This window comes from Paenibacillus sp. YIM B09110 (assembly GCF_037167145.1).
Classification (GTDB): Bacteria; Bacillota; Bacilli; order Paenibacillales; family Paenibacillaceae; genus Pristimantibacillus.
Genome location: NZ_JBANSP010000023.1, coordinates 1 through 57,671 on the forward strand (window position 1 = coordinate 1; position 57,671 = coordinate 57,671).

Consider the following 57,671-nt stretch of genomic DNA (forward strand, 5'->3'; position numbering starts at 1 on the left):
CGAACACGACCGTTAAGCCCTCCAGCGCCAATGGTACTTGGACCGCAGGGTCCTGGGAGAGTAGGACGTCGCCAAGCACGAGGAACCAACCGCATCTACATGCGGTTGGTTTTTTGTTGTGCGCAGAAGCGGCGAATTACCTCTCCCAGCCTGGGAGAGTAACTGAACCATTGATCGATGAAAAGGCGAGGAGGCAGGCCCGGCTATAGAGGAAGGTTCAGATGCCGACCTCGAAGTAAGCACAAGTAGTCTATTCAGCCGGTGCGAAATGGCCTTCGCCAAGCACGAGGAACCAACCGCATCTACATGCGGTTGGTTTTTTGTTGTGCGCAGAAGCGGCGACTTACCTCTCCCAGCCAAGGAGAGTAACTGAAGCTTGGATCGAAACTAGCCATCCCCTCTTAACGAATCCTCAGCACTCAATTGTTCGATTCACGAGCCTAGAGTAACGTTTAGGAATCTGAATCACGTTAATTGCTCCAAACCCAGCGAAAAACAATCCATTTTAGCGAAATAAGCTTATCTGGATTCGTTAGTGCATGGATTCCGCAATATCGGCCATTTAGCGTTTCCTAAATTCTTAAGCAGAGATCAATGCATTAGTTGAATGGAAACTTATTCCTTTCTGATTTGCGGAAGGTTGAAAAAAGAACCATTGTCCAGTTGCTGTACGAATTGCTGCAGCCATGTATAATACTCAAGCGCTTGCTTGAGCTTGTGCAGATCTTGAAGACAGATTTTCCGTTCGTCATCAGGGGTATCAATAGAAAGAATAATGTCGGAAAGCTCGGGAATAACGTCTTCAATGGCGTGACTCATTACGTCGATTTCCCTCTGCAGCTTCATCGTGAAAAAATTGCGGAATGCGAGGAAAAAGTCCGTTTCGGCTACGTATAAATCTTTACGCTCCTGCTTCTCCTCCAGTTTGGTCACCATTTTCGATTCCATCAATGATCTTACCGCATAGCTCATGTTGCTTTTGCTCATATTCATATGGGTTTTCATATCTTCAAGCGTCATCGGTTTGTCCTCGAAATACATAACGCCATATAACTGTCCAAAGGAATAAGTTGCCCCGTATAAATCCATCGTATCGGCGATCGCGTTAATAACCGTTCTACGCAGCTCGCTCCGTCGCTCGGACGAATCACTCTCGATACCGTTTAGATCGCCGCGTTCATCATTGCCCTGACTGTTGCCCTCTATCATGCCTTCACCCGCCATTTTCGTATGGATGCTTTCTTCAATTATACTAAAAGCTTTTACTAACCTAAAGCACACATATAAAGCCTCACATTTACATTTTATTTAGTTAATGTTTACGCTGCGATAACCATCCTTCGCTAAATTGAATGTACAATATTTTTTGTACGATACAACGGTTTGAATGATAATATCAATATTTTCCTCATTGTTAAAAATATTTTGAACGGAGGTCGAGGTTATGAATAGGTTGAGGTTAGGCCGGGAGCTGCAGGCTTTGCTGTTCACGTTGCCCGCTATGGCGCCTCTCGCCGTATTCTGGTTGTTCCCGATCGGATATGTATTCTATTTAAGCTTGACGAGCTGGGACTTCATGAGCGAGGACAAGCCGTTTGTCGGGCTGGACAATTACGTGGCGTTGATGCAAAACCCTGCATTTTACGAGTCTCTCAAAGTAACGCTGCTGTTTGTTCTAGGCAATGTGGTGCCGACGCTGGCTGGCGGTCTAGCTCTAGCCGTGCTGCTGAACCGAACGATGCGGCTGGGCGGCGCATATCGGGCTCTGCTGTTCTCTCCCTGGGTTACGCCAACCGTTGCGGTATCGATCGTATGGTCGTGGATTTTCGAACCGGAGGCGGGACTTGCTAATGCGCTGCTAAGATGGTTCGGAGCGGATGGCATAGGCTGGTTAAGCGATCCAGATTGGGCACTTGTCGGTATTTTGCTCGTCACCATCTGGAAAGGAATCGGTTGGGCGATGGTGTTTTACTTGGTGGCGCTTCGGAATGTTCCTGGCGACATCTTGGAAGCCGCCAGCATCGACGGGGCGGGAGCAACGCGCAAGTTCTGGAAAATTACGCTTCCGCTGATTTCTCCGACAACTTTTTTCCTGACGGTCGTACTCGTTATATCTTCGTTGCAGGCATACGATCAGATCAACATTATGACGCAAGGCGGACCGGCTGGATCAACGCGCACATTGCTGTATTTGTATTACCAGTCGGCGTTCGAGGCGTTCAACATCGGCGAGGCCTCGGCTGTTGCGGTGACGCTCGTTGCAGGATGCGCGCTGCTGTCGCTCGTTTCATTCACCTTGAGCCGCAAGTCGGTTCATTATTAAAAGACGGCCAGGCGGTCTGAATAGGAAGGAATGCGATGAATGACCAAGAGCAACGGAATTAAGCGAATTGTGATGCATGTCATGCTTATTGTTTTGTGCGCGATTATGGCTTTCCCGTTTTACTGGATGGTAACGAGCGGGTTGAAAACGAACGATGAAATTTGGCAGACTCCCCCTGCGCTGTGGCCCGCCGTACCGTTATGGAGCAATTTTGTCGACGCTTGGCAGAGCGCGAACTTTGCTAGGTATATACTGAACAGCGTGACGGTCGCTTGCGCCATAGCGCTGATCCAAGTCGTCAATTCGGGCATGATGGCGTACGCGCTGACCCACATGCCGTTTCGCTTGAAGGGCCCGTTGACCGCGATCATACTGGTCAGCTATATGGTGCCGACGACTGCCGTGTATTTACCGGGGTATGTCGTCTTGTCCAAGCTCCATCTGCTCGACAGCTATGCGGGACTTATTTTATCCAACTCGGTTAGCGTATTTTCGATATTCCTTATTCGGCAAGCATTCATGCAGGTTTCGCATGAGCTTGTGGAGGCGGGGCGGATCGACGGGGCCTCCCATCTGCGTATTCTATGGACGATAATCGTTCCGCTGACGAGGGCTTCCTTCGCCGTGCTGGTGCTCATTACGTTCATTGAACAATACAACAACTACTTCTGGCCGATGCTCATTACGAAAAATCCGGATTTGCAGCTTGTATCGGCCGGTCTGCGCAGCTTTTTTGTGGAGGGAGGTGCATACGGGCTGAAGTGGCCGCTCATTATGGCTGCCAGCGCCTTCACGATCGCTCCGCTGCTGCTGTTGTTTCTTTTTACGCAAAAAACGATTATGCAAAGCGTCAACTTCACGGCCGGTGTCAACAAAGGGTAGGAGAGAAAAGAGAAATTATACTATAGTTAATGGAGGCCTATTAAAATGAATACGTTAAAAAAAGGGTTGGCTTTTACGCTTCTTTCCAGCTTTGCTTTGCTTGCGGCTTGCGGCTCTAATTCGGGAGCGAACACGGAGGAAGGATCCAATGCGCCGACAAACGCCGCAACGAACGCGGCTCCTGAGCAGACGGCGGCGACCGAACCGGTGAAAATCGAGTTTTGGTACGGTCTCGGCGGTAATCTCGGCGACAATATGAAAAAAATAATCGACAAATTCAACGCCTCGCAGTCGGAGGTCATCGTACAAGGGATCGTCCAGGCCGACTATTCCGAAACGGAGCAGAAGCTGCAGGCCGCGATTGCCGCTGACATGGTTCCGGCAGCCGTATTGTCGTCCAATAACGACTGGGCTCGCAAAGGCTATTACGCAGAGCTGGACGAATTGATGGCTTCGGCGACGAACTTGAATGCGGACGACTTCGTGTCTACTTTTATTGAGCAAGGGCAAATTGACGGGAAACAGTATTTCCTTCCGATGTACGGGACGACGCAAGTGATGTATTACCGCAAGGATGCGCTGGAAAAGCAAGGTCTGAAAGCCGAAAACCTGACGACTTGGGAAGCGTTGGCGGATGCCGCGACCAAAATGACCGTGAAAGAAAACGGGAAAACGACGTTTTACGGCTGGGAGCCGATGTGGGGACGCGACAATATGATGGACGCGGTGTTCAGCAAAGGCGGCTCGGTGCTTAGCGAAGACGGGAAAACCGTTCTGATCGACTCGCCGGAATGGGTGGAAACGTGGGAGCTGTTCCGCAAATGGATTCATGAGGATCAAATCATGCGCATTCACTCCGGAGGCCAAGGCTGGGAGTATTGGTACAAAACGATTGACGATGTGATGAAAGGCAATGCGGCGGGTTACACCGGCTCCAGCGGCGACCAAGGCGACCTCGATTTCACGCAGCTTGCAGCTATGGAGCAGCCGGGCTGGGAAGGCGTTGGCGACGGAAAAGGCAAACCGGTAGCAAGCGGAATTATGGCGGGCATTCCGGCCAAAGCAAGCAAAGAGCAGCAGGAAGCGGCGTTCAAATGGCTGACGTACTTCAGCAACACCGAGAATACGGCGTTCTGGTCGATGAACACGGGTTATATTGCGGTACGTCAATCCGCGCTTGACGATCCGGAGTTCAAAGCTTACAGCGAAGCGAATCCGCAAAGCCGTATCCCGCTTATGCAAGCTTCCCATGCGAGCAAGCCGTTCATTGATCCGACCGGCGGCAAAATTACGGATGCGCTGACGATTGCGGCAGATAAAGTGCAAATTGGCAACAAGCCGGCGGCAGAAGCGCTTAAGGAAGCGAAGGAAGTGGCGCAGAAGGCGCTTGATGCGGTATTGAAATAGGTAGAAGAATGCTATAGCGGCACTGGGGGGAAGTAATGTAAGCTTCCTCCTGTAAGCTGCTGCTTGTTGTCGTAATAAGAGGGGTGGAAGCAATGGGTAAGTTGACCATAGGCGGCGACGTTTATGACGTGGATGCGATTTTGATGGATAAGGACGGCACGCTGATCGATTTTGTATCTATGTGGGGCTACTGGAGCGAACAAGTCATGACTGCGTTTAATGAGGGGCTAATCAGCAGGGGGCTGAAAGCTCTCGATGCGGCAGTGATTCCCATGTTTTGGGGAACGCGGCACGATGACAGCGGGCGGATCATCGAGTACGATCGCAACGGACCGCTGGCGATGGGCACGATGGCCGATTTATACGCCGTGCTTGCTTGGCAAGGTTATATCGCCGGCATGTCCTGGGCGGAAGCAAGAACGATGGCAATCCGCTGCGGCGAGGAGGCGAACGTTTCTTTGTTGAAGGAACGCCCTGAACGACTGTTGCCGAGAGTACAATCGTTCCTTGACGCTTGCATGCGGCAGGGGCTAAAGTTGGCCGTCGTAACGGCGGATGAAACGGATGCGGCGCTCCGTCATCTGGAGTGGCTTGGCATCCGTCCCTATTTCGAGGCGGTAATCGGCACGGATCAGGTAGAGCGCGGCAAGCCGTTCGGCGATATGGCGGAGCTCGCTTGCTTAAGGCTAGGCGTTCAGCCGGCAAGAACGGCCGTCATCGGCGATACGAACGGCGATATGCTGATGGGACGTTCGGCTGGTACAAATCTGCGAATTGCGCTTAAGGGCGGGCAAGCACTCTACCCCGATGCTAGTCATATCGTTTTAGGCTATCAGGAAATGCAGTTGGGAGGCTAGCGCAATTGAAAGGATTGAACGGGAGCGAGTTGGGCTGGATGTTTCTGGCGCTGGCCATCTTGCTGGAATTAAGCGGCACCTTGTCCTTGAAGATGTCGGAAGGCTTCTCGCGGCTGTGGCCGTCGATACTTATGTTTTTATTTTACGGAATCAGCTTTACCTGCTTGAACTTCGCGCTGCGCTACATGGATATAAGCGTTGCTTATGCTACATGGTCGGGTATCGGCATTGTACTCATTTCGGCTGCTGGCGTATGGTTTTTTCATGAGCGTTTGTCTACAACGTCGATGTTATGGATGTTTGTCATAGTCGTGGGGGTGGTGGGGCTGAACATGAGCTCCAAAGCGCATTCCTGACGGACTGCCATGAAAGAGGTCGAGCATAAGGTTTGCCAACTAACGGAAGGGGAATCGTTATGAAACATAGAGCCAATGAGGACGAAGCGACGGAGATGCTTGCATGCTTCCAGATTCTATCGGATACGCATATCAGATCCGACGACAATCATTTGTACAACCGTCATCTTCGGCTGGCGCTGGAGGATATCGCTTCAAGCGAATATGTATCCGAGAGCTGCGGGATTATGCACGCAGGGGATATTACCGATCATGGCTTAATTGAAGAATATAAGGCGCTGCAGCGTATTTTGCTGGATTATGAGAACCGTCTGCCGGCCATTGCATATACGGTTGGCAATCACGATGTCGCGCTGGGCGATTGGGCGTACCGGATGGAAGGTTACGAGACGGTCAGCGGCAGGAGAGACACCTACCACGATCACTGGATCAGCGGTTATCACTTTGTGTTTCTCGGGACGGAGCGAGGGCTGGAGCGGTTTGCGACCCTGTCGGAAACCCAGCTTGGCTGGTTGGACGAGAAGCTGGGGGAAGACGCGGCGACGGGCAAGCCGGTCTTCGTATTCCTCCATCAGCCTTTGAAAAACACGGTAGCCGGTTCGCTGGAGCATCAAGCCTGGTTCGGCGTGGAAGAGGATGAAGAGCTGCGTTCGGTGCTGCTTAAGCATCCGCAAGCGCTGCTGTTCACCGGGCATACCCACTGGCATTTGGAGTCTCCGCATACGATGCATCGCGCCGGCGAGCGGGGGCCAGTCATGTTCAATACCGCATCGGTCGCTTACTTGTGGAATGACGACGACGCCTATGTGCAGGGCAGCCAAGGCTATTATGTCGAAATATACGCGGACAAGGTGCGCGTGCGCGGCCGGAACTTCGTGGAAGGCAGCTGGTTGGCAGCCGCTGATTTTGAAGTGGAATTCTGATAGATAACGAGAGAAGGAGAACCCCGCAAACGGAGTTCTCTTTCTCTAATGAAGCAACAGTAGTTGTTATGGCTTATTAAACGTTCTTTTGCTGAGCCTCCAAATAATCGACGGCGCGCAGAGCAACGGTAACGGCCTCTGCACGGGTAGCTGGTTGGGCGGACCCGAAGCGGTTATTTTCCAATCCGAAGATTAGACCGTGCTTGACTGCGGTTGCGATATAAGCTTTGGCGTAGTCTGGAATTTGACCCGCATCATCGAATGTCAGCGTACCAGCATCCTCTAGCGGCAGCTTGAGGGCTCTGACGATCATAACCGCCATTTCCGCTCGGGAGATCTCCTTATTCGGACGGAAGCTGCCGTCCTCGTAACCGCTTATGATACCAGCCGACAGAGCTTGCTCAATAAATGGTTTCGCCCAAGCCGGAATGTTGTCCGCATCAGCGAAGTCGATTGTTTTGCCCGAGTTCTCCAGCTTTAATGCGCGGCTAACGATAGCCGTCCATTCCGAGCGTTTGAGGGAGGCATTCGGTTTAAAATCACCATTCGGATAACCGGATATAATGTTGAGCTGCACGGCGCGTTCAATCGCTTTGCTCGCCCAGTGTGAAGCCGTATCGTTGAACACGATTCCAGGAGTGGATGGTTTAGGCTCGGAAGTACCGTTCTCGCCGTTCTCACCGGCTCCGTTGCCTGGTTCTTCGGTCGTTTCTTCTTCTGTCGATGGATCATTCGGATTCGGACGGTCAGGAATTGAACCGAAGTTGTCGGCACCCCAATTTTGAACCGGTGTAGCGGAGCGAATTTGGATATCGACATCGTATTCCTCTACATAGTTGATGGCCGGCCAGTTGATGCTTACAAAGCCGCTCAATTTGGACGGAATTTCATCGACTTCGAATTGTACTCTTCGCGTATTGGCGCTAGCATTGCTATCGATGGTAGAGGTTTCGCTTCCGCCGACCATAAACGATGTAATTTCAGTGCTTTGCTTTAAATAAATTTGCATGTATTTAATGCCGTTTTGAACCAGCAATCGGCCTGGATGCGCGACATAGTCGTTCATAACCGATGTTTGAGAAGTGCCTGCTTTTAGAATAACGAAGTTCAGGCTGTATTTTCCGTCGGCCAGCGTATTAGGATTCGTTCCCGGATTTGTTCCAGGATTCGTTCCTGGATCCGTGCCAGGGTTCGTTCCCGGATCCGTACCAGGATCTGTTCCAGGGTCTGTGCCTTCTCCCGTGCCGTTATCGACCAACGTCATGTTTTCCAGATCCAAGCTTAAATAGACGTTATGCCAAGCGGAATAAACAGGTGACGTCATTTCAATGTTAACCAGTACCGTTTGCGTTGTGTAAATATCGTCGATGTTTACAGTAACCGTGCTGGAATTGGTAGTCGAATCTTCAATAGGAGCAACGGCAGCGCGATCATAACGAACGAGGTCGGCAGGATCAATCGTCGTGTTGGCGCCGTTTCTTGTAATCGTCGCTTTCGTCTCTCCAGGCTTTAGAATGCCGATGTACGCGAACAAGTTGGAGTCTTTCATTTCATGTGAAAAAGACGCCTCGCCGTCGCTGATCGTCAATCGGCCGCTATCCGGTACGGCATAACCATATACCGAAGAGGTAACATTAGAGCCGTCATCCTTCAAATATATGTACGGAACGCTGTACGTGCCATCCGGTGGCGGAAGCTCTGAAACGTCAAGATCCAGGTATACATTGTGCCATGCGGAATAAGCAGGCGAGGTCATCGTAATATTCAACAATACCGTTTGCGTTTCATAAATATCATTGATATTTAAGGTTGTTGTAATGGAATTGGTAGTCGAATCTTCAATTGGAGCAGTTGTTGCTGCTACATAGCGAACAAGATCGTCTGTATTGATTGTTGTATTAGCGCCGCTTCTTGTAATGGTCGCCTTCGTCTCGCCCGGCTTTAAAATACCAATATAGGTGAACAGCTCGGAGCTTTTCATTTCATGGGAAAAGGTCGCTTTACCGTTGGAGATCGTTAATTTACCCGTGTTTGCAACGGCGTAGTTATTGATCGAGGAGGTCGAGCCTGAGCCGTCATCCTTTAGGTATTGAAAGGGAATTTCGTATACGCCGTCCGCCGGCAGAGCCGGAGCGGATTGTTGAGCCGAGGCAGCCGCCGGTAAAATCGTAAGCAGCAGAGCCAGGGCCAAAAACAGTGCTGTGAATGGGCGAAGCTTATTGCGCATTTAATGTAACACTCCTTAGGATGTTTTTAATAAGAAAGCAATGAAATAAAGTTGATGCATGTATCGGACAATGCCATCTACTTGGCAGCAAAACCGATTAACGTAATTAATGTTTCCCTCCCGCTACGAAATTGTATTTCAAAAGGCCACAAGGAGATGGCAATGTGCAGATGAACGAATATCAAGGATAATGAGAATCATTATCGTCCAAACGGCAAGTTTGATTCTACTACTGGAGTATGAACGGAGCATGAATTTTAAATTACAAATTGAAGCAATTCGAACCGCAAAGAAGCAGCCCATGGCGTTTAAACGTCTTGGGCTGCTTCTTTCTTGCGTATTAGTCTAAGTAATCAAGCAGGCGGATAATAAGCGTTAGAGCTTCCGCACGGGTTGCTGTGGCGTTCGGATCGAATCGGTTGCCGTCCTTGCCTTTAATTAATCCGGCCTCGACTGCCGCGGACACTTCTTGTTGTGCCCAACCCGGAACGTCACTGCCATCGACGAAGGATAGAGCGGCGTTCGGATTTAGTTTAAGCCCCGCAGCACGGGAAATAATGACTGCAAGCTGTGCACGCGTCAACTGGCCGTTAGCACGGAATGTGGAATCCTCGAAACCGCTGATCAAACCTGCAGTTATGACACGCGCCACATGTTCTTTTGCCCAATTCGGAATGCTGTCGAGGTCTTGCAGGGCGTCAGCTTCTCCTTCCCCTTCGAGACCAAGCGCTCGGCTGATCATAACGGCGAACTCGCCTCGCGTCACAATGTTGTTCGGACGGAAGCTGCCATCCGAGAAGCCGTTGACGATACCCAGCTTGACTGCACGTTGGATGACGGCACTGGCCCAGTGAGATGCGGTATCGGTGAATGGAATGTTTGGACCTTCATTACCGTCTGGGTTGGTTCCTTCTTGCCCGTTCTCTCCCTCAGGATCGGTCCCTCCGCCTTCTTCGCCTTCCGGAACTTCGGTTTCTTCATCAGGATTAGGCAAAGCTGGCGGTCCGACCGCACCGCCTCCAATGACGCCGGAGTCGCCGGCAAATGTCGCCTGGGCTTCGTTGAATTTGAAATGAATATCGTATTCATGGTGATAGTTCAAAGCGCTCCAATCGATTTTGACCCACGCGCTTAATTTGGATGACAGGTTAGATAAGTTAAAGGTGACTACGCGTGTGTTGTTCGCAGCGTCTCTCGACGTTACGGAGCCGCTGCTGCCGCCTATTTTGAGTCCGGTAATTTCGGCGCTCTGTACGACAGTAAAGGATACGGTCTTGTTTCCTCCAGTCACTTTAACAAGAGCAGGGCTGACAAAATAATCGTTAGCTACCGATATTGATTCTGTTCCATACTTAAGGACGGTAAAAGGAATGTAGTAACTTCCGTTAGCAGGATATTTCGGATCCGTGCCGTTACCCGGAGTGCCCGGTCCAGGATCAGTTCCGGGCTCCGTACCGGTCAAATTAACAGAAGCTTCAAAAGCGGCGATGGCCATGCGTAACACAATTAACGCGGCATCCGTTTGGATCTGGGTTCCATTTGGCTGGGTGGCAGCTCCACCCGCCGTATCAATGGCGGCTTTGAATGTGGATATCGCCGAGGCGGGATATTCCCCGATTGCAGTTCCCGCTTTGGCTCCGCGCCATGCCGAAATGGCTTCAAGGAACTCCGAGGATAACAAGGAGTTGTTCACCCCGTTAAAGTTCAAGCGAACTTCATGCGTTCGATCATAATTGGCTGCCGGAATGGAAACATGCAGCTTGGCGTTCTGTAGCTGGCTTATATCGATGACATTAAGCAGCACAATACGATAATCTTCCGCAGCGTTTTCGTACAGAACGTCCGCATCGACATACTGGCCTTCGCTTTGCTTGTACTGGAACTCCGTTACTTGCGAGCTGTTCAAAATTTTAATCGTCGCATCATAAGTAGTACCGCTAATTTGGGTAACGCGCGCAGGCTTCTCGAAGTAGCTATCCGCGCTGGAGAAGGCCGCATCCGTCGCATGAGCGATCGTGTAGTTTAAGGTTGAACGTTCCAAGGACAGGAACGTAGTCACGACTTCAGACAGCGCAGCCGAAGCAGCGCTAATGTTCAACCGCGTAGCGGACAATTGAGAGCCCGTAACAATGGCGGTATCGATAGCGGCTTGCAGCGTCGCCAAAGCATCAACGTCGTACTGACCGCTTAATTCACCGTTCAAGGCGCGATCATGCAGCTCCTGTGCATCCGCGATTTCACTGTTTAGATTATCAAGCAATGTGCCGTTCAGGCTTAGATAGACGGATTCAGTGACACTAGGCTCATCAGCGGTTGAATAGTTCATTAAGACGATGCCGCTTATGGATTGATTATTAAAAGTCGTATGTCTTTGCTGTAATTGGGCGGAATATTGACCAGTTCCCACGTCTAATCCAGTAGATACCATCGTAACAGGCAGATCCATCACAAATGTGGGAGAGCCATTGGTGTTCGGCCTATAGTAGGTGATAGACGTAATTGGAATATTGTCATTGATGATAATATTGGCATGCTCGCGAGGCGTGCTGCGTTTTAGAATAGTCGCAGTTGAACCAAAGAGAGCACTTTTCGTGGATTCAACAGCATCCGAATCAAGTGAGTCAAGTACGATGAGACGGGCATCCGTCGCTAGTATTCTAGCGTTATTAATGGCGGTCGTCGCCGTACTAAGCGAAGTTACGCTAGCATTGACTTGATCCTGAGTCGCCAAAGCATTGTCATACATAGCTTTCGCATTCGTAATCGGTGTACCCATAGTTGTAGACGTCAGACCGGCAATCGAGCCATCGACATATACCCCGGCATTTGGAACGTATGACAGATTGGCAGCGAATGCCTCTGCTTCTTGAATCGCAGTCAGCAACGATGATTTGTTAACCGTTACGCGTTGTTGCCTGAACACATTCAACGCTTGGACTAGCGCATTGTAAGCCGTAACGATTTCTTCGTCGGTCGCCGCCATGTCGCTCTCGACCTCGACAGCATCACTGATAGCATAATTCAAGGAGGCCCTTGCTCCCGGTTTGTATGCCCCATGCCATGCGCCGTCTTGGGTACTGTTATATAAGGATTGAGCTAAAGTGATTTGCCAGGAAAGATCATCAAGGCTCACGTCTGGTACTTCGGTCACTGGAGGCTCTTCGACGGATACAAACGGAAGATTGCTTGTATCAATCACGACTTGAGCCAAATACCAATGATCGTAGACAAAAGGTTGGCCTTGAACATAAAGATCTTTCACCACAATGTGCATCAGCACATCTTGCTTGACTTGCACATCGTCAATTGGAAATTCTACCGTGCCATAATAGCCTTCAACTAACTTATTCTCGTTTAGCGGTCCACGAGGTACAGTGCCGTCCGAGACATCAACCTCAACTGCCTGATTGAATTGGGATACGGCATCCGCGTTCGCAGAGGGCGTGCCGCCTGGCTTCAGGCTTCCCCAATACTCGTACCAGTCGTAGTTAATAAAATCAATTTGCAGTTTGTAGGCGCCGTCTTCAGAGATCAGCTTGCCTTTTGTTGATTTGAGATGTCCTTCGGCATACGATTCCTTGTCGCTATTGTTCTGTAAGATACGGAAATCGACCTCGTATTCGCCGTCCCGTACCTTAGTAGCTGGAGCAGGTTCAGCTGCTGCTGCCGAAATAGGAAAGGCAGACAAGAGAAGCATGCTCGCAATCAGAATAGACAAGTAACGTTTCAGTGACTTCTTATAAAACATGATGATTACTCTCTCCTTTGCAAAATAAAAATAGAAAGCCGCATACCGCCTTCGTTACACAAGCGACAGGCAGATCAGCGGTTGAGCCGACCTGCCCGTTGCTTGTGCAGCGAAAGCAAAATGAAGCAGGCTGCGCCGTATGATGACGGCGCAAGCCATTTCAATCTTGTTTCAACTGTCGCTTACAACCATTCAATCTCTATTTCGTGGGTAGCGTTATACAGTCCGAATACCGAAACGGATATTTTTGCTTTGGCATTCACGCTGAAATCATCGATAGGGAACGTGTAGTAGATCACGCCGCCCGATGTCGAACCTGTGAAAGGTGTATAGCTGGAACCTCCGTCATAGGAGATGCTTAATCCGTTGATGCTGTACAACAACGAAGTTGTGAATCCGAGTGTCACCGTTTCGCCGTCGCTGGCGATCGAAGCAGGTTTAACGGCATAACCGTCGGCTGTTGAAGTTTCAGTCGGATTAGCGGCTTTGACGAGTCGGAAGTTTTGATCAGTCGCAGCGGAAGCAGAACCAACAATCAGGACAAGGGACATTACAAGAGCTAGAAGCAGAGTAGGCAAGCCTTTTCTCAAAGTGAATTTCATTGATATCAGTCTCCTTTGATTTGAAATAAGTATTTTTTAAAGCAATGATGCGTTAACGACAAAACGATAGTTTGGTAACTGCCCACTCATTGATGGGCTTGAATTCCCCCTCGACAAGTAGAATCATGCAGATGGTGAAGCTACAGAGATACTAAGATGCCAAGATAATGATAATCATTATCGCTACTGATGCAAAAAAAATTTCTGTTCCCTAAGTACGGACGCACCGGTATACGTGCCGTTCTTCTCTCTCAGAAAGCGTCCGGCGTGTACATCGCCTTAGACAAACTAAATTTTACAGCCCGATTATGAACGGAGCGTGAACATTAAATTACAATTTTAACCACGACAGGAGGGCGGTTACAGGGAACAACTTACAGTTGGTAAAACTGTAATCTGGAATTCATGCTCCGTTCACAATGCGCAAGTAAAATCCTCGTGAAGCCATTAATGATAATCTCTCTCAATGTCGAGGGGAATCGGAGGGTCATGCATTTTGAAGTCGGCAACAAAAGAAAAGAATGCAACACTAAGGCATGCGGCGAAATGGAAGTTGCTGATGATCGGAGCTGCGGCAGCGTTAACCATTCTTTCAGGCTGCAGCGCAGGTGCAAAGAACGGCAGCGATTCAATAGGCAAGATCGTGCTGACGGACTTCGCAGACAGGAAAGTATCATTCTCGGAAGCTCCTAGCCGCATCGTCTCGCTTGGCAATGGGGAAGTCGATATTGTATATGCGCTGGGCGGCGCTGTAGTGGGCAGACCGGAGGATAACGATGGCCTCCTGAATGAGCAGGTCAAGGATGTGCCGATTGTCGGATCCGTCCATACGGTCGATCTGGAGAAGATCGCTTCGCTGGGACCCGATGTCGTATTAGGTAATTATCCCATTAATAACAACGATGTTCCTCTAATTGAGGGAATGGGATCTAAGATTGTTCTGACGGAAGCGAATTCGATTGAGGATATTAAGAAGCAAATCGAGCTATTCGGTAAGCTGCTAGAACGCGAAACGAAGGCGAAGGAGCTTCTAGCTAAGCTGGAAGATGAACTCGGAAGTTTGAAGAGCGTGCGGCACGAAGACGGCAGACGTGTGCTGATGGTATACGGAGCGCCGGGCACTTACCTCGCAGCCCTGCCGAGTTCGCTCGCTGGCAACTTGCTGGAGACAGCAGGCGGTTTGAATATGGCGGCTGAGTTCCCTCGTCTGCAGAACTATCCGCATTATGCGCAGTTAAATACGGAGCGCGTAGTTGAAGCGAATCCAGACGTCATCATGATCATGACGCATGGCAATTCTGAGGAAGTTCAGGAAGGTTTTGTCCGCGAGATGGAAGGCAATCCGGCTTGGAACTCGTTGTCCGCCGTTCGCGAGGGTCGCATCCATGTGCTCCCGGCTGAGCTGTTCGGCACGAATCCGGGTACCCGCGTAGCGGAAGCGGTTAAGCTGTTGACGGAGCTGCTGGAGCCATGAGCATGAAGGAGCGAAGGAATCGAAGACGGTGGCTTGGCATCGCGTCCGGACCGCTGCTCATCGTCTCGGCCATATATGGGATCGGCAGCGGTTCGGTGTCGATCTCGATTGCGGACATATGGCAAACGCTGTTCGGCGCAGGCGACACCGCGCACGAAGCGATTATTTGGAACCTGCGATTGCCGCGGGTACTGATCGGGTTGCTGGTAGGCGCATGCTTAGCCGCCTCGGGAGCGTTGCTTCAAGGAGTTATGCGCAATCCGCTTGCAGATCCCGGCATCGTCGGCGTATCCGCAGGCGGCGGCGTCGCGGCGGTAATTGCACTGGTGCTATTCCCTCAATTCGCTTACCTGTTGCCAGGTTTTGCTTTCGCAGGAGCGCTGCTCTCGTCCTTAATCATTTATTTGCTGGCTTGGGACGGCAGCAGCTCTCCGGTGAAGATCGTGCTGGCGGGCATTGCTGTGAATGCATTGCTAGGCGGTGTAATGAACGGGATCATGGTGCTGAACAGTGACCGGATTCAGAGTGTAATACCATGGCTGGCAGGAGGCTTGAGCGGCAGAAGCTGGCCTCATCTGCAATTCATGCTGCCGTATGCTGCAATCGGACTGCTTCTTGTTCCATTCGCCGCGAAGACGACGAACTTGCTCATGCTGGGCGATCAATCCGCTTCCTCACTCGGCCAGCATGTAGAGCGTCAGCGCTTCCTGATTGTCGTGCTTGCTTCGTTGTTAGCAGGAGCGGCAGTCAGCGTTGCAGGGCTGGTCGGATTTGTCGGGTTAATCGTACCTCATGCCGTACGCCTTCTGATCGGAGACGATTACCGATATTTGTTACCGTATTCGATCGTCGGCGGAGCCTCTCTTATGGTCATAGCCGATACAGCGGCGAGAAGCTGGTTTGATCCGATTGAACTGCCAGCAGGCATCTTGCTCGCATGCATTGGAGCACCATTTTTCCTAATGCTGCTGAAGAAGAGGAGGCTGATCCGCTAGATGTCGCTAGAGATAAGGGATTTAATCTACAAACAAGAACGATTCGAGCTTCATTCGATTACCGAGACGATACCGAAAGGGAAAATTACGGCGATCGTGGGGCGCAACGGCTCCGGCAAGTCGACACTGCTTCGTCTTCTCGCTAGAACGATCAAGCCTAATGGGGGAGACATTCAGTACGACGGGCGTCAAGGCGACGAATATTCTAGGAAAGCATTCGCTAGAATGGTTGCCGTGCTCGCGCAGGAGAAAAGCCACTTGCCGGACATGACCGTAAGAGAGCTTGTCGCTATGGGCCGCGCACCGCGCCAGTCGGCTTTTCGCAGCCGCTTGTCGCAGGAAGACGAGACTGCAGTAACCTGGGCGCTCACGACTGTCGGCATCAGCCACAACGAGGACCGAATGTTCCATACGTTATCCGGCGGCGAGCAGCAGAAAGCTAGAATCGCGATGGCTCTTGCCCAAGAGGCGGACATCCTGCTGCTTGACGAGCCGACGACATACCTGGATATGTCGCATCAGCTTGAGCTGATGGAGATGCTGCGGGCTTTGAACCGCAAGCTGGGACTGACGATCGTGATGGTGCTGCATGATTTGCAGCAGGCGGCGGCTTACGGCGATTATTTGATCGCGATGGAGGATGGCAGCGTAGCGGCAAGCGGGCCGCCAAAGTCAGTGATTGATGCACGTTTTATGTTAAGTGTGTTCGGAATAAGAGCCAAGGTGGATCTGCAAGGCACTTATCCTATTATTATGCCAATACCACAATCCGGGGAGGAAACGACAATGGTTATTGTAACGAATGTTTCGCAAATTACGAAGGGCAATGGAGTCAAGCTGATTGAGCGGTTTAACCGCATAGGCAAGGTAGAAGGGATGAAAGGATTTTTGGGTCTCGAAGTCATGCTGACTGAGAACACGAAAGAATACGACGAAGTCACGGTCAGCACGCGCTGGGAGAGCAAGGCAGACTTCCAAGCGTGGACGCGCAGCGAAGCTTTCCGCGAATCGCATTCCCACCGCGAGACGCCGGAATATATCATCAACAACAAAATTGCTTTCTACGATGTAAAAATCGTTCGAAATCCGCTTCCGGAAGCAGAAGCAGAGGCGGAAGTTCAAAGCGTATAACAGGACTGTGAACGGGCTTACAGGAGTCAGTCGATAACGGCTCCTGAAGCCCTTTTATATGGAATACAGTCAACAATAGTGCTTGAACCAGCCCGGAGACCAGTCCGATTTACAAATTAGTATTGACACAGAAAAGAAAAACTTGGTAGGATATTAATTGATAATAATTATCATTATCATATTATGGAGTTGTATGAACTGGAAAGGACGTGGAATTGCATGAATGCAAGAACGAAGATAAGCGGCCTACTCGCCGCATTATGGATAGTGTTGCTCTTATTGCCGGCGAACCTATATGCCGCAGGGGAGATTGCAGATGGAACCTATACAGCAGATTATCTCATTTTACAGGCGGAGAATGATTCGGTCTCCATGGCGAATGATTATTGGGAGAAGCCGGCTAAGGTGACGATTAAGGATGGTAAAGCGACAGTTCGCGTGACGATCAATCACAGCTTCTGGGTAACCGAATTCAAAGTACCGGGAAGCGGCGGAGGATATGTGGACACGAAGCTGATCAGCTCGAACAAAAAAGCAGATACGCGGTTGGTTGAGTTCACCGCTGATATTACAAAGCCGATAGTGTCCAAAATTCACGTGACGGTTGAAGATATCGATTACGACCATGATTATACGATTCGTTTCGTGTTCGATCAGGAGAGCTTTAAGCTTGTCAAAGGCGCTGAACCTGCGGCAACGGCGAAACCAACGGCGGAACCAACGGCGAAACCGACGACGGCACCGACCAGCTCGTCGACGGAGAAGCCTGCGGTGACCGGAGAGTCGGCAGCAGAGAAGCCTGAGCAAAGCAGCAAGCCTGAGAGTACAATTAAAGCTTCTGACCAATCAACAACGGTGCCGTCGGAGGCAGCCAAACCAAGCGAGACAGAAGGAACAGCGCCTTACTCCACGGCTGAGACAACTGCAAATGAGGCGGCTGTCTCGGCAGAGCCGTCTCCTGCCGAGGAGCAAGTTCCAGCGGATAAAGGCGATGGCGAAGCTGGCATTGGGGTCGAGAATACGACTAACGAAGCGGGAGAAGCAGAGTCGTCCGTTGACGGCGATGCTCAGTTGGCCGATGCATCCGCAGAAGAAGGCGAATCGGTGCAAGCACTTGCCGCCGGCGATGCGGCCAATGCGCCTGAAGCGGATAGCGGCAGCAAGAGCTTCAAATGGTGGACACCGCTTGGAGCGGTACTTATTTTGATTGTAGGTGCCATTTATATTTGGAGAAGGAAGGCTCATTGAGTAGGTAATAGGGAAATGGCCAAATAGGGCCCAGGAGGATTGGATCAATGGTAATTCAAGTAGGTAAGCTGGCGGCTCTAATCGCCCTCTGCTTGCTGGCATTGACGGGATGCGGTGATACGTCTGCTCCCGCGAACGGGAATTCGGCTCCTTCGCCTGTCGCAACGGAGAGCGTAACCGACGATGGAGGGGAGAAGCCGAAGGAGACGGCAGTATCGGAAGAGCATCGAATCGTCTCCACGACAGTCGCGATCACGCAAATTATGGATTTGCTTGAGATCGATCTCGTCGGCGTTCCAAAGAGCGTGAAGACGTTGCCCGAACGATATGATGAAGTGACAAAGGTCGGCAATCCCATGAGTCCGGACATGGAGCTCGTGAAATCGCTGAAGCCGACCGAAGTGTTGTCGGTGACGACGCTGCAATACGATCTGGAGCCCGTGTTCGAGAATGCCAACATCGATGCGACTTTCTTAGACTTGACCAGTCTGGAACGCATGCAGGCAGAGATATTGAAGCTAGGCGAGAAATACGGCAAGCAGGAGAAGGCGGCGGCCGTTGTGAGCGATTATAATTCGACGCTGGAGCAGATTCGTAAGGCAACGGAAGGGAAAGAAAAGCCGTCGGTGCTAATCTTGCTAGGGGTACCCGGAAGTTATTTGGTTGCGACGGAGCATTCCTATATCGGGGATTTGGTTCAACTGCTAGGCGGAGTCAATATCGCGCAAGGCGAGAAGGTCGAGTTTCTTGCATCGAATACGGAGCATCTGCAACAGGCGAATCCGGACGTTATTTTGCGCGCGGCTCACGGAATGCCGGAGGAAGTCGTTAAGATGTTCGATGAGGAATTCAAGAAAAACGATATTTGGCATCACTTCAAGGCGGTTCAGACGGGACGCGTCTACGATCTGGAGGAACGACTGTTCGGAACGACGGGCAACCTGGCCGTAGGGGAAGCATTGGAAGCGCTGCTCCCGATGCTTTACCCTGATCAGCCGTAAAGGAATGTGAACGATGAAGATAGCGAATATAGAAGCGAAAAAAAACGCGACCGAGCAAGGCAGGAGAAGAGCGAAAGCGAAACCGTACGGTACGCTCATCATCGTCGCCTTCTTGCTCATTGGTCTGGCCTTGTATTCTGCGATGACTGGCAGCATCAAGGTGTCGTTCGGCGAATTGATCAGCGGTTTGATTCATGGCATGAACGAGCGCGTTGAGATTATTAAGGATTTGCGCTTTCCTCGCATTCTTGTCTCCATGCTGTCCGGCGCGGCTCTTGCTGTATCCGGAGCGCTGTTGCAGGCCGTGATGAAAAACGCGCTCGCCGAACCCGGTATTATCGGTATTTCCTCCGGAGCGGGACTCGTATCGATTACGGTCGTGACGGTATTCCCGATGCTCTACTTCTGGTCGCCGCTGTTTTCCGTTCTGGGCGGCGCGCTGGCCTGCTATCTGGTGTATTCGCTCTCTTGGCGTACCGGTTTGAATCCGCTCCGGCTTATTCTAGTGGGCATCGCTATCAATGCGACATTTACCGGGCTCGGGCAATCTTTTAATTATCGCGGGAGTTATGCGGTAACAAGCGTCAACCAAGCGATATCTTCTATTTTCACGATGAAAATATGGGAGGATGTCCATATTCTCGGTCTATTCGGCGGGATTGGATTGCTCCTCGCTTTGACGCTGGGGGGCTGGTGCAACATGCTGTCCTTCAACGACGAGACGGCGCGCAATCTTGGCCTTCGCGTCGTGCGCGTCAGACTGCTCATCTCGGCGGTCGCTGTATTGCTGGCTTCTGTTGCAACCGCGATTGGGGGACTGATCATGTTCGTTGGTTTGCTGGTTCCGCATATCGGCCGAGTGCTGGTCGGTTCGAACTATAAGCTGCTCATTCCATTCTCAGCACTCGGGGGTGCACTGCTTGTCCTTGCAGCGGATACGATCGGAAGGACAGTGCTGGCTCCTGCGGAAATACCGGCTTCTATTATAATGGCGGTGATCGGCGGTCCGTTTCTCATCATTATGCTGAAGAGAAGCGACAAGCTCTACAAATAGGCAGCAAGTTAGGGAAGTCCTTCAAAAAGGAGGTTTGGAACACGCATGAAGCAATTGCTTATTACGGACGACGACTACAATAGCCGTTCTTTGCTTGGCCACTACATGACCAAAGAAGGTTTCCGGGTGCTAGAGGCGCAAAATGGCCGAGAAGCGATGCACGTGCTCGAGAATCAGACGGTAGACCTAGTTATCATGGATATTATGATGCCGGAAGTGGATGGTCTCACGCTCTGTGAATATACGAGAAAAAACTTTGATATTCCTATTATCATTTTATCCGCCCGAGACCAGCTTAGCGACAAGGAACTAGGCTACTTAAGCGGAACGGATGACTATGTGACGAAGCCATTCGAGCTTCCGGAGCTGTTGTTCCGGGTCAAAGCATTGTTTCGACGCTATTCCTTCGCCTCCAGCGACAAGATCAGACTTCACCGACTCGTCATCGATCGCAAAAATTATGAGGTCATTGACGGCGACGAGGTACTGCTGCTCCCGCTGAAGGAGTTCGAGCTGCTGGCACAGCTGGCGGAATATCCCGGCAGGGTTTTCTCTCGGGATGAGCTGATCCATCTCATTTGGGGCTCCGATTACGGCGGCGATGAACGGACGGTAGACGTACATATCAAGCGGCTGCGCAAACGGTTCTCGGAAGTCGGGAGCAGCTTTAACATCCATACGATAAGAGGCGTCGGCTATAAGCTTGAGGTGCAGGCGTGATGCGTTCGCTTTATTTTCGCGTATTCCTGATTACGCTTTATACGATTCTAATCAGCAGCTTCCTCGGCTTCTTTATTGCCAACGTGTATTATCATTGGTCTCTTAAGCCCTATCAGGATGAGAAGCTGTTCGGCACGGTCAGTCAATTGAAGGCTCTTATCGAGCAGCATCCAGAGGCTATGGGCGATGCGCTAAGCATGTCTGCCGCGTTAGGATACCAGCTCTATGTCTATGATGAAGCGGGAAACGATCTGTTTTACGGGAGACATTTCTCGAGAAAGGATCTTCCGGGTGACGTCAAGATGCGCGTACTTGACGGAGCGGAGTTCCACGGTATCGCAAATTTTCCGAACAAGGCGTTCGCTTCAGGTTACTTTGACAATCGACTCAGCAATACGGTGGGCGTACACGTATCGGCGGGAGCTGAGAGATACGCTCTTTTCCTGCGCCACGACAGCAACGTGCAATTTGACGAGCTTCGCACGTTCTTTCTATTTATGTTCGTGCTGACGGTCGTGTTCAGCGTGCCCTACTTCATGGTTAGCACACGTTATCTAGTGCAGCCGATCGTACAGCTCAAGGAAGCGACGAAACGGCTCGCGCAAGGGCAATATAAGCTCCGCTTGCCAACCAAGCGGAAGGACGAGATCGGGCAATTGGCGAACCATTTTCAAATCATGAGTCTGGAGCTTGAACGCGCCGACCTTCGCACGAAGGAGTTCGTCGCGAACGTCTCGCATGAAATCCATTCGCCGCTCGCTTCGATTCAAGGTTATGCCGATTCATTGCTCAGCGAAGAGATGGAACCTGCCAGCGTTCGGGGGCATGCCGCTATTATCGGTCAAGAGACGCGGCATCTTGCAACATTAAGCAGACAGCTCCTGCTGCTCTCAACACTGGATCATTCCGAGCAGACAACGGAGAAGGGAAGGTTCCCGCTAAAGCCTCAACTGCGGCAGACGCTTCAATTGCTGGAGTGGCAGTTGGCGGAGAAGGAAATTGCGGTGCGGCTGCTGGTGTCCTCTGGCCTGCACGTATACGGAGACGAAGTGCTGCTTATGCAGGTATGGTCGAACCTGCTCTCCAATGCGGTCAAATACATTCCGGCGGGTCGCTCCATTCAAGTTCAGGCTTTTGTCGAGGAAGGCGGTTGCGTCATCCGCATAGCCGATACGGGCGACGGCATACCGGAGGAGCAATTGCCGTATGTTTATGACCGCTTTTACCGGGGAGACAAAGCGAGGGAGCGGAAGTCGGGCAGTACTGGACTAGGCCTATCCATTGTGCAGCGCATTGTGATTCTGCATGGCGGAACGATCGCCGTGGAGAGCAGGGCGGGGGAAGGAACGACATTTACGGTGAGATTGCCGGTTGAATAAGCTTTGATTGTGGGGCGGGTCGCCCTGAATAGGTATAAATAATGCCGGAGCGCACCAAGCTAGATACTAGCGGTGCGCTTCGGTTTTTCGTTGAAATATAGAACCGAATCTAAGGTCAAATCGAATCGTCAGAAAATTTAAACTTTGTGACTTGACCCGAGGAATATTTTGAGTATAATGAAGTTAAAGTCAAAGAAAGTCAAAGTCAATAAACCGTTACGACGGCCATGACAAGCTCCTTTGGCCATGCGTTAGGGAGGTTGGTATTTTGAGAAATATTTCCGATCTCATCGAACAGTATTTGAAGCATATGCTGGACGATAGCGCCGGCGGCGCTGTCGAGATTCAACGAAATGACCTCGCTGACAAGTTTTCTTGCGTTCCATCGCAGATCAATTATGTGATTAGTACCCGGTTCACGCTGGAGAAAGGATACATGGTTGAAAGCAAGCGCGGAGGCGGAGGCTATATCCGAATCCAACGGGTTGATCTTCCGGCACTTAATTCGATTCAGCTCCATTTCGAACAAACGATTGGCGACTGTGTCGACCAGAGTGCGGCGGAAGGCATTATTTATCAGCTTGAGGAAGCAAGACTGGTGACGAGGCGCGAAGCTAATTTACTCCGGGCCGCGGTGCAAAGGGAAACCATCGCACTCAAACTGCCGCAGAGGGATGAAATCCGGGCAAGGCTGCTGAAGTCGATGCTCATTTCATTATTAGTCAAGTAGCGCGTACCGGGAGGAGGGATCAGGCTTGATTTGCCAGGAATGCGGTAAGAGGCCGGCTACACTTCATTTTACAAAAATCATCAACGGCGAGAAGACGGAGTTTCACATTTGCGAAAGCTGCGCGAGAGAGAAGGGCGAAGGCATACCGGGCTCACCGAATAGCTTCTCGATTCATAGCCTACTGTCAGGCCTTCTTGATTTCGAATCGACTGGCGGTCACAACTTCGCAAATCAGCAGCATGCGATTCGATGTGAGGAATGCGGTCTTACGTATACGCAGTTCAGCAAGATCGGAAGATTCGGTTGCAGCGCCTGCTACCAGCAGTTCGCAGATAAGCTTGATCCATTGCTGAAGCGGGTACATGGCAGTACGGTCCATATGGGGAAAATTCCAAAGCGTTCAGGCGGTCAAATTCAGTGCAAGCGGGAGATCGAACAGCTTCGGCGCGATCTGCAGGCGCAGATTGAGCAAGAGGAGTTCGAAAGCGCAGCGAAGCTGCGTGACCGCATTCGCGAGCTGGAACGCAAGATAGCGGAGCTATAGACGCTGTACGCACGCTGCAAGCTGGCATGGAAGGAGGAAAGCTCTCTTGACGAAGCATCGATTCACGCAAGATGCATTAAGCGATTGGATGAAGAGCGGTGGCCCCGAAACCGAGGTCGTCATCAGCAGCAGAGTCCGAGTCGCCCGCAACTTGCGACATCATCCATTCCCGATGCTGGCCACGAACCAGCAATCGAAGGAAGTGATGGAGCAGCTCACCGAGGTAGGCGAATCCGGCAAGTTAAGCGATATAGGGCAATTCGAGACGGTATTGTTATCCGATCTTAGCGAGCTCGATAAGCGGGTACTTGTGGAGAAGCATCTCATTAGCCCGAATTTGGCCAATGAGTCGCGAGGCGGAGCTGTCTTACTCAATTATGATGAATCAGTCAGCATAATGATTAACGAAGAAGATCATTTGCGCATCCAATGTTTATATCCAGGTTTCCAAATCCAGGAGGCATGGGCATTGGCCAGCGGAATTGACGATATTTTTGAAGCGGAGGCGGATTACGCCTTCGATGAGAAACGCGGTTACTTAACGTCTTGTCCGACGAATGTCGGAACGGGCATACGGGCGTCGGTCATGATGCATTTGCCGGCACTGGTGCTGACTCAGCAGATTAACCGTATTTTATCAGCGGTAACGCAGGTCGGCTTGGCCGTTAGAGGATTGTACGGCGAGGGCAGCGAAGCGCTTGGTAATTTGTTTCAAATCTCGAACCAAATTACGCTCGGACAATCGGAGAGCGAGATTATTGATAACTTGCATGGCGTAGCCAAGCAGATCATCGAGCATGAGAAGGCGGCGCGCAGGCGGCTTCTCGAGGAATCAAAACTTCGCATCCAGGATCGAGTAAGCCGTTCTTACGGCATCTTATCCCATGCTGCGATTATGGATTCCAAGGAAGCGGCACAGCGGCTGTCGGATGTGAGGCTTGGCGCAGATCTCGGATTATTGCCGAGCGTTACGCCGCAAGTATTAAATGAATTATTAGTTATGACTCAGCCTGGATTCCTTCAACAAACTTTCAATGAGAAGATGAATCCGGAGCAGAGGGATTACAGGAGAGCAGAACTCATACGCAAGCAATTGCGTGGGGAAACCGAGCATGGGGGTGCGTGGATATGATGTTTGGACGGTTTACGGAACGAGCGCAGAAGGTGCTCGCATTGGCGCAAGAGGAAGCAGTGCGGCTTGGACATAACAATATCGGCACGGAGCATATTTTACTCGGTCTTATCCGCGAAGGGGAAGGCATTGCGGCTAAGGCGCTGATTGGGCTGGGACTTGGACTTGAGAAAATTCAAGACGAGGTAGAAGCATTGATCGGACGCGGCCAAGAGCAGCCTAATAATATTGCTTATACACCGCGTGCTAAGAAAGTGATCGAACTGTCGATGGACGAAGCGAGAAAGCTTGGCCACACGTACGTGGGTACGGAGCATATCCTGCTCGGTCTCATTCGTGAAGGGGAAGGCGTAGCGGCTCGCGTGCTTAATAATCTGGGTATTAGTCTGAACAAAGCGCGTCAACAAGTGCTGCAGTTGCTTGGAAGCAGCGAAGCAGTATCGAGTAACCACGGTTCGCCTGCTAACGTAAGCACACCGACGCTTGACGGTCTTGCTAGAGACCTTACTGCCTATGCGAAGGAAGGCAACCTTGATCCGGTTATCGGACGAAGCAAAGAAATCGAGCGCGTCATTCAAGTGCTCAGCCGCCGTACGAAAAATAATCCGGTCCTCATCGGTGAGCCAGGTGTTGGTAAGACGGCGATTGCCGAGGGGCTTGCTCAGAAGATCATCGCGAACGAAATTCCGGAAACGTTGCGCGACAAGCGTGTTATGACGCTTGATATGGGCTCCGTTGTTGCTGGAACGAAATATCGCGGCGAGTTCGAGGATCGCTTGAAAAAGATCATGGACGAAATTCGCCAAGCCGGCAATATCATCCTGTTCATCGATGAGCTGCACACGCTAATCGGCGCGGGCGGCGCGGAAGGCGCGATCGATGCCTCCAACATCCTGAAGCCGGCGCTTGCGCGCGGCGAGCTGCAATGCATCGGGGCTACGACGCTTGATGAGTATCGCAAATACATCGAGAAGGATGCAGCGCTTGAACGCCGCTTCCAACCGATTACAGTCGATCAACCGTCGCCGGAAGAGGCGATTCAAATTCTTCACGGACTGCGTGATCGTTACGAGGCGCATCACCGCGTGAAAATTACGGACGAAGCGATCGTTCAAGCGGTTAAGCTGTCGGACCGCTATATCACGGACCGCTTCCTGCCGGACAAAGCCATTGACCTCATTGACGAAGCAAGCTCCAAAGTAAGGCTGAATTCTTACACGGTACCGCCGAATTTGAAGCAGCTTGAGAACCGTCTTGAAGATATTCGCAAGGAGAAGGATGCAGCCGTTCAAAGTCAAGAGTTCGAGAAAGCGGCAGCGCTTCGCGATACGGAACAGAAGATTCGCGAAGAGCTAGACGTAACGAAGAACCAATGGAAAGAGAAACAAGGCCGCACCGATTCCGAGGTAACGCCGGAAGATATCGCTCAGATCGTAGCAAGCTGGACCGGCATTCCGGTCAACAAGCTGGCTGAAGAAGAGACCGAGCGTCTGCTGAAAATGGAATCGATCCTTCATGACCGTGTTATCGGTCAAGAGGAAGCCGTTAAGTCGGTATCCCGCGCGATCCGTCGTGCTCGCGCAGGTCTGAAGGATCCGAAACGTCCGATCGGCTCATTCATCTTCCTAGGACCTACTGGGGTAGGTAAGACGGAGCTGGCGCGCGCGCTTGCAGAAGCGATGTTCGGCGACGAAAATGCGGTTATCCGCATTGATATGTCGGAATACATGGAGAAGCATTCGACTTCAAGACTCGTCGGGGCGCCTCCAGGATATGTCGGCTATGAAGAGGGCGGTCAGCTCACAGAGAAGGTTCGCCGCAAGCCGTATTCGGTTGTCTTGCTTGACGAGATCGAGAAAGCACATCCGGAAGTATTCAACATCTTGCTTCAAGTGCTTGAGGATGGTCGTCTGACCGACTCCAAGGGCCGCGTCGTTGACTTCCGCAACACGCTCATTATTATGACGTCCAACGTCGGCGCTGACCAAATCAAACGCAATTCCTCGCTTGGCTTCACTGCCGTGCAGGATGCGGGCAGAGACTTCACAATAATGAAAGACAAAGTAATGGCTGAGCTTAAGAAAAGCTTCCGTCCGGAGTTCTTGAACCGGATCGACGAGAGCATCGTGTTCCACTCGCTGGGCGAGGAGCATATCGCTCAGATCGTAACGCTCATGTCCGACGAGCTTCGCAAGCGTCTGCGCGAGCAAGAGGTCGACTTCGTCTTGACCGACAACGCGAAAGCATTCCTTGCGAAGGAAGGCTATGATCCGCAATACGGTGCGCGTCCGCTGCGCCGTGCGATTCAGAAGCATATCGAGGACCGTCTCTCCGAGGATCTGCTCATGGGCAATATTCAAAAGGGCGATTCGTTCACGATCGACGAGAAGGACGGCGCGCTGACTGTAACGAAAGCAGCCGTAGCGCCTGCTCCCGAAGAGCCGGCTACGAAATAAAGCACGAAGAGGTTGAGGGCCAAGTCCCTCAACCTCTTTTTATTTTGTAATTCATGCGGGATTTCGGCATTATATCTCCAGCTTCATCCTCTTTTCATATCCACATTCCTTGCAAACATTCATCCACATGTGGATATCTATCAGGACGAAAATCAAAATCGAACTTATGCACAATCAGTAATGCTGTGGATGAAGCGTTACTTTAACGGAATCTTAACAGCTAGATCTTCCCGAATGTCGGGGGCAGACAGTTTCCACCCAGCGAGATAAAGTGATTTGCCCTTTATTTCGTCCAGCGGCAGCGGCGCATACACTTGCGTGAATGAATAAGTGCTGCGGTCTACGAGCCTTGTGCTTTCAAGCAGTGATATTGGTTGTTTGTAATTGTCCTCCAGCCAGAAGCTGCTTGCTTGAGCGAACGGATCTGAACCTTCTACCTTGTAATGCAAAACCGTTTTGTCAGGCTGAAACTCGATTTGCGTAACGGTTATTGAGCCGATATCCCCTTGCGAGAGAGTGATTGGCAGCTGTTGCAGCGGATTGAATGTGATTTGACTGCGTTCCAACTGTTTGCCGGAAGTATCCAGATTATATGGCTGAATAATGAAATAGTCCGGTATCGCTTCGATAGGGGCAAAACGTATCCGATACTCTGACTTGTATCGATTCTTATCATCAGACTGGAGGTTATCGCCTCTGTATCCGAAAGATTGAAGCTGCCGCCCTTTATCGTCGTAGATGAAGAAGCCTAATTCCTCTGCGGTCTCTTTCCCATCTAGCTCCACGTTAATTGCCGTAACGGCTGGCGTCATTGTCACTTTTTTGACCGATAATGTGGTCTCTCCCGAAGTTGCACTCGGCGGCAATTCCTCGAATGAGTGTACCGATATGCCCTCAGTAAGCTTGCTGACAGGAAGTTGGAATTTCCAAGAGCCTTTCGTCGTCTGCCAGCCTGTTTCGTTCGAATATTGCTGGATGCTGTTTAGTTTCAACGTAAGCTTGAATTGATCGGGAAGAGTGCCGTCCGCTTCATAATCCATGTAGCCTGTGTATTGGTTATGTCCTATTTTTGAAGAGCTGCTGCTGCTGAGCAGTGTTTCTATCGGTTCGCCGTTAATGAGCATATCCGCATCGAGAGACGATACAAAATGGTCTGCTTCAACCGTGTACCCGATCGCTAACCGAATGCCGTCATATAACACCTCAGTAACCGTCATACGGATCCCTTGATCTTCTGCAGCTTGATTCAACTTTGTTGCTAAACCTTTCTGTCCGGATAACTGCAAGCCGGCATCGCCGATCATCTCAAAAACCGACCCTATCAGCGGAGTATTTGTTAATGCCTTGGCGATAGTCGGAGAGACGAAGGAAGAACCGACAAGCAGCGCAAGGGATGCAGCGGCTGCCGTAACGCCAATGGCTGCTTTTCGGGAAACACGCTTCCGTTTTTTTACCGATAATAAAGTTTGATCCACACGCGAGCTAACAACCTCTGGAACTGCTTGAGTAGACTCTTTCAATACTCGATTTATTTCAAAATCAAGCTCATAATCATTCACTTGTCATGCTCCTCTCTTGTCTTAAGTAACGAGAAAGCTTCTCCCGAGCGCGAAATAAACGGGATTTGATGGTGCCTTCAGGCAAATCGAGCAATGATGCTATTTCTTTAAGCGGCAGATCCTCCAAATAAAACAGAGTGACGACAATTCGGAGCTCGTCCTCCAGTGCATGTACGGCTTCGTTAAGCCCGTTATGCTGAGGGTCGTGGCTGTAAGAGCCGCGGTCGGAAATGTCGGCAATCGGTATGACTTGACTGCGATGCTTCAGCATGCGATTGCATTCATTGATCAAGATACGCAGCAGCCAGGTTTTAAAATATTGGGGTTCGCGCAGAGTATGAATGGACTGAAAAGCTTTCATAATCGTTTCTTGCAAAGCATCAGCGCATTCCGAATCGGTCTTCAGATACGATTTGGCCAGACGGTACATCGACGGTTCGCACGCTTTAATAATGCGGACAAAGGCGTCGTGATGGCCTCTCGCAGCAAGAAGGATATCATCCTGCAGAATCATAGTTGGCTTACTCCTTTCGTTTAAATTCTATTGATTAGATAAATGGGGGCACCAAAAGGTTCACGCATGGAAAAATTGGAATTGCATATGGTTAAGATACCCTAATCCTCAGTTCCATTCGTAAACTTAATCAGTAGGAGAATGAACTTCGCAATTTGTTGACAATGAGAATCATTATCGTATAATAGATAGATAAGGTTACTTGCAGATAACGAAGCGGATTTACGCTGCCATATAATGAAACAACAAACCAGAGGAGGCACGGACATGATCGTCGTTACGAATACGATAAAGGTGAAAAAAGGGCACGGAGAATCGGTTGCGCAGCGGTTTCATCAATCGATAGGCATCGATCTGTCGCCGGGCTTCGTCCGGATGGAAGTGCTGATGGCCGAGCATATCGAGGGGCATGACGAATTGAAGGTAAGCACGACCTGGGAGCAGAAGGAGCACTTCGATGCTTGGGTGAACAGTGATTCCTTCCGCCTCGCCCACGCCCACAAGCGCAAGCCTGAACAAGCAGCAGGAGCTGCCGCCGACGGATCTCCGAGAACATTTGAAAATATAATGCTCGGTTCGCAACTATCGACGCATAGAGTCCTCTTGTCGCGCCATTCTTAAATGCTTCGTCTCGTGTGTCCCAAAGCTCTTATCCACCATTGGATAAGAGCTTTTTGTTGTATTCCCTTCGATTTTCACAACGTTATCCACAAAATACTGTGCACAAGCTGTTCATAATAATGTGGATAAGTCCGATATATAGGATATATACTCCAGTTTTCATTTTGACCCATCCTCATTTAAAAAAGTAATCGTTGCGGCCTACGGAGCGCTGGTCGAAGTTATATGTGGATAATTCGCATATTCTATGAACCTTGCTTCATTATTCAGAGCTTATTATGTGCATATGTGGATGTTGCCGTCGCTTTAGAATTATTCACATGTGGATTATTCGGCAGGTTCTTATCTAATCAGGTGTGGATTGTTGCCAAGTTGAAAATAATAACACTAAAGCTGCGCGAGTGGAATAACCTTTTCGCATCCTGTGCACAATTTTTTTCGTATAGTATGTGGGTTTATAGTGGCGGGATAAAATGGTAAACTTTATATGTTGGCGTATAAACGCTTAACTAACAGCTTAAGGAGTACAGAATGGCCAAAATAAAAACGAAGTTTGTCTGTACGGAATGCGGTACCGAATCCGCCAAATGGCTCGGTAAATGCCCGGGCTGCCATGCATGGAATTCCATGGTGGAGGAGAAGGAAACGGTCGTTAAGACGCAAGGTGTCGGATTGTCGTCGCTTCATACGAAAGAAAAGCCGCAATCGATCATACATATAGAAAATGGGCAGGAGCCTCGTATTGAAACAAAGATGCTGGAGCTTAACCGTGTGCTTGGAGGCGGCGTCGTTCCAGGCTCGCTCATACTGGTCGGCGGCGATCCCGGCATCGGGAAGTCGACGCTGCTGCTGCAGACCTCACATGCTTTGGCTGTCAAAGGGCTGAAGGTGCTCTATATCTCAGGCGAGGAGTCGGTACGCCAAACACGGCTGCGAGCGGATCGACTCGGCGCTTTGACGGAAACGCTTTATGTATTGTGCGAGACCAATATGGAGCACATTAACGATGCGATTGATTCACTGCAGCCGGATTTTTTGGTTATCGATTCGATTCAGACGGTATACGATCCGGGCGTTCAATCGGCGCCGGGAAGCGTAGCGCAAGTACGCGAATGTACGGCGCATTTCATGAGAGTTGCGAAGGTTAGAGGTATCGCGACGGTGTTGGTCGGCCATGTAACGAAAGAAGGCGCGATCGCAGGACCGCGGCTGCTGGAGCATATGGTTGACTGCGTCTTGTACTTCGAAGGCGAACGCCATCATACATACCGATTGCTCCGCGCGGTGAAGAATCGCTTCGGATCAACGAACGAGATTGGCATTTTCGAGATGGGAGAAGAGGGACTGCGGGAAGTATCCAATCCTTCCGAGCTATTCCTCTCCGAACGGCCGCTCGGTGTATCGGGCTCGACGGTAGTAGCCAGCATGGAAGGAACACGGCCTGTTCTCGTCGAGCTTCAGGCGCTCGTCGCAACGACGAACTTCCCGTCGCCAAGGCGGATGTCAACCGGCATCGACCATCATCGGATGGCGCTTATCATTGCTGTACTGGAGAAACGCAACGGGATGTTTCTCCAGACGCAGGACGCGTACTTGAATGTAGCGGGAGGCGTGAAGCTGGATGAGCCCGCAGTCGATCTTGCAGCGGCAGTAAGCCTCGCATCAAGCTTCCGCGATGCGCCAACCAAACCGTATGATGTTATATTCGGGGAGGTCGGCCTAACAGGTGAGGTGCGTGCGGTATCGCGGGCAGAGCAGCGGGTGAAGGAAGCGGAGAAGCTTGGTTTCAAACGAGTCATTATGCCGGAGAAGAGCCTTAAGGGTTGGAAAGCGCCCGAGGGTATAGAAATTATCGGCGTCAGCACGGTGGCGGAAGCACTTAAGGCAGCGCTTGGATAGGGGGCAAACGATGAAAGAACCTACACAGCTCGAAGTTATGAATCAATTGTTGCAGTTAGTCGCGCCAGGCACCCCATTTCGTGAAGGGCTCGAGAATGTGCTTCGCGCCAAGACAGGAGCATTGATTGTTGTCGGCTACAGTCCGGAAGTAATGGAGGTCGTTGACGGGGGGTTCTCCATTAATTGCGACTTCTCGTCGAATTACTTGTATGAACTGGCGAAGATGGACGGCGCCATTATAATGAGCGAGGATATGCGTCGCATCCTGTACGCGAATACGCAGCTCATTCCGAACAGCTCTATTCCGTCCATTGAAACGGGCATCCGTCATAGGACGGCGGAGCGGGTTGCGAAGCAGACCGGGAAGTTGGTTGTATCCATATCGCAAAGGCGTAACGTCATTACCTTGTATCAGGGCAATCTTCGTTATTCGCTTAAGGACATGGGTGTCATCCTGACGAAGGCGAACCAAGCTATTCAAACGTTGGAGAAATATAAGGCTGTTCTGAGCCAATCGTTCACGAACTTGTCGGCGCTTGAATTCGAGGAGCTGGTTACGCTCCAAGAGGTTGCTCACGTTATTCAGCGCGTGGAGATGGTATTGCGCGTTAAGATGGAAATTAAGCGATATGTCAATGAGCTTGGCACAGAGGGTCGATTAATCAGCATGCAAATGGATGAGTTGATCGGCGGCGTTGAAGAGGACGCATGGTACTTGCTGAAGGATTACGCCAAAGACAATTCCGATGAGAAGATACGCGAAATAAGAGCAGGTCTTAAGAAGCTCAGCTCGGACGAATTGCTGGACGCTCCTCCTATCGTACGCTTGATCGGCTACTCGCATACGAACAACATGTCCGACGAGGCGGTATCGCCGCGCGGTTACCGGCTGCTGAACAAGATTCCGAGGCTGCCGATCATTATAATGAACAATTTGGTCGAGCGATTCGGCCGATTGCCTCATATTTTGATGGCGACGATCGAAGAATTGGATGAAGTGGACGGCATCGGCGAAGTGCGCGCCCGCGCCATTAAAGAAGGACTTAAGCGGATCCAAGAGCAGATGTTCATTGACAGACAAATTTAAATCTCATACAATTGATGGAATGTGGTCCTGTCGCGTAGATATACATTAGTAACAGGTTTTGGGGCATAGTAGAGAAGAGGTGGAAAAGATGATCACAAAGTCGATACCGAGCCTTCTCACGGTGGGGAACTTATTCTTAGGAGTAATCGCCATCATCCTTGTGTTCAACGAAAAACCGGATACGGCAGCAATGATGGTGTTAATCGCGATGCTGCTCGACGGCGTAGACGGACGTGTCGCTCGGGCGCTCAATGCTCAAAGCGAGTTCGGCAAGGAGCTTGATTCGTTATCCGACGTTATTTCGTTTGGCGTAGCGCCTGCTTTTATTATGTACGTGGTCGCATTCCAAGATTTGAGTCCAGCATTGGCATGGATCGTTACGGCTCTGTTCCCGATTTGCGGAGCACTCAGACTCGCACGATTTAACGTAATTGCAAGCTCGCCGGGCTATTTTATTGGTCTTCCGATCCCAGCGGCCGGAGGCGTTCTGGCAACGCTTGCGTTATTTAAGGATGATATAGCGGTATCGATCTTGCTGGCAAGCACGTTGGCGCTTGCTCTATTAATGGTCAGCACCATTAAATATCCGAATTTCAAAAAAGTAGGCATTCCGAGAAGCGCAGTATGGGTCGTACCGATTATCGTAGCGGTCTCGGTCGTATTAGGCCTTTTATTTAAACATCAATTGTCCAAAATTTTGTTCGTACCGCTGCTGCTGTACGCCTTGTACGGCCTAAAAAAAAACGTTAGCCGACGGCCGAAAAAACGCCGAAAGCGCGGAAGCAGACAGGATCAATCGGATGATTCAGTGAAATCCGAGCATACAGCGTAGTGTAAGAATAGAAAAAACCGCCTCTGCATCGGAAGCAGATCAGGCGGTTTTTTTTGTATTGCAACGATAAGATTGTTGTCGTCTTAATGGCATGCATAATCGACTACGTTAAATTAAATAAGCCAAGCGTCGAGCATTTGTCGTATTCGTCTGCGATTACCTCGTCTAGTTCAATGTTTAGCAGATTGCATAAAGCGGTCATGTAAAACAAATTGCGTCCGAGCTCGGACTTCAGTACGTCCCGGCAATGCTCGCAAACCTCTCCGGAGAGATGGCTTTGCAGCGTTGTTTTCGCGTTTTCGAGATCAAGCTCATCCGAGTATTGCTGTTTTTTGGCGTTCAATTCAATGCAGCCGCAATCCGTTACGGCTTTGGATACAGCACGATTCACGGAAGCGCCCGATTGTCCGAACTTGGACATGACGTCTAGCAGACTTCGGTGTCTAAGTAGTAGTTCAGATACCTGCTGCTGGAACTGATTCAGTGTTGGAGCGCTCATCGATTCCACCTCTATCACCAACCTCTTCGAAAGTAATCTCAACTCCCATTATAAGCCTCAGGGGGGCTGTTTTCAAAATGTGAATTATGAGAAAATTCTGATCGAAGTAATTCAGTGGTGGGCGACCGCGGCTAAAGGTAAATTTTATCGCCAATCAGAATGCACATCTATAGGGTTTGACTCTCTATAGAGGTGAACATTCTGATGTGGGGAGAAAAACTTTATCGCAGAAATGCGAGGATGAGCGACCGCGGATAGTGGAAGTTTTTATCGCCAATCAGAATGCATATCTATAGGGTTTGACTCTCTATAGAGGTCAACATTCTGATGTGGGGAGAAAATTCTGATCGAAGCAATTCAGTGGTGGGCGACCGCGGCTAAAGGTAAATTTTATCGCCAATCAGAATGCATATCTATAGGGTTTGACTCTCTATAGAGGTGAACATTCTGATGTGGGGAGAAAAACTTTATCGCAGAAATGCGAGGATGAGCGACCGCTGCTAAAGGTAAATTTTATCGCCAATCAGAATGCACATATATAGGGTTTGACTCTCTATAGAGGTGAACATTCTGATGTGGGGAGAAAATTCTGAGTTAAGCAACTCGGGGATGAGCAATTAGTGAGGATATTCACTAATTAGTGAGGAGAATCTCACAGAAATGCTTCGAACTGTTAGTTACTGTCCAAATAGTGAGGCAATCCTCACTTGTCGTGAACCCAGCTTCATGACGAGTGAGGCTTGCCTCACTATTTGTGCGAAGCAGGCTTTTACGGCTCGTTTAAGTGAGGTTAACCTCACTCCGGATGAGATAAAGCTCACTAATGCACGAATGGCGAGCGCCGTTTTTGCTCGGGCGATTGGGATACTAGAACTATTTTACAAATTCACGCGCTGCCTACGATTAACCTTCCTATTATTGGAACATAATTGTAATGGAGGTGAACCGTAATGGTTAGACGTATAATTCAAATAATGGGTATGTTGTTTGGCGGTATGGCCGGCGGCGAAGTATATGGTTGGATGAATGGAGCGGCACTGTGGTCGAGCTCATCATTCGGTATGCTGCAGCGATCGGGCACTTATTACATGAATGTAGCAGTTGGCGCGGTATTTGGAGTCATTGCAGCAACGATGTTGGCAGGGCAGGTCATTCGGTATATGCAGAAGGGTGCGGAGCAGACAGCTGCGCTGCCGATGAAGGATTTAATAGCGGGAGCGGGCGGTTTGCTGGCCGGCTTGCTGCTTGCTGTGCTTCTTTATCCGGCCGTCTCGGATTTCAGCGGTATGGGACGACTCATTCCCGCTGCGATGATGTTGATCTTCGGTTACTTGGGTCTCAGCATCGGCTTGCATAAGAAAGAAGAGCTGGCTACCGGCTTCGAGAGCTTGCTGGAGAAGCGGCGAACAGCGCCCGAACCAGAGGAAACGAGCGGTTACGAGGAGCATAAGATCCTCGATACGAGCGTTATTATCGACGGACGGATTGCGGATATATGCAAAACCGGCTTTATCGAGGGCACGCTGGTCATTCCGGAATTCGTGCTGGAGGAACTGCAGCATATTGCCGATTCTTCGGATTTGCTGAAGCGTAACAGAGGCCGTCGCGGCCTTGATATTTTGAACAAAATTCAGAAGGAGCTTGATGTTCGCGTTCTGATCTACGAAGGAGACTTCGAGGAGATCGGCGAGGTGGACAGCAAGCTGGTGAAGCTTGCGAAGGCGCTCCACGGCAAAGTGGTAACGAATGACTTCAACCTGAATAAAGTATGCGAGCTGCAAGGCGTATCGGTGCTTAACATTAATGATTTAGCTAACGCCGTGAAGCCGGTTGTGTTGCCGGGAGAAGAAATTATCGTTCAAGTGATCAAAGACGGCAAGGAACACGGCCAAGGCGTAGCGTATCTGGATGACGGCACGATGATCGTCGTTGAGGGCGGCCGCGACTACATCGGCACGACGATGGAGGTGCTCGTTACGAGTGTCCTGCAGACGTCGGCGGGTCGGATGATATTCGCGAAACCGAAGCTGTTGGAAAAAGCGCTCTAACAAGGTATGATAGTACTATCATAGAGCGTTAGGCAGGTTGGGTCATGTTAGCAGATTGGGGAGTCGTCATTGTCGCGGCCGGACGCGGGACGCGAATGGGGACGAAAGAGAGCAAACAATATTTGCAGTTAGCGGACAAGCCTATTCTTGTGCATACACTGGAGCTGTTCGAGCGAATGGACGCCGTGAAGGAAACGGTGCTTGTTGTCGGCGCGGAGGATGTGCCTAGGTGCCAGGAATGGGTTGCCCGCTACGGCTTTGCGAAGGTGAAGGCTGTTCTTGCCGGAGGCAAGGAGCGCCAACATTCCGTGCACATCGGCCTTCAAGCGATTACGGCCGAATGGGTCATGGTGCATGACGGCGTTCGTCCGCTCGTGTCGGCGGAAGCGGTGCAGCGATGCTGCGAGACCGCCGAGCGCAGCGAAGCCGCAGTGCTTGCCGTTCCTGTGAAGGACACGATCAAGCAAGTAGATGAAGCGGGTATTATCATTGCTACGCCGGACCGTCGAAGCTTGTGGGCGATACAAACGCCGCAAGCTTTTCGTCATGCATTGCTGCTTGAGGCGCATGAGCAGGCTGAAGCAGCCGGCTTCATCGGCACGGATGACGCGATGGTTGTGGAACGGACGGGAGCAACCGTTACCGTTGCACAGGGAGAATATACGAATATAAAGATAACGACGCCTGACGATTTGCCATGGGCGGAATTTCTGCTAGCAAATCGCCGTGTCGATATGGTTGAGGGAAAGGATGATAAATAGTGATACGTGTAGGACAAGGCTTTGACGTGCATCAATTGGTAGAGGGGCGTCCATGCATTATCGGCGGCGTAACGATCCCTTATGAAAAGGGTCTGCTCGGGCATTCTGACGCGGACGTACTGCTGCATGCCATTACAGATGCCATTTTAGGCGCGCTCGGAATGGGCGACATCGGTAAACATTTCCCCGATACGGATGCTGCATATAAGGATGCGGACAGCTTAAAGCTGTTGGAGCATGTATGGAAGCTTATACGGGAGAAGGGTTATAAGCTCGGCAATATTGATTCGACGATTATTGCTCAACGCCCGAAGATGCTGCCCTATATTCCGCAAATGACGGAAATTATTGCGAAGGCGCTTGAAGCGGATGTATCGCAAGTGAATGTGAAGGCGACAACAACGGAGCAGCTTGGCTTCGCAGGACGCGGCGAAGGCATTGCGGCGCAATCGGTTGTTTGTTTAGTTAAAGCGGACTAATTAAAGTTACTTAAATATTGGAGGAGTATAATTATGCCACAGGAAGTACGTGTACGTTATGCGCCGTCGCCGACGGGTCACCTGCATATCGGCAACGCTAGAACGGCCTTATTTAATTATTTGTTTGCACGCAATCTTGGCGGCAAATTCATCGTTCGTATTGAAGATACGGATGTTAAGAGAAACGTAGCTGGCGGCGAAGAAAGCCAGCTTACATACATGAAGTGGCTCGGCATCGATTGGGATGAGAGCGTGGATATCGGCGGCGGATACGGTCCATACCGTCAAACCGAGCGTCTTGATATTTATCGCGTGTATTGGCAGGAACTGCTTGACCGCGGCCTTGCATACCGCTGCTACTGCAATGAAGAGGAGTTAGAGCAAGAACGGAATGAGCAGCTTGAGCGCGGCGAAACGCCTCGTTATTCCGGCCGTCACCGCGATCTCACCGATGAGCAACGTTCTGCGTTCGAGGCTGAAGGCCGCGTGCCTAGCATTCGCTTCCGTGTACCGGAAGGCCGCACGTATCAGTTCGACGATATGGTGAAGGGTTCGATCAGCTTCGATACGGCTGAGATGGGCGATTTCGTTATCGTGAAGAAGGATGGCATTCCGACCTATAACTTCGCAGTTGTACTGGACGATCATTTGATGAAAATCAGCCATGTACTGCGCGGAGAGGATCATATCTCCAATACGCCGCGCCAGCTTATGATCTATGAAGCTTTCGGCTGGGAGCCGCCGCTGTTTGCCCATATGACGCTGATCGTGAATGAGCAGCGCAAGAAGCTAAGCAAACGCGATGAGTCTATCATTCAATTCATCTCGCAGTACGATGACCTCGGTTACTTGCCGGAGGCGTTGTTCAACTTCATCGCTTTGCTTGGCTGGTCGCCGGAAGGCGAGCAAGAGATGTTCACACGCGAGCAACTGATCGAGGTGTTCAATGCGGAGCGTCTGAGCAAGAGCCCGGCCGTATTCGATACGCAGAAGCTGAGCTGGATGAACAACGAATACATGAAGAAAGCGGAGCTTCCGCGCGTCGTTGATATGTGTATTCCTCACCTGCAGAAGGCTGGCCGTATCGCGGCTGAACTGGATGCGGATGACCGCGCTTGGGTTAGCGATCTCGTAGCGCTGCATCAGGAAAAGCTTCGTTATGCAGCTGATATTGTGCCGATTACGGCGTTGTTCTTCGCTGAGGAGCCGGCGGACGAGGATGAAGCGGCTAGCGTGCTTGCCGAGGAGCAGGTACCGACTGTGCTTGGCGCATTCCTTGCGCTGGTGGAAGCGGGCGATTCTGCGTTTACGGTTGACGGCATTAAGGAAATGATCAAGACTGTTCAGAAGGATACCGGCTTCAAAGGGAAGCAGCTGTTCATGCCTATTCGCGCTGCGCTGACAGGCCAAACCCATGGCTCTGACTTGAACCAGTCGATCGCGCTGCTCGGCAAAGACAAGGTCGTCTCGCGTCTTCGCGCGCGTCTATAGGCTAACTAGTTAGCTGACGATCGTCTTGCTGGCTCGGCATGCGCTGTGAAGAGAGGCTTTGCAGATAGTCCTTGTCACCTATTTGGCTATTGAGTATACTATGGATAATATCTACATGAATATATCGGCTATGAACAGGATTAGTACGTTTGCATGCGGATTCGCAGAGAGGACAACCGTCATTCGAATCGGCGCTGCTTGAGGGTATAAGGGCAGCGGCAAGAGTGGGGCTGAAAGTTGTTTGGTTCGCGCAAACGGAAATTTGCACCTGGGAGCTTTGTTCCGAGCTGGTTATCGAGCTTTAGTTGATCGATAAACAGGGTAGGCGACAACGTAAGTCTGCGTTAAAGACATGAAGGTGAACAGCCGGCTTGTTAGAGTGCCGTGTATTGTTCAAGCAGAGTGGGACCGCGCGATTAACACGCCTCTGCAGCACTTGATGCTGCAGGGGCTTTTTTTATTGGAAAGAAAAGCAGCGCATAGCGTAGAGCCAAGCAATTTTGAAAGCAGAGGAGCAAAACGAATGTTTCGCCATTTTCGATCGGACGTTCAAGCAGTATTCGAAAATGATCCGGCGGCACGAAGCCGTTTCGAGGTCATCTTCACCTATTCGGGCCTGCATGCTATATGGGCGCATCGCATTGCGCATCCCTTATACCGTAGAGGCTGGTTTACGCTTGCGAGGATCATCTCGCAGGCAGGACGCTTCATGACGGGTATTGAGATCCACCCCGGCGCGCGAATCGGCAATCGGCTGTTCATCGATCATGGCATGGGCGTCGTTATTGGAGAAACATGCGAAATCGGAGACGACGTCGTTATCTATCAAGGTGTTACGCTAGGCGGCACAGGCAAGGAAAAGGGCAAGCGCCATCCGACGATCGGAAATAATGTCGTCATCGGATCGGGAGCGAAGGTTCTTGGTTCCTTCCAAGTTGGAGATAATTCTAATATAGGATCAAATGCGGTCGTCTTGCGCGAGGTGCCTGATAACAGCACCGTGGTCGGGAATCCAGGGCGTGTGGTGAAGCGGAACGGGGAGCGGGTAGGCGATCGGCTCGACCATAAACAGCTGCCGGATCCGGTCATTGAAATGTTCCGCGCGATGAAAAAGGAAATTGATAGTTTGAAAGTTGAATTAGGCAAGGAAGTTGAAGAGCCCGAAGCAGGAGGAGTTTTTGACAATGGCAATTACGATATATAATACGCTCACGAGAGCGAAGGATTCGTTCGTCCCTCAGACACCGGGCAAGGTTAACATGTACGTATGCGGGCCGACCGTGTATGACTATATTCATATCGGCAATGCGCGTCCGGTTATTTTCTTCGACGTTGTGCGCCGCTACTTGGAAGCAGCAGGCAACGAGGTCCGTTATGTGGTCAACTTCACGGACGTAGACGACAAGCTCATTAAGAAGGCTGAGCAGCTCGGCACGACTGTGCCGGAAGTTGCAGAGAAGTTTATTACAGCGTTTTATGGAGATATCGATTCGCTCGGCGTTCGCAAGGCAACACTTAATCCGCGCGTAACGGACAATATTCCGGAGATTGTCGCGTTTATTGCAGAGCTTGTAGACAAAGGCTATGCGTATGAAAGTGAAGGCGACGTATATTTCCGTACGTCCAAATTCGATGAATATGGCAAGCTTTCGGGTCAAAACTTAGGCGAGCTGCAATTCGGCATTCGCGTAGAGATTGGCGACCGCAAAGAAAATCAGCAGGACTTCGTGCTGTGGAAGGGTGCGAAGCCAGGCGAGATTAAGTGGGAGAGCCCATGGGGCGACGGCCGTCCGGGCTGGCATATCGAGTGCTCGGCAATGGCCCGCAAGTATCTCGGCGAAACGCTCGATATTCACGGCGGAGGACATGATCTGCAATTCCCGCATCATGAATGCGAGATCGCGCAGTCGGAGAGCCTTAGCGGAAAGCCACTGGCGAACTACTGGATGCACAATGGCTACATTCATATCAATAATGAAAAAATGTCCAAATCGCTCGGCAACGGCATCACGGTTAATGAGATCGTGAAGCGGATTAAGCCGCACGCGATCCGTTACTTCATGCTGTCGACGCATTACCGCAGCCCGCTTAACTTCAGCGACGAGACGATTGCGCAAGCGGTTAATAGCGTTGAGCGGATTGCCAACTGCGCTTCGAACCTGAAGCATAGGCTGAGCAGCGAAGGGCTAAGCGATGCAGCGGCTGATCCTGCGCTTCAAGCGAAGCTGGATGAGATTGCGAGCCAGTTTCATGCTAAGATGAGCGACGACTTTAACACGCCGGATGCCATAACGGCTGTATTCGAGCTTGTGACTGAAGCGAATCAATATATGAATCGCAGCGATGCTTCTGCTGAAGGATTGCAGGCTCTGCTGGCACTGCTTGAGCAGTTGGATAATGTGCTTGGTCTCTTGCCGGCGCAAGAAGCGGCTAACGAATTGCTTGATGCGGATATCGATCAATTGATCGTAGAGCGTACGGAAGCGCGCAAATCGAAAAACTGGGCACGAGCGGACGAGATCCGCGATCTGCTGGCTGAAAAAAACATTGTGCTTGAGGATACGCCGCAAGGCATTCGTTGGAGACGCAAATGAGCGAACATATAGATGCCGGCTCGCTCATGTTTTATCCGCCCGCAAAGAAACCGCAACTGATTAATCCGGTTGTTCTCGCATATGTGGGCGATGCCGTATTTGAACTGCTCGTGCGACAGTACTTGGTGTCGCTGCCCAATAACAAGTCGCATCATATGCATCGCGAAGCGACAAGTATCGTGTCAGCGAAGGGCCAGCGGAAATTGCTTGAGCGATTGCAGCCGCATCTGACGGAGGAGGAGGCGGACATCGTCCGCCGAGGCCGCAACGCCAAGTCGGGAGCTCCGCCGAAGAACGCGGATCCGGCCGATTACCGTCTTGCGACGGCGCTCGAGAGCCTCGTTGGCTACTTATATTACGAGGGGCGCAATGAACGGCTCGGTGAGCTGTTCGCGATCGGACTAGAAGGAAAATAGAAGGAGGGAATATGATGTCTGTTGAGAACCAAAACCAGGAGGAAATGATCGCTGGCAAGCATCCCGTGCTTGAGGCGCTTCGTTCCGGACGGGAAATTAATAAAATATGGATTGCTGACGGCGCGCAGAAGACGTTGACGCAGCCGATCGTTGCTGAGGCGAAGAAGCTTGGCATCGTAGTTCAATTCGTTGACAAGCGCAAACTTGATAGTATGGTCGAAGGCGTTGCCCATCAAGGTGTCGTCGCGCAGGCGGCTGCCTTTGATTATGTAGAAGTAGAAGAATTGCTCGAGATTGCATCGAAGAGCGGGGAGACGCCATTCATTCTTGTCCTTGACGAGATTGAGGATCCGCATAACCTCGGCTCGATTCTAAGAACGGCAGAATGTACCGGCGTGCACGGCGTTATTATTCCGAAACGCCGCTCGGCTTCGCTGACGGCTACTGTGCTTAAGACATCGGCAGGAGCGGCTGAACATGTGCCTGTCGCGAGAGTAACGAACCTGGCTCAAACCATCGATAAGCTGAAGGAAGCGGGCGTATGGGTCGCCGGCACGGACGTAAGCGCATCGCAGGATGTGTACAAGATGAAGTTCGATATGCCACTCGCAGTCGTAATCGGCAACGAGAGCAAGGGCATGGGCCGGCTTATTAAAGAAAAATGCGATTTTCTCGTTAAACTTCCGATGCTCGGCCGCTTGAATTCACTGAATGCCTCGGTTGCAGCAGGCGTGCTTATGTATGAAGTCGTGCGGCAACGCCGGGGCGTATAGGGCATGAATCGGCGCGACGACATTTTGTTGGTCGATGGATACAATATGATCGGCGCGTGGCCAATGCTCGAGAAGCTCAAGGAGCATGACCTGGAGGATGCGCGGGATAAGCTGCTGGACATGCTTGCGGATTATCAAGGCTTCACGGGCATGAAGGTGTATGTGGTATTTGACGCTTATTTTGTCCCAGGTATAGGGGCGACTTACCGGCAGCATAAGCTCACGGTCATCTATACGAAGGAGAAAGAAACGGCTGACGAGTGCATTGAACGCTTGTGCGCGGAGCTGAGTTCGAGGCGTAGGAACATCTACGTGGCGACCTCCGATATGATTGAGCAGCATGTTGCGTTCGGCCAAGGCGCCCTTCGTGTATCCGCGCGCGAACTGCTTATCGACATTGGGCAGAATCGCAAAGATATCGAGCAAACGCTTCGGGAAGATAAGCCGACCAAGCGTAATTCGGTTGACTCGAGAGTGAATTTGGAGACGTGGAGTAAGCTGGAACGAATGAGACGCGGTGAAAAGTAAGGGAAATCGAGTCGGCGAGATAAGTGAAGATCGTATTTGATCGACGCTTGTTTCAATGTTCCACAAAGTTACAATTTTACTAGATAATCGATAGTTTTCGAGGCTGAATTGGTTGACGGTGTAAGGTTTTATCATGTATACTGGCTCTATATTTTCAGAATCTAGCGGTGTACGCCTTGCAGGCCGGAGGGATAGTTCGTGGGCATCGACCTCAAAGAATGGAGTACGCTCGAATACGACAGCAGTACGGACGAGGACATCGTCGAGGCGGTCCGCAACGGCGATAGTATGGCGCTGGAATATTTGATTAATAAGTATAAGAACTTCGTGCGAGCAAAGGCGCGTTCTTATTTTCTTATCGGCGCGGATCGTGAAGATATCGTGCAGGAAGGCATGATCGGCTTATATAAGTCAATTCGCGATTTCAAAGGGGACAAGCTAGCAAGCTTCAAAGCCTTTGCCGAATTGTGCATCACAAGGCAGATCATTACCGCCATCAAAACAGCCACGCGTCAGAAGCACATCCCACTCAATTCGTATGTATCGCTTGACAAGCCGATTTATGATGAAGATTCAGACCGCACGCTGCTGGACGTTATATGCGGCACTCGCGTATCCGATCCGGAAGAACTTATTATTAATCAAGAAGAATTTATTGGCTTGGAAGATAAGATGTCCGAAATATTAAGCGATCTGGAGCGCAAGGTGCTCATGCTTTATTTGGACGGAAGATCGTACCAGGAAATCGCCGTCGATTTGGACCGCCATGTGAAGTCCATTGATAATGCTTTGCAACGAGTGAAGCGGAAGCTTGAACGTTACTTGGAAATCAGGGACATTAGCGGGTAAGTGTCGTTCAGCAACGATCAGCATAATAACCAAGGCTGTCTATTCCGTCTGGCAAGACCAGGCGGACCGGGACGGTTTTTTTATTGATAGGGTTGAAAACACATGAAGCAGACGATAATGGTAGATACGAGTCCCGAGTCCAAGCAGGCTGTCTTGGCAATAATTCGCATGCCGCGCGTCTATCTTTTACATTGACATGAAAAATGCCATATGCTAAAGTGTTTAGGTAGGCCTGAAATCGAGGTTTTTTTTTGTATTTGCGATGGAATCAATGATGTTTCATATAGAGCTTCATGATTCGTATTTTGTAGCAGTTCGGGAGGTGTAATTCAATGCGGGTTATTATCACGTTGGCATGCACAAACTGCAAACAGAGAAACTATGCGAGCAGCAAGAACAAACGCAATCACCCCGACCGCATCGAGTTGAAGAAGTTTTGCAAGTTTTGTAACGAGCAGACTCCTCATCGCGAGACGAGATAGTCAATTGGAGGTGTGACCGTGGCATTTTTGGCTAAACTGAAGCAAAGCTTTGGTAATACGTTTAGTTTTTTTGCCGACAGCTGGGCAGAACTTAAGAAAGTTCGCTGGCCAAATCGTAAAGAGTTGACAAGCTACTCGATCGTCGTTCTTTTAACGATCACGTTTGTAACGATTTACTTCTGGCTTCTTGACATCGGGATCTCGACTCTGGTTGAACTCATTGTTTAAGAAGGGTCCAAAGGTGGATTAGTGATGGAAAAAAGATGGTACGTCGTGCACACTTACTCCGGGTATGAGAACAAAGTGAAAGTCAACCTGGAACGCCGTGTTGAATCAATGGGCATGGAAGACAAGATCTTCCGCGTGCTCGTTCCCATGGAAGATGAAGTGGTAGAGAAGGACGGTAAGAAGAAGACCGTTCAACGTAAAGTCTATCCTGGCTATGTTCTTGTGGAAATGGTTCAAACCGACGATTCATGGTACGTTGTTCGAAATACACCAGGCGTAACTGGTTTCGTAGGTTCAACTGGGTCCGGTTCGAAGCCGACTCCTCTATTGCCCGATGAAGTGGAGCAAATCCTCAAGCATATGGGTATGGAAGAGCCGAAGCCGAAGATCGAATTCGAACTGAAAGAAACAGTTCGCGTCAAAGTAGGTCCTTTCGCAGACTTTGTCGGTTCAGTAGAAGAAATTTTGCTCGACAAAGCGAAGTTGAAAGTTCATGTCAACATGTTTGGCAGGGAAACCCCTCTTGAGCTCGACTATACTCAAGTGGAAAAGATTTAATATCCGGTTTCCAAATCCGCTTGGAATACTTTAGTGTATTTCATCGGATCGTGTAATGCTTTAGGATTACAAGGTAAGGAGGTATGAGTCATGGCAAAAAAGGTCATCAAGATGGTCAAACTGCAAGTTCCTGCAGGAAAAGCTAACCCAGCGCCACCAATCGGTCCGGCACTAGGTCAAGCAGGCGTTAACATCATGGCTTTCTGTAAAGAGTTCAACGCTCGTACTGCGGATCAAGCTGGTCTGATTATTCCAGTCGTGATCACTGTATTCGAAGACCGTTCCTTTACTTTCGAGACTAAAACACCGCCGGCTGCTGTATTGCTCCGCGTTGCTGCTGGTATCGAAAAAGGTTCAGGTGAGCCGAACAAGAAAAAAGTTGCTACTGTAAAACGCGATAAAGTTCGTGAAATCGCAGAGCAAAAAATGCAAGATCTAAACGCAGCTTCTGTTGAAGCAGCTATGCGTATGGTTGAAGGTACTGCGCGCAGTATGGGCGTAACAATCGTTGACTAATTCCGCATAGGCTATTGCAGCTTTAGCGGGATTAGAACGATCTGTCTTGCGAAGCCGGGTAGGCTTTCGCAGGTGGGAGGATCATCCATAAGAGGGTGTTCCGCTATACCACATAAGGAGGAGAACAAAATGGCTAAACACGGTAAAAAATATGTTGAAGCTGCTAAGCTGATCAACAGCGAAGCGACTTACGAGCCAGCTGAAGCGATTGAACTCGTTAAGAAGGCTGCGACAGCTAAATTCGACGAATCCGTTGAAGTAGCAGTTCGTCTGGGCGTTGACCCACGTAAACAAGACCAAGCAGTGCGCGGCGTCGTAGTACTTCCGCACGGTACTGGTAAAACTAAACGCGTTCTCGTTTTCGCAAAAGGCGAAAAAGCGAAAGAAGCGGAAGCTGCAGGCGCTGACTTTGTTGGCGACGCAGACATGATCAACAAAATCCAACAAGGCTGGTTCGAATTCGACGTTTGCGTAGCAACGCCGGACATGATGGCTGAAGTTGGTAAACTTGGACGTATCCTCGGCGGTAAGGGCTTGATGCCTAACCCGAAAGCTGGTACAGTAACATTCGATGTTACTAAAGCCGTTCAAGAAATCAAAGCCGGTAAGATTGAATACCGTCTTGATAAAGCAGGTCAAATCCACGCTCCAATCGGTAAAGTATCGTTCGATGCTGAGAAGCTGAACGAGAACCTTAAAGCATTGATTGATGCTTTGGTTCGCGCTAAACCGGCTGCTGCTAAAGGTATTTACCTGAAAAACATCGCCGTTTCGTCGACTATGGGCCCTGGCGCTCGTGTTTCGACTGCGAACTATCGCTAAGAAACGGAACTTAATTTCGAACACGCATACCGAAGACAGTAGGTGCCATTAGGCTTAATTTCCTACCGAGGTGTTATGATAAAACGTTTGTAAGCGAGTCAAGGCCAATCGGCCTTGCCGCGATAACGACATCATGGCCTTCGCAACGTCTGCGAAGGCCTTTCTCATGCATCGAGGCGAGGAAAGCCCGTCGTATATCGGAATGTAAAATATTACGGGAGGTGTACAGTTTGGCTAACGCAAAGATCATCCAAGAGAAACAAGAAGCAGTTGCAGTAATCGCGGCAAAGATCTCTGAGAGCTCGAGCACGGTTGTTGCTGACTATCGCGGATTGAACGTTGCGCAAGTTACTGAACTTCGGAAACAACTCCGCGAAGCGGGCATTGAATTCCAAGTTTTGAAAAACTCGCTCGTTCGCCGTGCAACTGAAGGAACGGATTTCGCAGCTTTGAACGATATCCTGACTGGTCCTACAGCAATCGCATTCGGCAAAGAAGACGCCGTTGCTCCAGCGAAAATCTTGAACGATTTTGCTAAGAAAAACGACGCTTTGAAACTTAAAGGCGGTATCGTTGAAGGTAAAGTCGTTGATCAGGATCAAATCAAAGCTCTTGCAGAGCTTCCGTCCCGCGACGGTTTGCTTTCCATGCTCCTCAGCGTATTGCAAGCTCCTATGCGCAACTTCGCGCTTGCAGTTAAAGCAGTCGGCGAGAAGCAAGAAGCACAAGCTTAGTAAACAACGCAACATTGCTAATGATGTAACTGTTATCCGGCTTATGCCGGTCGCGTAATGCGAAACACAAAAAAACTAAACCAAATTTCCGGAGGTATAACCATGTCTAAAGAGCAAATCTTGGAAGCCATCAAAGTTATGACCGTTCTTGAACTGAACGACCTTGTTAAAGCAATCGAAGAAGAATTCGGCGTAACTGCTGCAGCTCCAGTAGCTGCTGGCGGCGCAGCAGTAGCTGTTGAAGCTGAGCAATCCGAATTCGACGTTATCCTTAACAACGCTGGCGCATCGAAAATCAACGTAATCAAAGTTGTTCGCGAAATCACAGGTCTTGGCCTGAAAGAAGCGAAAGACTTGGTTGATAGCGCTCCTAAAGCAATCAAAGAAAAAGTTGCTAAAGAAGAAGCTGAAGCTGTTGCAGCTAAACTTACTGAAGCTGGCGCTTCCGTAGAAGTTAAGTAATATCGCTTAAATTGCATACAGCAGGGACATAAGCATACGCTGTGGCCTCGCTGACGAGCCCCTTGGAACCGCATGGTTTCAAGGGGTTCGTTGCATGTTATAAGCTAATAGCTCAAGGATGACGGAAGGGAAGCCGAACATGTCGAATCATTATTATTCTGAAAGCCCGGAAGTAAAGCATAACCGGCAGCAGCATACCTTTGATCTGCGCGGCTATGCCTTTCGTTTTATGACGGATGCAGGCGTATTCTCCAAGACAGGTGTCGATTACGGCAGCCGAGTGTTGATTGATGTCATGGAGATTGCGGGCGATGCGAAGGTGCTTGATGTCGGTTGCGGCTACGGTCCGATCGGGCTGACGGCTGCGAAGCTGGCGCAGCAAGGTCATGTGACGATGATTGATATTAATGAACGAGCGGTAGAGCTGTCTCGCGAGAATGCTCGACTTAACGGGATAACGAATGTAACGGTAGTGCAGAGTGATATCTATGCTGCGGTGAAGGAGCAACGATTCAATACCATTGTAACGAATCCACCTATTCGCGCGGGAAAAGCAGTTGTCCATCGTATATTCGAAGAGGGTTATGAGTTGCTTGCGCCTGGCGGAACGATGTGGGTTGTGATTCAGAAGAAGCAAGGAGCGCCGTCAGCGGAGGCGAAGCTTAAGGACTTGTTCGGAGAACATGAGGTTGAGGAAGTTACGAAGGATAAAGGCTATCGGATCTTCAAAGCTACTCGAACATAAGCGGTGAAAAAGTTTTCAAAGAATGTTTTGCGAAATAGTTTGACTTGACTTTTTGGATATGGTAATATTATAAAATGTCAGCATTAAATTGGGCTCAATCTCTTTAGTCAACTAAAATGTCAAGTATGATTTTTTGGGCGCGGATTGCATAAGATATGCAAGTTTGACGTATAATGTTTACATTTTGGGCAAAATTACTTGATATGTGACCATCGCGCCGCGCTGCGAATGGTTGGCTGCCGGAAACACGCTCTTTTTTCGAACTATTCGATAAGGGCTTTTCTTTATTTAACTATATAGGCGGCTGGTGCCGGCTATGAGTGACGCAGTAAGTATCGATGCTGTGAGACAGACATGAGGGGTGAGGTTAAGTTGGCAGGACAACTTGTTCAGTATGGTCGGCGAGCGCGCAGAAGCTACGCCCGAATCAACGAGGTGCTGGAAGTCCCGAACCTGATTGAAATCCAACAAAAATCGTATGAGAAGTTCTTGGACAACGATTTGATTGAATTGTTTCAGGATATTTCTCCGATTTCGGACTTTACGGGCAATCTATCGCTTGAGTTTATCGACTATGGCTTAGGCGAACCGAAATATTCGGTCGATGAATCAAAAGAGCGCGACGTGACGTATGCAGCTCCTTTACGCGTTAAGGTACGACTTTTCAATAAGGAGACCGGCGAGGTAAAGGAACAAGAAGTGTTCATGGGTGATTTCCCGCTTATGACTGAGACAGGCACGTTTATTATTAACGGGGCCGAGCGGGTTATAGTCAGCCAATTGGTGCGCTCCCCGAGTGTGTACTTCAGCACGAAGGTTGATAAGAACGGGAAGAAGAACTACACGGCAACGGTTATACCGAACCGTGGTGCTTGGCTGGAGCTTGAAACGGATGCCAAGGATATTGTTTACGTTCGTATTGACCGGACCCGGAAAATTCCGGTAACGGTGCTTTTGCGTGCACTTGGTTTTGGCACAGACGCTGAGATTCTCGAGCTGCTAGGCCATGATGAGTATATTCGCAATACGCTAGACAAGGACAATACGGATTCCACGGAGAAAGCGCTGATCGAGATTTACGAGCGTCTTCGTCCGGGCGAACCGCCGACTTTGGATAATGCGAAGAGCTTGCTTGTAGCTCGTTTCTTTGATCCAAAACGATATGACCTGGCCAATGTCGGCCGTTACAAAATAAACAAGAAGCTTCATATCAAAAATCGTTTGTTCAATCAGAAGCTCGCTGAGAACCTGGTTGATCCGACTACTGGCGAGATAATCGCTGAGGCGGGACAAATGATTGACCGTCGCTTGCTTGACGAGATCCTCGAAAAGCTTGAGACGGATGTGGGCTTCAAGACGTATCACGTCGCTAACGGCGTACTTGATGCTGATAGTATTCCGCTGCAAACGATCAGCGTATTCTCGCCGCTTGACGAGAACAAAATCATTAAAGTTATCGCAAATGGTGTTATTGATAAATCCGTTAAGCACATTACGCCTGCGGACATCATTTCCTCCATTAACTATTTCATTAACTTGCTTCACGGCGTTGGTAGCACGGACGATATTGACCATCTCGGCAACCGTCGTCTGCGTTCCGTAGGCGAATTGCTGCAGAACCAATTCCGTATCGGTCTATCCCGTATGGAACGCGTTGTGCGCGAGAGAATGTCGATTCAGGATGCGAACGCGATTACGCCACAGGCGCTAATCAATATCCGTCCCGTTATCGCGTCGATCAAAGAGTTCTTCGGTTCCTCGCAGCTTTCCCAGTTCATGGACCAAACGAATCCGCTTGCTGAATTGACGCATAAGCGTCGTCTATCGGCACTCGGACCAGGCGGTTTGACAAGGGAACGCGCAGGATTCGAAGTACGTGACGTCCATCACTCTCACTATGGCCGTATGTGCCCAATCGAGACGCCAGAGGGACCGAACATCGGTTTGATCAACTCCTTGTCCTCGTTCGCCCGTATTAACGAGTACGGCTTCATTGAAGCTCCGTATCGTTGGGTTGATCCGAAGACTGGCACTGTTACGGAACAAATCTCTTACATGACTGCCGATGAGGAAGACAACTATATCATCGCGCAAGCGAATGCGAAGCTGACTCCTGAAGGTCAATTTGCTGAAACGAACACGATCGTTCGTTACAACAAACAGGCTGATAACATCTTGACGATGCCTAGCGAACGCGTTGACTACATGGACGTATCGCCTAAGCAGGTTGTGTCGGTTGCGACAGCGCTCATTCCGTTCCTAGAGAACGATGACTCCAACCGCGCACTAATGGGATCGAACATGCAACGTCAAGCCGTACCTCTTCTTATCCCGAAAGCGCCGTTCGTCGGTACGGGTATGGAGCATAAGGCTGCGAAAGATTCGGGTGTATGTATTGTTGCCAAATATGACGGAATTATCGAGCGTTCGTCAGCTAACGAAATTTGGCTGCGCCGCGTTGAGATGATTGACGGCAAACCGGTAACAGGCGACCTGGTTAAGCACAAGCTTCATAAGTTTATGCGTTCCAACCAAGGTACGTGCATTAACCAACGTCCGCTTGTACGCAAAGGCGACGTAATCAAGAAAGGCGATATTCTCGCAGACGGCCCTTCCACAGAACAAGGCGAATTGGCGCTTGGACGCAACGTTGTTGTCGCGTTCATGACGTGGGAAGGTTACAACTACGAGGATGCCATCTTGCTAAGCGAAAAGCTTGTGAAGGAAGACGTGTACACGTCCATTCACATTGAAGAATATGAGTCCGAAGCTCGTGATACGAAGCTTGGACCGGAAGAAATTACACGCGACATTCCGAACGTCGGCGAAGATGCGCTGCGCAATCTCGACGAGCGCGGCATTATCCGTGTCGGTGCTGAGATTAACGCAGGAGATATCCTTGTCGGTAAAGTAACGCCTAAGGGCGTAACAGAGCTGACGGCTGAGGAAAGATTGCTTCACGCAATCTTCGGCGAGAAAGCTCGCGAAGTTCGCGATACATCGCTCCGCGTACCGCATGGTACGGACGGTATCGTTGTAGACGTGAAGGTGTTCACTCGTGAGAACGGCGACGAATTGCCTCCAGGCGTTAACCAGTTGGTTCGTGCTTATATCGCTCAGAAGCGTAAAATTTCCGAAGGCGATAAAATGGCCGGACGTCATGGTAACAAAGGGGTTATCGCCCGCATCATGCCGGAAGAGGATATGCCGTTCCTACCGGACGGTACACCAGTAGAAGTCGTACTGAATCCGCTCGGCGTACCTTCGCGGATGAACATCGGTCAAGCGCTTGAAGTTCACCTTGGTATGGCTTGTAAGCATCTCGGCATTCACGCTGCTACGCCTGTATTCGACGGCGCGCGCGAGAATGACGTATTCGATACGATGGAAGAAGCCGGCATGCAGCGTAACGGTAAGACTGTTCTTTATGACGGTCGTACCGGCGAGAACTTCGAACGTGAAGTTACCGTTGGCGTCATGTACATGATCAAACTGGCTCACATGGTTGACGATAAAATCCATGCTCGTTCGACGGGTCCTTACTCGCTCGTTACGCAACAGCCTCTCGGCGGTAAAGCGCAATTCGGCGGACAACGTTTCGGAGAGATGGAAGTATGGGCGCTTGAGGCATATGGCGCAGCGTACACACTTCAAGAAATTCTTACCGTCAAATCCGATGACGTGGTCGGCCGTGTGAAAACGTACGAATCGATCGTCAAAGGCGAGAATGTTCCTGAACCGGGTGTTCCTGAATCGTTCAAAGTATTGATCAAAGAGCTTCAAAGCTTGGGTATGGACGTTAAGATCCTGACTGAGAATGAAGAAGAGATCGAGATGAAGGAAATGGACGACGAGGAAGAGAACACTGGCGATAAACTTAATCTAAATCTAGAAGGCACTGAAGTCGGCGCTGAATAAAGCATTCGCCTGAATTCCGAGTAGCGTCACGCGCTCCTCGGAATTCGGCAGTTTACGCATAAAGACATAGTTATAGATGACGAAGGAGGGTTGCTCCTTGTTGGACGTGAACAACTTCGAGTATATGAAAATCGGTCTGGCTTCGCCTGACAAAATTCGCTCGTGGTCCCGCGGAGAAGTTAAGAAACCGGAGACAATCAACTATAGGACGTTAAAACCGGAGAAGGAAGGTCTCTTCTGCGAAAAAATCTTTGGACCTACTAAGGACTGGGAATGTCATTGCGGCAAATACAAACGCGTTCGTTACAAAGGCGTAGTCTGTGACCGCTGTGGCGTAGAAGTTACTCGCGCGAAAGTTCGCCGCGAGCGTATGGGACATATCGAGCTTGCAGCTCCTGTCTCCCATATCTGGTACTTCAAAGGTATTCCAAGCCGCATGGGCCTTGCGCTAGATATGTCCCCTCGTTCGCTTGAGGAGATCATTTATTTCGCATCTTACGTTGTTACCGATCCAGGTGAAACTCCGCTTGAGAAGAAACAACTATTGTCTGAGAAAGAATACCGCAGCTATCGTGAGAAGTACGGATTCGGCTTCCATGCAGGCATGGGTGCTGAGGCAGTTAAGAAGCTTCTTCAAGATATCGACATTGACAAAGAGCTTGTGCAACTGAAGGAAGATCTGCGTACGGCTCAAGGCCAACGTCGAAACCGTGCGATCAAGCGTCTTGAAGTTGTCGAAGCATTCCGTAATTCCGGTAACGAACCGGAGTGGATGATTTTGGACGTGCTTCCGGTCATTCCTCCTGAGCTTCGTCCAATGGTACAGCTCGACGGCGGCCGTTTCGCAACGTCTGACCTTAACGATCTGTATCGCCGCGTAATTAATCGGAACAACCGACTGAAGCGCCTGCTTGATCTAGGTGCGCCAGACATTATCGTACAGAATGAGAAGCGTATGCTTCAAGAAGCTGTTGATGCATTGATCGATAATGGTCGTCGCGGCCGACCTGTTACAGGACCGGGTAACCGTCCATTGAAATCGCTCAGCCATATGCTCAAAGGTAAGCAAGGACGTTTCCGTCAGAACTTGCTCGGTAAACGGGTTGACTATTCCGGTCGTTCCGTTATCGTCGTAGGTCCTAACCTGAAGATGTTCCAGTGCGGCCTTCCGAAGGAAATGGCCCTTGAACTATTTAAGCCGTTCGTCATGAAGGAACTCGTCAACAAAGGCCTCGCGCATAACATTAAGAGCGCAAAGCGTAAAGTTGAACGCGTAAGCCCTGAAGTGTGGGACGTTCTTGAAGAAGTAATCAAGGAGCATCCGGTATTGCTCAACCGTGCCCCTACGCTTCACAGACTCGGTATCCAAGCGTTCGAGCCTATCTTGGTTGAAGGTAAAGCGATCAAGCTTCACCCGCTCGTATGTACAGCTTACAACGCTGACTTCGACGGTGACCAAATGGCCGTTCACGTACCGTTGTCCGCGGAAGCGCAAGCGGAAGCTCGTCTTCTTATGCTTGCATCGGGCAATATCTTGAACCCGAAAGACGGTAAGCCAGTCGTTACACCATCGCAGGATATGGTTCTCGGCAGCTACTATCTGACGATGGACAACAAAGAGTCCAAAGGCAGCGGTTCCGTATTCGGTACGGTCAACGAAGCAATCTCCGCTTATCAACGCGGTATTGTATCGTTGCATGCGCGTATCTTCGTTCCGGTTCGCGTGTTGAAAAAAGTTAATTTCACCGAACAGCAGCAAAACTCGTTGCTCGTTACTACGGTTGGTAAAGTTATCTTCAACGAGATTTTCCCTGAAGATTTCCCTTATATCAACGAAGCAACGAAGACGAACCTGCTTCATGGTACTCCAGATAAATATTTTGTTTACGAAAAAGGCGCAGACCTAGTTAAGTTTGCGGATGAACTGAATACCCCTGGCGCGGTTGGCAAAGATTACCTTGCGCTTGTTATTGCGGAATGCTTCCGTCAATATCACACAACGCTTACGGCTGTCCTTCTTGACCGCATTAAGCAGCTTGGTTTCACGTATTCTACAAAGGCTGGTATTACGATCGGCGTATCCGACGTTATCATACCGGTAGAAAAAGCTGAAATCATGAAACGTTCCGACGATAAGGTCGCTACTGTTATGAATCAATACCGTCGCGGTTTGATTACGAACGAAGAGCGTTATGACCGTATCATCACGATTTGGAGCGCGTGTAAAGACGAAATTACCGAAGTCCTCATGAAATCGATGGATCGTTACAACAACATCATGCTCATGGTGGATTCGAAAGCACGGGGTAACAAATCGCAAATTACTCAGCTCGGCGGTATGCGTGGTCTGATGGCCAACCCATCCGGTCGTATCATCGAGTTGCCAATCAAATCGAACTTCCGTGAAGGTCTTACCGTCCTCGAGTACTTTATCTCGACGCATGGTGCGCGTAAAGGTTTGGCCGATACAGCACTTCGTACAGCCGATTCGGGTTACTTGACTCGTCGTTTGGTTGACGTTGCGCAGGACGTAATCGTTCGAGAAGAAGATTGCGGAACAGATAAAGGCTTCACAGTTAGCAAGATTCAAGACGGTAAAGAAGTTATCGAGGATCTGTACGACCGTATTGAAGGACGTTACTCCTTCGAGACTGTTCGTCATCCGAAGACTGGCGAAATTATCGTTAACCGCAGTGAACTGATCGATTCGAACAAAGCGGATGCGATCATCGATGCAGGTGTTGAGAAGCTGCAGATTCGTTCTGTGCTCAGCTGCCGCGCCCGTCATGGCGTATGTAAAGTGTGCTACGGCCGTAACTTGGCTACTGGCAAGCACGTTGAGATTGGTGAAGCGGTTGGTATTATCGCGGCTCAATCGATCGGCGAACCAGGAACACAGCTCACGATGCGTACGTTCCATACGGGCGGCGTTGCCGGCGACGACATCACGCAAGGTTTGCCGCGTATCCAGGAGTTGTTCGAGGCGCGTAATCCGAAAGGCCAAGCGATCATTTCCGAGCTTGACGGCGTCATCAAGGAAATTCGTGAAGCGAAGGACCGTCGTGAGATCGAAGTTCAAGGCGAAGCAGAATCGAAAGTATATGCAGTTACTTACGGTTCGCGTATCCGCGTAACGGAAGGCCAGCATATCGAAGCAGGCGATGAGCTGACAGACGGCTCGATCGACCCGAAAGACATGCTGCGCATCAAAGGTATCCGCGGCGTTCAAAACTATATTTTGCAAGAAGTACAGCGCGTTTACCGGAACCAGGGCGTAGAAATCAATGACAAGCACGTTGAAGTCATGATTAAACAAATGCTCCGTAAAATCCGTATCGTAGACGCTGGCGGTACAACTCTTCTTCCAGGTGCGTTCGTAGACATTCATGAATATGAATCTCAGAACCGCGAGGCGATCTTCTCTGATAAGGAGCCTGCTGTCGCTAAGCCGGTATTGCTCGGTATTACGAAAGCGTCGCTTGAAACGGATTCGTTCTTGTCGGCGGCATCGTTCCAAGAAACGACACGCGTATTGACCGATGCTGCTATCAAAGGCAAAGTCGACCAATTGCTTGGCTTGAAAGAGAACGTAATTATCGGTAAGCTGATCCCAGCAGGTACCGGTATGCAGCGTTACCGCAATATCCACTTCGTGGGTATGGAAGATGAAGAAGGTAATCCGATTGTCCAAGAAGAAGCTACGGAAGCAGTAGCTATCGAATAGATAGCGTCCATGGCTACTCTGATAGATAATGAACGTGAATGAAGTGATACATGCACCCGTTCGCTCGATGCGAACGGGCTGCGTGGATCGCTTTTTCTTTTAACTAATGGAATAAATGTTGTACGAGATTCATCATTAATCGCATTGCTTGTCCTAAATATTAGGTTAATCTAAGGGGATTTATAAATTTCAGAGAATTACACTTGACATGTATACAGTATAGATGCTAATATGTCGAAGTGTGCCTGATGACTAGGAATTAGAAATTCGTATGTTCATTTATGAACCGCCTGGTTCTGTGGGCTTAAATGGGGTAAAATGTCTACCGTATTAAAGACATTGATATAGGGGAAGGGGGTGGCAACATGCCAACAATTAACCAGCTGGTCCGCAAAGGACGTCAAGCGAAAGTCGTTAAGTCGAAATCGCCAGCATTGCAAAAAGGTTTCAACGCACTGAAACGTGAAGCTACTAACATCAGCGCTCCTCAAAAACGCGGTGTGTGCACTCGTGTAGGTACAATGACTCCAAGGAAACCGAACTCCGCACTTCGTAAATATGCTCGTGTTCGTCTGACGAACCGTCTAGAAGTTACGGCTTACATCCCGGGTATCGGACACAACCTGCAAGAGCATAGCGTTGTTTTGATCCGCGGCGGTAAAGTAAAAGACTTAGCAGGAGTACGTTACCATATCGTTCGTGGCGCTCTTGATACTGCAGGCGTAAACAACCGTATGCAAGCTCGTTCGAAATATGGTACAAAACGTCCTAAAGTTAAAAAATCGTAAGAATAACTCTATCGAGTTATTAACAAGCTAGAACAAGCGACTATAAGAAGAAAGGGGGACTTTACATGCCACGCAAAGGTCCTGTAACGAAGCGCGATGTGCTTCCAGATCCGATGTATAACAGCAAGCTGGTAACGCGCCTAATCAACCGCATTATGCTTGACGGTAAAAGAGGCGTAGCGGCAACACTGCTATACGATGCTTTCAAATTGATTCAAGAGCGTTCCGGTAAAGATCCGATGGAGGTTTTTGAAACAGCTTTGAAAAACATTATGCCGGTTCTTGAGGTTAAAGCTCGCCGTGTAGGCGGCGCTAACTATCAAGTGCCTATCGAAGTTAAACCAGAGCGCCGTACGGCACTTGGTCTCCGTTGGCTCGTGAACTACTCACGTAACCGCGGCGAGAAAACGATGGAAGAGCGTCTAGCTGCTGAAATCCTGGATGCTTCGAACAACACTGGCGCTTCTGTTAAGAAACGCGAAGATACGCACAAAATGGCTGAAGCAAACAAAGCGTTTGCTCACTACCGCTGGTAGAATCTTAACAATCGAGAGG

The 57,671-nt window shown here is 50.1% G+C and carries 51 protein-coding genes, 1 rRNA gene and 1 other annotated feature; of the genes, 45 read left to right on the top strand and 7 right to left on the bottom strand.

Annotation, left to right across the window (positions count from 1 at the left end):
• Nucleotides 1-77, top strand: a 5S ribosomal RNA gene (gene rrf / locus V8F51_RS31620); the annotation flags it as partial.
• Between the two features lie 538 nt (nucleotides 78-615).
• Here rrf and V8F51_RS24770 read toward each other — a convergent pair.
• Nucleotides 616-1,224 carry a GbsR/MarR family transcriptional regulator gene (locus V8F51_RS24770; protein WP_337103193.1) on the bottom strand — a complete coding sequence of 203 codons (609 nt, stop codon included), beginning with the start codon at nucleotides 1,222-1,224 and terminating at the stop codon, nucleotides 616-618.
• Between the two features lie 220 nt (nucleotides 1,225-1,444).
• On the opposite strand from V8F51_RS24770, the gene V8F51_RS24775 reads away from it, so the two are divergent.
• From V8F51_RS24775 to V8F51_RS24800, 6 genes are all read left to right on the top strand, one after another.
• A complete protein-coding gene (locus tag V8F51_RS24775) occupies nucleotides 1,445-2,323 on the top strand; it encodes a carbohydrate ABC transporter permease (protein WP_337103194.1) in 879 nt (292 codons plus the stop codon).
• A gap of 72 nt (nucleotides 2,324-2,395) precedes the next feature.
• The gene (locus V8F51_RS24780) at nucleotides 2,396-3,205 is read left to right on the top strand and encodes a carbohydrate ABC transporter permease (protein WP_442956483.1); all 810 of its coding nucleotides are present in this window, start codon (nucleotides 2,396-2,398) and stop codon (nucleotides 3,203-3,205) included.
• A gap of 45 nt (nucleotides 3,206-3,250) precedes the next feature.
• Complete coding sequence (locus tag V8F51_RS24785; protein WP_337103196.1) at nucleotides 3,251-4,612, top strand: ABC transporter substrate-binding protein; 1,362 nt, start codon at nucleotides 3,251-3,253, stop codon at nucleotides 4,610-4,612.
• 92 nt (nucleotides 4,613-4,704) lie between these two features.
• A complete protein-coding gene (locus tag V8F51_RS24790) occupies nucleotides 4,705-5,469 on the top strand; it encodes an HAD family hydrolase (RefSeq protein WP_337103197.1) in 765 nt (254 codons plus the stop codon).
• Nucleotides 5,470-5,507: 38 nt separating this feature from the next.
• Complete coding sequence (locus V8F51_RS24795) at nucleotides 5,508-5,825, top strand: DMT family transporter (protein ID WP_442956484.1); 318 nt, start codon at nucleotides 5,508-5,510, stop codon at nucleotides 5,823-5,825.
• A gap of 59 nt (nucleotides 5,826-5,884) precedes the next feature.
• Entirely contained in the window at nucleotides 5,885-6,748 is an 864-nt protein-coding gene (locus V8F51_RS24800; protein WP_337103198.1) for a metallophosphoesterase family protein, read from the top strand.
• A gap of 76 nt (nucleotides 6,749-6,824) precedes the next feature.
• Here V8F51_RS24800 and V8F51_RS24805 read toward each other — a convergent pair whose 3' ends face one another.
• From V8F51_RS24805 to V8F51_RS24815, 3 genes are all read right to left on the bottom strand, one after another.
• Nucleotides 6,825-8,975, bottom strand: a complete 2,151-nt coding sequence (locus tag V8F51_RS24805; protein ID WP_337103199.1) for an NEAT domain-containing protein — start codon at nucleotides 8,973-8,975, stop codon at nucleotides 6,825-6,827.
• Between the two features lie 340 nt (nucleotides 8,976-9,315).
• Nucleotides 9,316-12,723, bottom strand: a complete 3,408-nt coding sequence (locus tag V8F51_RS24810) for an NEAT domain-containing protein (RefSeq protein WP_337103200.1) — start codon at nucleotides 12,721-12,723, stop codon at nucleotides 9,316-9,318.
• 182 nt (nucleotides 12,724-12,905) lie between these two features.
• A complete protein-coding gene (locus tag V8F51_RS24815) occupies nucleotides 12,906-13,325 on the bottom strand; it encodes a hypothetical protein (protein WP_337103201.1) in 420 nt (139 codons plus the stop codon).
• 559 nt (nucleotides 13,326-13,884) lie between these two features.
• Between V8F51_RS24815 and V8F51_RS24820 the strand changes: the two genes are divergently transcribed.
• The 12 genes from V8F51_RS24820 (at nucleotide 13,885) to clpC (ending at nucleotide 27,189) form a co-directional block, all read left to right on the top strand.
• Entirely contained in the window at nucleotides 13,885-14,799 is a 915-nt protein-coding gene (locus tag V8F51_RS24820) for an ABC transporter substrate-binding protein (RefSeq protein ID WP_442956485.1), read from the top strand.
• On the top strand, nucleotides 14,796-15,794 hold the full coding sequence (locus tag V8F51_RS24825) for a FecCD family ABC transporter permease (protein ID WP_337103203.1): 999 nt from the start codon (nucleotides 14,796-14,798) through the stop codon (nucleotides 15,792-15,794). Before V8F51_RS24820 ends, V8F51_RS24825 begins: the two co-directional genes overlap by 4 nt.
• Nucleotides 15,795-16,925, top strand: coding sequence for a heme oxygenase (isdG, locus tag V8F51_RS24830; RefSeq protein WP_337103204.1), 1,131 nt, complete (start codon nucleotides 15,795-15,797; stop codon nucleotides 16,923-16,925).
• A gap of 219 nt (nucleotides 16,926-17,144) precedes the next feature.
• A complete protein-coding gene (gene isdC / locus V8F51_RS24835) occupies nucleotides 17,145-18,173 on the top strand; it encodes a heme uptake protein IsdC (protein WP_337103205.1) in 1,029 nt (342 codons plus the stop codon).
• Nucleotides 18,174-18,226: 53 nt separating this feature from the next.
• On the top strand, nucleotides 18,227-19,174 hold the full coding sequence (gene isdE / locus V8F51_RS24840) for a heme ABC transporter substrate-binding protein IsdE (protein ID WP_442956486.1): 948 nt from the start codon (nucleotides 18,227-18,229) through the stop codon (nucleotides 19,172-19,174).
• Nucleotides 19,175-19,187: 13 nt separating this feature from the next.
• Entirely contained in the window at nucleotides 19,188-20,228 is a 1,041-nt protein-coding gene (locus V8F51_RS24845) for a FecCD family ABC transporter permease (RefSeq protein WP_337103207.1), read from the top strand.
• Nucleotides 20,229-20,273: 45 nt separating this feature from the next.
• On the top strand, nucleotides 20,274-20,948 hold the full coding sequence (locus V8F51_RS24850) for a response regulator transcription factor (protein ID WP_337103208.1): 675 nt from the start codon (nucleotides 20,274-20,276) through the stop codon (nucleotides 20,946-20,948).
• A complete protein-coding gene (locus V8F51_RS24855) occupies nucleotides 20,948-22,327 on the top strand; it encodes a sensor histidine kinase (protein ID WP_337103209.1) in 1,380 nt (459 codons plus the stop codon). Before V8F51_RS24850 ends, V8F51_RS24855 begins: the two co-directional genes overlap by 1 nt.
• 268 nt (nucleotides 22,328-22,595) lie before the next feature.
• Entirely contained in the window at nucleotides 22,596-23,057 is a 462-nt protein-coding gene (locus V8F51_RS24860; protein WP_337103210.1) for a CtsR family transcriptional regulator, read from the top strand.
• 25 nt (nucleotides 23,058-23,082) lie between these two features.
• Nucleotides 23,083-23,601, top strand: coding sequence for a UvrB/UvrC motif-containing protein (locus V8F51_RS24865; RefSeq protein ID WP_337103211.1), 519 nt, complete (start codon nucleotides 23,083-23,085; stop codon nucleotides 23,599-23,601).
• Between the two features lie 46 nt (nucleotides 23,602-23,647).
• Complete coding sequence (locus tag V8F51_RS24870) at nucleotides 23,648-24,733, top strand: protein arginine kinase (protein ID WP_337103212.1); 1,086 nt, start codon at nucleotides 23,648-23,650, stop codon at nucleotides 24,731-24,733.
• The gene (gene clpC, locus V8F51_RS24875; RefSeq protein WP_337103213.1) at nucleotides 24,730-27,189 is read left to right on the top strand and encodes an ATP-dependent protease ATP-binding subunit ClpC; all 2,460 of its coding nucleotides are present in this window, start codon (nucleotides 24,730-24,732) and stop codon (nucleotides 27,187-27,189) included. Before V8F51_RS24870 ends, clpC begins: the two co-directional genes overlap by 4 nt.
• A 197-nt stretch (nucleotides 27,190-27,386) precedes the next feature.
• Here clpC and V8F51_RS24880 read toward each other — a convergent pair whose 3' ends face one another.
• A complete protein-coding gene (locus tag V8F51_RS24880) occupies nucleotides 27,387-28,748 on the bottom strand; it encodes a DUF4179 domain-containing protein (RefSeq protein ID WP_337103214.1) in 1,362 nt (453 codons plus the stop codon).
• Entirely contained in the window at nucleotides 28,741-29,262 is a 522-nt protein-coding gene (locus V8F51_RS24885) for a sigma-70 family RNA polymerase sigma factor (RefSeq protein ID WP_337103215.1), read from the bottom strand. Before V8F51_RS24885 ends, V8F51_RS24880 begins: the two co-directional genes overlap by 8 nt.
• A 237-nt stretch (nucleotides 29,263-29,499) precedes the next feature.
• Here V8F51_RS24885 and V8F51_RS24890 point away from each other — a divergent pair, with 237 nt between their 5' ends.
• From V8F51_RS24890 to pssA, 4 genes are all read left to right on the top strand, one after another.
• On the top strand, nucleotides 29,500-29,883 hold the full coding sequence (locus tag V8F51_RS24890) for an antibiotic biosynthesis monooxygenase (protein ID WP_337103216.1): 384 nt from the start codon (nucleotides 29,500-29,502) through the stop codon (nucleotides 29,881-29,883).
• A 531-nt stretch (nucleotides 29,884-30,414) separates the two neighbouring features.
• Nucleotides 30,415-31,782 carry a DNA repair protein RadA gene (gene radA, locus V8F51_RS24895; protein ID WP_337103217.1) on the top strand — a complete coding sequence of 456 codons (1,368 nt, stop codon included), beginning with the start codon at nucleotides 30,415-30,417 and terminating at the stop codon, nucleotides 31,780-31,782.
• 10 nt (nucleotides 31,783-31,792) lie between these two features.
• Nucleotides 31,793-32,869 carry a DNA integrity scanning diadenylate cyclase DisA gene (gene disA, locus V8F51_RS24900; protein ID WP_337103218.1) on the top strand — a complete coding sequence of 359 codons (1,077 nt, stop codon included), beginning with the start codon at nucleotides 31,793-31,795 and terminating at the stop codon, nucleotides 32,867-32,869.
• Between the two features lie 88 nt (nucleotides 32,870-32,957).
• Complete coding sequence (pssA, locus tag V8F51_RS24905) at nucleotides 32,958-33,701, top strand: CDP-diacylglycerol--serine O-phosphatidyltransferase (protein ID WP_337103219.1); 744 nt, start codon at nucleotides 32,958-32,960, stop codon at nucleotides 33,699-33,701.
• Between the two features lie 103 nt (nucleotides 33,702-33,804).
• On the opposite strand, the gene V8F51_RS24910 is transcribed toward pssA, so the two are convergent.
• Nucleotides 33,805-34,200 carry a DUF1573 domain-containing protein gene (locus V8F51_RS24910; protein ID WP_337103220.1) on the bottom strand — a complete coding sequence of 132 codons (396 nt, stop codon included), beginning with the start codon at nucleotides 34,198-34,200 and terminating at the stop codon, nucleotides 33,805-33,807.
• 950 nt (nucleotides 34,201-35,150) lie between these two features.
• Here V8F51_RS24910 and V8F51_RS24915 point away from each other — a divergent pair.
• From V8F51_RS24915 to rpsG, 22 genes are all read left to right on the top strand, one after another.
• Nucleotides 35,151-36,248, top strand: coding sequence for a PIN/TRAM domain-containing protein (locus tag V8F51_RS24915; protein WP_337103221.1), 1,098 nt, complete (start codon nucleotides 35,151-35,153; stop codon nucleotides 36,246-36,248).
• Between the two features lie 44 nt (nucleotides 36,249-36,292).
• Entirely contained in the window at nucleotides 36,293-37,009 is a 717-nt protein-coding gene (gene ispD, locus V8F51_RS24920; protein WP_337103222.1) for a 2-C-methyl-D-erythritol 4-phosphate cytidylyltransferase, read from the top strand.
• Nucleotides 37,009-37,488 (top strand): 2-C-methyl-D-erythritol 2,4-cyclodiphosphate synthase, encoded by a 480-nt coding sequence (ispF, locus tag V8F51_RS24925; protein ID WP_307208457.1) that lies wholly within the window; start codon nucleotides 37,009-37,011, stop codon nucleotides 37,486-37,488. The genes ispD and ispF overlap by 1 nt, the downstream gene beginning before the upstream one ends.
• 33 nt (nucleotides 37,489-37,521) lie before the next feature.
• The gene (gltX, locus tag V8F51_RS24930) at nucleotides 37,522-38,979 is read left to right on the top strand and encodes a glutamate--tRNA ligase (protein WP_337103223.1); all 1,458 of its coding nucleotides are present in this window, start codon (nucleotides 37,522-37,524) and stop codon (nucleotides 38,977-38,979) included.
• A gap of 523 nt (nucleotides 38,980-39,502) precedes the next feature.
• Nucleotides 39,503-40,183, top strand: coding sequence for a serine O-acetyltransferase (gene cysE / locus V8F51_RS24935; RefSeq protein ID WP_337103224.1), 681 nt, complete (start codon nucleotides 39,503-39,505; stop codon nucleotides 40,181-40,183).
• Nucleotides 40,164-41,573, top strand: coding sequence for a cysteine--tRNA ligase (cysS, locus tag V8F51_RS24940; protein WP_337103225.1), 1,410 nt, complete (start codon nucleotides 40,164-40,166; stop codon nucleotides 41,571-41,573). The genes cysE and cysS overlap by 20 nt, the downstream gene beginning before the upstream one ends.
• Entirely contained in the window at nucleotides 41,570-41,989 is a 420-nt protein-coding gene (locus V8F51_RS24945; RefSeq protein ID WP_337103226.1) for a Mini-ribonuclease 3, read from the top strand. Before cysS ends, V8F51_RS24945 begins: the two co-directional genes overlap by 4 nt.
• Nucleotides 41,990-42,003: 14 nt before the next feature.
• Nucleotides 42,004-42,762: a 23S rRNA (guanosine(2251)-2'-O)-methyltransferase RlmB gene (rlmB, locus tag V8F51_RS24950; protein WP_337103227.1), complete on the top strand. Its 759-nt coding sequence runs from the start codon at nucleotides 42,004-42,006 to the stop codon at nucleotides 42,760-42,762.
• A 3-nt stretch (nucleotides 42,763-42,765) separates the two neighbouring features.
• Nucleotides 42,766-43,290 carry an NYN domain-containing protein gene (locus V8F51_RS24955; RefSeq protein ID WP_337103228.1) on the top strand — a complete coding sequence of 175 codons (525 nt, stop codon included), beginning with the start codon at nucleotides 42,766-42,768 and terminating at the stop codon, nucleotides 43,288-43,290.
• 198 nt (nucleotides 43,291-43,488) lie between these two features.
• Nucleotides 43,489-44,139, top strand: coding sequence for an RNA polymerase sporulation sigma factor SigH (sigH, locus tag V8F51_RS24960; RefSeq protein ID WP_337103229.1), 651 nt, complete (start codon nucleotides 43,489-43,491; stop codon nucleotides 44,137-44,139).
• 332 nt (nucleotides 44,140-44,471) lie between these two features.
• Complete coding sequence (gene rpmG, locus V8F51_RS24965) at nucleotides 44,472-44,621, top strand: 50S ribosomal protein L33 (protein WP_015847242.1); 150 nt, start codon at nucleotides 44,472-44,474, stop codon at nucleotides 44,619-44,621.
• A gap of 18 nt (nucleotides 44,622-44,639) precedes the next feature.
• The gene (gene secE, locus V8F51_RS24970) at nucleotides 44,640-44,849 is read left to right on the top strand and encodes a preprotein translocase subunit SecE (protein WP_337103230.1); all 210 of its coding nucleotides are present in this window, start codon (nucleotides 44,640-44,642) and stop codon (nucleotides 44,847-44,849) included.
• Nucleotides 44,850-44,873: 24 nt separating this feature from the next.
• Nucleotides 44,874-45,407, top strand: coding sequence for a transcription termination/antitermination protein NusG (gene nusG, locus V8F51_RS24975; RefSeq protein ID WP_307208468.1), 534 nt, complete (start codon nucleotides 44,874-44,876; stop codon nucleotides 45,405-45,407).
• 90 nt (nucleotides 45,408-45,497) lie between these two features.
• Nucleotides 45,498-45,923: a 50S ribosomal protein L11 gene (gene rplK / locus V8F51_RS24980; RefSeq protein ID WP_337103231.1), complete on the top strand. Its 426-nt coding sequence runs from the start codon at nucleotides 45,498-45,500 to the stop codon at nucleotides 45,921-45,923.
• A 129-nt stretch (nucleotides 45,924-46,052) separates the two neighbouring features.
• The gene (gene rplA, locus V8F51_RS24985; RefSeq protein WP_337103232.1) at nucleotides 46,053-46,745 is read left to right on the top strand and encodes a 50S ribosomal protein L1; all 693 of its coding nucleotides are present in this window, start codon (nucleotides 46,053-46,055) and stop codon (nucleotides 46,743-46,745) included.
• 11 nt (nucleotides 46,746-46,756) lie between these two features.
• Nucleotides 46,757-46,920: a sequence feature (ribosomal protein L10 leader region), on the top strand.
• A gap of 55 nt (nucleotides 46,921-46,975) precedes the next feature.
• Nucleotides 46,976-47,479, top strand: a complete 504-nt coding sequence (gene rplJ, locus V8F51_RS24990; RefSeq protein ID WP_337103233.1) for a 50S ribosomal protein L10 — start codon at nucleotides 46,976-46,978, stop codon at nucleotides 47,477-47,479.
• Nucleotides 47,480-47,581: 102 nt separating this feature from the next.
• Entirely contained in the window at nucleotides 47,582-47,941 is a 360-nt protein-coding gene (gene rplL, locus V8F51_RS24995; RefSeq protein ID WP_137186567.1) for a 50S ribosomal protein L7/L12, read from the top strand.
• A 139-nt stretch (nucleotides 47,942-48,080) separates the two neighbouring features.
• Entirely contained in the window at nucleotides 48,081-48,686 is a 606-nt protein-coding gene (locus V8F51_RS25000; protein ID WP_337103268.1) for a class I SAM-dependent methyltransferase, read from the top strand.
• 354 nt (nucleotides 48,687-49,040) lie between these two features.
• Entirely contained in the window at nucleotides 49,041-52,604 is a 3,564-nt protein-coding gene (gene rpoB / locus V8F51_RS25005; RefSeq protein ID WP_337103234.1) for a DNA-directed RNA polymerase subunit beta, read from the top strand.
• Between the two features lie 97 nt (nucleotides 52,605-52,701).
• Nucleotides 52,702-56,328, top strand: coding sequence for a DNA-directed RNA polymerase subunit beta' (gene rpoC / locus V8F51_RS25010; RefSeq protein ID WP_337103235.1), 3,627 nt, complete (start codon nucleotides 52,702-52,704; stop codon nucleotides 56,326-56,328).
• 365 nt (nucleotides 56,329-56,693) lie between these two features.
• Entirely contained in the window at nucleotides 56,694-57,116 is a 423-nt protein-coding gene (rpsL, locus tag V8F51_RS25015) for a 30S ribosomal protein S12 (RefSeq protein WP_054025332.1), read from the top strand.
• Between the two features lie 65 nt (nucleotides 57,117-57,181).
• Nucleotides 57,182-57,652: a 30S ribosomal protein S7 gene (rpsG, locus tag V8F51_RS25020; RefSeq protein WP_337103236.1), complete on the top strand. Its 471-nt coding sequence runs from the start codon at nucleotides 57,182-57,184 to the stop codon at nucleotides 57,650-57,652.
• The last annotated feature ends 19 nt before the right edge of the window (nucleotides 57,653-57,671 follow it).

Coding starts and splice junctions, on each gene's coding strand:
- V8F51_RS24790 (WP_337103197.1), top strand. CDS start 4,705: ATGGGTAAGTTGACCATAGGCGGCGACGTTTATGACGTGGATGCGATT.
- V8F51_RS24785 (WP_337103196.1), top strand. CDS start 3,251: ATGAATACGTTAAAAAAAGGGTTGGCTTTTACGCTTCTTTCCAGCTTT.
- V8F51_RS24955 (WP_337103228.1), top strand. CDS start 42,766: ATGAATCGGCGCGACGACATTTTGTTGGTCGATGGATACAATATGATC.
- V8F51_RS24945 (WP_337103226.1), top strand. CDS start 41,570: ATGAGCGAACATATAGATGCCGGCTCGCTCATGTTTTATCCGCCCGCA.
- V8F51_RS25000 (WP_337103268.1), top strand. CDS start 48,081: ATGTCGAATCATTATTATTCTGAAAGCCCGGAAGTAAAGCATAACCGG.
- V8F51_RS24815 (WP_337103201.1), bottom strand. CDS start 13,325: ATGAAATTCACTTTGAGAAAAGGCTTGCCTACTCTGCTTCTAGCTCTT.
- rplL (WP_137186567.1), top strand. CDS start 47,582: ATGTCTAAAGAGCAAATCTTGGAAGCCATCAAAGTTATGACCGTTCTT.
- V8F51_RS24915 (WP_337103221.1), top strand. CDS start 35,151: ATGGTTAGACGTATAATTCAAATAATGGGTATGTTGTTTGGCGGTATG.
- V8F51_RS24805 (WP_337103199.1), bottom strand. CDS start 8,975: ATGCGCAATAAGCTTCGCCCATTCACAGCACTGTTTTTGGCCCTGGCT.
- rpsG (WP_337103236.1), top strand. CDS start 57,182: ATGCCACGCAAAGGTCCTGTAACGAAGCGCGATGTGCTTCCAGATCCG.
- pssA (WP_337103219.1), top strand. CDS start 32,958: ATGATCACAAAGTCGATACCGAGCCTTCTCACGGTGGGGAACTTATTC.
- V8F51_RS24825 (WP_337103203.1), top strand. CDS start 14,796: ATGAGCATGAAGGAGCGAAGGAATCGAAGACGGTGGCTTGGCATCGCG.
- V8F51_RS24850 (WP_337103208.1), top strand. CDS start 20,274: ATGAAGCAATTGCTTATTACGGACGACGACTACAATAGCCGTTCTTTG.
- V8F51_RS24910 (WP_337103220.1), bottom strand. CDS start 34,200: ATGAGCGCTCCAACACTGAATCAGTTCCAGCAGCAGGTATCTGAACTA.
- rplA (WP_337103232.1), top strand. CDS start 46,053: ATGGCTAAACACGGTAAAAAATATGTTGAAGCTGCTAAGCTGATCAAC.
- V8F51_RS24800 (WP_337103198.1), top strand. CDS start 5,885: ATGAAACATAGAGCCAATGAGGACGAAGCGACGGAGATGCTTGCATGC.
- isdC (WP_337103205.1), top strand. CDS start 17,145: ATGAATGCAAGAACGAAGATAAGCGGCCTACTCGCCGCATTATGGATA.
- cysE (WP_337103224.1), top strand. CDS start 39,503: ATGTTTCGCCATTTTCGATCGGACGTTCAAGCAGTATTCGAAAATGAT.
- ispD (WP_337103222.1), top strand. CDS start 36,293: ATGTTAGCAGATTGGGGAGTCGTCATTGTCGCGGCCGGACGCGGGACG.
- V8F51_RS24855 (WP_337103209.1), top strand. CDS start 20,948: ATGCGTTCGCTTTATTTTCGCGTATTCCTGATTACGCTTTATACGATT.
- V8F51_RS24780 (WP_442956483.1), top strand. CDS start 2,396: ATGCATGTCATGCTTATTGTTTTGTGCGCGATTATGGCTTTCCCGTTT.
- nusG (WP_307208468.1), top strand. CDS start 44,874: ATGGAAAAAAGATGGTACGTCGTGCACACTTACTCCGGGTATGAGAAC.
- rpoB (WP_337103234.1), top strand. CDS start 49,041: ATGAGGGGTGAGGTTAAGTTGGCAGGACAACTTGTTCAGTATGGTCGG.
- V8F51_RS24810 (WP_337103200.1), bottom strand. CDS start 12,723: ATGTTTTATAAGAAGTCACTGAAACGTTACTTGTCTATTCTGATTGCG.
- rpsL (WP_054025332.1), top strand. CDS start 56,694: ATGCCAACAATTAACCAGCTGGTCCGCAAAGGACGTCAAGCGAAAGTC.
- radA (WP_337103217.1), top strand. CDS start 30,415: ATGGCCAAAATAAAAACGAAGTTTGTCTGTACGGAATGCGGTACCGAA.
- V8F51_RS24795 (WP_442956484.1), top strand. CDS start 5,508: ATGTTTCTGGCGCTGGCCATCTTGCTGGAATTAAGCGGCACCTTGTCC.
- rlmB (WP_337103227.1), top strand. CDS start 42,004: ATGTCTGTTGAGAACCAAAACCAGGAGGAAATGATCGCTGGCAAGCAT.
- rplK (WP_337103231.1), top strand. CDS start 45,498: ATGGCAAAAAAGGTCATCAAGATGGTCAAACTGCAAGTTCCTGCAGGA.
- isdG (WP_337103204.1), top strand. CDS start 15,795: ATGTCGCTAGAGATAAGGGATTTAATCTACAAACAAGAACGATTCGAG.
- V8F51_RS24885 (WP_337103215.1), bottom strand. CDS start 29,262: ATGATTCTGCAGGATGATATCCTTCTTGCTGCGAGAGGCCATCACGAC.
- cysS (WP_337103225.1), top strand. CDS start 40,164: ATGGCAATTACGATATATAATACGCTCACGAGAGCGAAGGATTCGTTC.
- disA (WP_337103218.1), top strand. CDS start 31,793: ATGAAAGAACCTACACAGCTCGAAGTTATGAATCAATTGTTGCAGTTA.
- clpC (WP_337103213.1), top strand. CDS start 24,730: ATGATGTTTGGACGGTTTACGGAACGAGCGCAGAAGGTGCTCGCATTG.
- rpmG (WP_015847242.1), top strand. CDS start 44,472: ATGCGGGTTATTATCACGTTGGCATGCACAAACTGCAAACAGAGAAAC.
- V8F51_RS24820 (WP_442956485.1), top strand. CDS start 13,885: ATGATCGGAGCTGCGGCAGCGTTAACCATTCTTTCAGGCTGCAGCGCA.
- V8F51_RS24775 (WP_337103194.1), top strand. CDS start 1,445: ATGAATAGGTTGAGGTTAGGCCGGGAGCTGCAGGCTTTGCTGTTCACG.
- V8F51_RS24890 (WP_337103216.1), top strand. CDS start 29,500: ATGAAACAACAAACCAGAGGAGGCACGGACATGATCGTCGTTACGAAT.
- V8F51_RS24845 (WP_337103207.1), top strand. CDS start 19,188: ATGAAGATAGCGAATATAGAAGCGAAAAAAAACGCGACCGAGCAAGGC.
- gltX (WP_337103223.1), top strand. CDS start 37,522: ATGCCACAGGAAGTACGTGTACGTTATGCGCCGTCGCCGACGGGTCAC.
- V8F51_RS24770 (WP_337103193.1), bottom strand. CDS start 1,224: ATGGCGGGTGAAGGCATGATAGAGGGCAACAGTCAGGGCAATGATGAA.